This is a genomic window from Leucobacter aridicollis (assembly GCF_013409595.1).
In the GTDB taxonomy this organism is placed as follows: Bacteria; Actinomycetota; Actinomycetes; order Actinomycetales; family Microbacteriaceae; genus Leucobacter; species Leucobacter aridicollis.
The window spans coordinates 2,160,003-2,217,673 of record NZ_JACCBD010000001.1; the positions used below are offsets into that span (position 1 = coordinate 2,160,003).

At 70.0% G+C, this 57,671-nt stretch carries 40 protein-coding genes and 2 tRNA genes (2 of these 42 cut by a window edge); 18 read left to right on the top strand and 24 right to left on the bottom strand.

From position 1 onward, the window contains the following. Positions 1 to 1,252, bottom strand: the 5' portion of a protein-coding gene (locus tag BJ960_RS10055; protein WP_185987193.1) for an aminotransferase family protein. The gene continues 44 nt to the left of window position 1, outside the view; the window shows 1,252 of its 1,296 coding nt (coding positions 1–1,252); its start codon is at positions 1,250 to 1,252; the stop codon falls past the left edge of the window. 284 nt (positions 1,253 to 1,536) lie between these two features. After that, a complete protein-coding gene (locus tag BJ960_RS10060; protein ID WP_119284152.1) occupies positions 1,537 to 1,860 on the bottom strand; it encodes a DUF2469 domain-containing protein in 324 nt (107 codons plus the stop codon). Between the two features lie 86 nt (positions 1,861 to 1,946). Here BJ960_RS10060 and BJ960_RS10065 point away from each other — a divergent pair, with 86 nt between their 5' ends. From BJ960_RS10065 to BJ960_RS10080, 4 genes are read left to right on the top strand one after another with little or no spacing between them, the layout of a single operon-like run. Next, positions 1,947 to 2,615, top strand: a complete 669-nt coding sequence (locus BJ960_RS10065) for a hypothetical protein (protein WP_183075233.1) — start codon at positions 1,947 to 1,949, stop codon at positions 2,613 to 2,615. A gap of 1 nt (position 2,616) precedes the next feature. Then, entirely contained in the window at positions 2,617 to 4,077 is a 1,461-nt protein-coding gene (locus BJ960_RS10070) for a DNA polymerase Y family protein (RefSeq protein WP_185987194.1), read from the top strand. Then, on the top strand, positions 4,070 to 7,498 hold the full coding sequence (locus tag BJ960_RS10075) for an error-prone DNA polymerase (RefSeq protein WP_185987195.1): 3,429 nt from the start codon (positions 4,070 to 4,072) through the stop codon (positions 7,496 to 7,498). The genes BJ960_RS10070 and BJ960_RS10075 overlap by 8 nt, the downstream gene beginning before the upstream one ends. Positions 7,499 to 7,511: 13 nt before the next feature. Then, a complete protein-coding gene (locus BJ960_RS10080; protein ID WP_185987196.1) occupies positions 7,512 to 8,834 on the top strand; it encodes a nicotinate phosphoribosyltransferase in 1,323 nt (440 codons plus the stop codon). Between the two features lie 188 nt (positions 8,835 to 9,022). Here BJ960_RS10080 and BJ960_RS10085 read toward each other — a convergent pair whose 3' ends face one another. Genes BJ960_RS10085 through BJ960_RS10100 form a run of 4 tightly spaced genes read right to left on the bottom strand, consistent with a single transcriptional unit; the run spans position 9,023 to position 13,388 of the window. Beyond that, positions 9,023 to 9,295 carry a DUF3039 domain-containing protein gene (locus BJ960_RS10085; RefSeq protein ID WP_119284164.1) on the bottom strand — a complete coding sequence of 91 codons (273 nt, stop codon included), beginning with the start codon at positions 9,293 to 9,295 and terminating at the stop codon, positions 9,023 to 9,025. Positions 9,296 to 9,340: 45 nt separating this feature from the next. After that, positions 9,341 to 10,912, bottom strand: a complete 1,572-nt coding sequence (locus BJ960_RS10090) for a hypothetical protein (RefSeq protein WP_185987197.1) — start codon at positions 10,910 to 10,912, stop codon at positions 9,341 to 9,343. Further along, positions 10,882 to 12,102, bottom strand: coding sequence for an ATP-binding cassette domain-containing protein (locus BJ960_RS10095; protein ID WP_307814612.1), 1,221 nt, complete (start codon positions 12,100 to 12,102; stop codon positions 10,882 to 10,884). Before BJ960_RS10095 ends, BJ960_RS10090 begins: the two co-directional genes overlap by 31 nt. A 47-nt stretch (positions 12,103 to 12,149) precedes the next feature. Further along, the gene (locus BJ960_RS10100; protein WP_185987198.1) at positions 12,150 to 13,388 is read right to left on the bottom strand and encodes a CDP-glycerol glycerophosphotransferase family protein; all 1,239 of its coding nucleotides are present in this window, start codon (positions 13,386 to 13,388) and stop codon (positions 12,150 to 12,152) included. 83 nt (positions 13,389 to 13,471) lie between these two features. On the opposite strand from BJ960_RS10100, the gene BJ960_RS10105 reads away from it, so the two are divergent. Further along, a complete protein-coding gene (locus BJ960_RS10105; RefSeq protein WP_185988243.1) occupies positions 13,472 to 14,506 on the top strand; it encodes a glycosyltransferase family 2 protein in 1,035 nt (344 codons plus the stop codon). 54 nt (positions 14,507 to 14,560) lie between these two features. On the opposite strand, the gene BJ960_RS10110 is transcribed toward BJ960_RS10105, so the two are convergent. The 7 genes from BJ960_RS10110 to BJ960_RS10140 all read right to left on the bottom strand — a co-directional run bounded on the left by BJ960_RS10110 (position 14,561) and on the right by BJ960_RS10140 (position 22,926). Further along, on the bottom strand, positions 14,561 to 15,433 hold the full coding sequence (locus BJ960_RS10110; RefSeq protein WP_307814611.1) for a M23 family metallopeptidase: 873 nt from the start codon (positions 15,431 to 15,433) through the stop codon (positions 14,561 to 14,563). Positions 15,434 to 15,440: 7 nt separating this feature from the next. Beyond that, entirely contained in the window at positions 15,441 to 16,031 is a 591-nt protein-coding gene (locus BJ960_RS10115) for a DUF305 domain-containing protein (protein WP_185987199.1), read from the bottom strand. A gap of 84 nt (positions 16,032 to 16,115) precedes the next feature. Further along, positions 16,116 to 16,625 (bottom strand): DUF6153 family protein, encoded by a 510-nt coding sequence (locus tag BJ960_RS10120; RefSeq protein ID WP_185987200.1) that lies wholly within the window; start codon positions 16,623 to 16,625, stop codon positions 16,116 to 16,118. 63 nt (positions 16,626 to 16,688) lie between these two features. Then, positions 16,689 to 19,082: a CDP-glycerol glycerophosphotransferase family protein gene (locus BJ960_RS10125; protein ID WP_185987201.1), complete on the bottom strand. Its 2,394-nt coding sequence runs from the start codon at positions 19,080 to 19,082 to the stop codon at positions 16,689 to 16,691. Between the two features lie 70 nt (positions 19,083 to 19,152). Next, positions 19,153 to 20,913 (bottom strand): trypsin-like peptidase domain-containing protein, encoded by a 1,761-nt coding sequence (locus tag BJ960_RS10130; protein WP_237463465.1) that lies wholly within the window; start codon positions 20,911 to 20,913, stop codon positions 19,153 to 19,155. Positions 20,914 to 21,018: 105 nt separating this feature from the next. Then, positions 21,019 to 22,629 (bottom strand): hypothetical protein, encoded by a 1,611-nt coding sequence (locus tag BJ960_RS10135; RefSeq protein ID WP_185987202.1) that lies wholly within the window; start codon positions 22,627 to 22,629, stop codon positions 21,019 to 21,021. Positions 22,630 to 22,644: 15 nt separating this feature from the next. Next, entirely contained in the window at positions 22,645 to 22,926 is a 282-nt protein-coding gene (locus tag BJ960_RS10140) for a hypothetical protein (RefSeq protein ID WP_185987203.1), read from the bottom strand. 138 nt (positions 22,927 to 23,064) lie between these two features. Here BJ960_RS10140 and BJ960_RS10145 point away from each other — a divergent pair. Further along, a tRNA-Met gene (locus BJ960_RS10145) sits at positions 23,065 to 23,138 on the top strand. 262 nt (positions 23,139 to 23,400) lie between these two features. Beyond that, a tRNA-Met gene (locus BJ960_RS10150) sits at positions 23,401 to 23,477 on the top strand. Positions 23,478 to 23,547: 70 nt separating this feature from the next. Here BJ960_RS10150 and BJ960_RS10155 read toward each other — a convergent pair. From BJ960_RS10155 to BJ960_RS10170, 4 genes are all read right to left on the bottom strand, one after another. Next, complete coding sequence (locus BJ960_RS10155) at positions 23,548 to 24,204, bottom strand: DUF5701 family protein (RefSeq protein ID WP_307814610.1); 657 nt, start codon at positions 24,202 to 24,204, stop codon at positions 23,548 to 23,550. Between the two features lie 91 nt (positions 24,205 to 24,295). Continuing rightward, positions 24,296 to 25,087 carry a sulfite exporter TauE/SafE family protein gene (locus BJ960_RS10160; protein ID WP_185987204.1) on the bottom strand — a complete coding sequence of 264 codons (792 nt, stop codon included), beginning with the start codon at positions 25,085 to 25,087 and terminating at the stop codon, positions 24,296 to 24,298. Positions 25,088 to 25,159: 72 nt separating this feature from the next. Further along, positions 25,160 to 26,710 carry a gamma-glutamyltransferase family protein gene (locus BJ960_RS10165; RefSeq protein WP_185987205.1) on the bottom strand — a complete coding sequence of 517 codons (1,551 nt, stop codon included), beginning with the start codon at positions 26,708 to 26,710 and terminating at the stop codon, positions 25,160 to 25,162. Next, positions 26,707 to 27,483 (bottom strand): FadR/GntR family transcriptional regulator, encoded by a 777-nt coding sequence (locus BJ960_RS10170; protein WP_185987206.1) that lies wholly within the window; start codon positions 27,481 to 27,483, stop codon positions 26,707 to 26,709. Before BJ960_RS10170 ends, BJ960_RS10165 begins: the two co-directional genes overlap by 4 nt. Before the next feature lie 299 nt (positions 27,484 to 27,782). Here BJ960_RS10170 and BJ960_RS10175 point away from each other — a divergent pair, with 299 nt between their 5' ends. Continuing rightward, the gene (locus BJ960_RS10175) at positions 27,783 to 29,300 is read left to right on the top strand and encodes a peptide MFS transporter (RefSeq protein ID WP_185987207.1); all 1,518 of its coding nucleotides are present in this window, start codon (positions 27,783 to 27,785) and stop codon (positions 29,298 to 29,300) included. 508 nt (positions 29,301 to 29,808) lie between these two features. Here the strand turns inward: BJ960_RS10175 and BJ960_RS10180 are convergent. Beyond that, positions 29,809 to 32,901, bottom strand: a complete 3,093-nt coding sequence (locus tag BJ960_RS10180) for a UPF0182 family membrane protein (protein ID WP_185987208.1) — start codon at positions 32,899 to 32,901, stop codon at positions 29,809 to 29,811. A 155-nt stretch (positions 32,902 to 33,056) separates the two neighbouring features. Between BJ960_RS10180 and BJ960_RS10185 the strand changes: the two genes are divergently transcribed. Together BJ960_RS10185 and BJ960_RS10190 are read left to right on the top strand one after the other, a co-directional pair. Beyond that, entirely contained in the window at positions 33,057 to 34,463 is a 1,407-nt protein-coding gene (locus BJ960_RS10185) for a zinc-dependent metalloprotease (RefSeq protein ID WP_307814609.1), read from the top strand. Positions 34,464 to 34,612: 149 nt separating this feature from the next. Next, the gene (locus BJ960_RS10190; protein ID WP_185987209.1) at positions 34,613 to 35,815 is read left to right on the top strand and encodes a hypothetical protein; all 1,203 of its coding nucleotides are present in this window, start codon (positions 34,613 to 34,615) and stop codon (positions 35,813 to 35,815) included. On the opposite strand, the gene BJ960_RS10195 is transcribed toward BJ960_RS10190, so the two are convergent. Both BJ960_RS10195 and nudC read right to left on the bottom strand, forming a co-directional pair. Next, complete coding sequence (locus tag BJ960_RS10195; protein WP_185987210.1) at positions 35,712 to 37,391, bottom strand: ATP-dependent helicase; 1,680 nt, start codon at positions 37,389 to 37,391, stop codon at positions 35,712 to 35,714. The two genes, BJ960_RS10190 and BJ960_RS10195, sit on opposite strands and share 104 nt — an antisense overlap. Then, a complete protein-coding gene (gene nudC, locus BJ960_RS10200; RefSeq protein WP_185987211.1) occupies positions 37,388 to 38,275 on the bottom strand; it encodes an NAD(+) diphosphatase in 888 nt (295 codons plus the stop codon). Before nudC ends, BJ960_RS10195 begins: the two co-directional genes overlap by 4 nt. Before the next feature lie 113 nt (positions 38,276 to 38,388). On the opposite strand from nudC, the gene BJ960_RS10205 reads away from it, so the two are divergent. Then, on the top strand, positions 38,389 to 39,603 hold the full coding sequence (locus BJ960_RS10205; RefSeq protein WP_185987212.1) for a phosphotransferase: 1,215 nt from the start codon (positions 38,389 to 38,391) through the stop codon (positions 39,601 to 39,603). 6 nt (positions 39,604 to 39,609) lie between these two features. Here BJ960_RS10205 and BJ960_RS10210 read toward each other — a convergent pair whose 3' ends face one another. Both BJ960_RS10210 and BJ960_RS10215 read right to left on the bottom strand, forming a co-directional pair. Continuing rightward, positions 39,610 to 43,020: an ATP-dependent helicase gene (locus BJ960_RS10210; RefSeq protein ID WP_185987213.1), complete on the bottom strand. Its 3,411-nt coding sequence runs from the start codon at positions 43,018 to 43,020 to the stop codon at positions 39,610 to 39,612. Continuing rightward, the gene (locus BJ960_RS10215) at positions 43,017 to 46,298 is read right to left on the bottom strand and encodes a UrvD/REP family ATP-dependent DNA helicase (protein WP_185987214.1); all 3,282 of its coding nucleotides are present in this window, start codon (positions 46,296 to 46,298) and stop codon (positions 43,017 to 43,019) included. Before BJ960_RS10215 ends, BJ960_RS10210 begins: the two co-directional genes overlap by 4 nt. Positions 46,299 to 46,397: 99 nt before the next feature. On the opposite strand from BJ960_RS10215, the gene BJ960_RS10220 reads away from it, so the two are divergent. Together BJ960_RS10220 and BJ960_RS10225 are read left to right on the top strand one after the other, a co-directional pair. Beyond that, positions 46,398 to 49,037: a penicillin acylase family protein gene (locus tag BJ960_RS10220; protein WP_237463464.1), complete on the top strand. Its 2,640-nt coding sequence runs from the start codon at positions 46,398 to 46,400 to the stop codon at positions 49,035 to 49,037. Between the two features lie 384 nt (positions 49,038 to 49,421). After that, the gene (locus BJ960_RS10225) at positions 49,422 to 49,637 is read left to right on the top strand and encodes a DUF3107 domain-containing protein (RefSeq protein ID WP_121072776.1); all 216 of its coding nucleotides are present in this window, start codon (positions 49,422 to 49,424) and stop codon (positions 49,635 to 49,637) included. Between the two features lie 263 nt (positions 49,638 to 49,900). On the opposite strand, the gene BJ960_RS10230 is transcribed toward BJ960_RS10225, so the two are convergent. Further along, positions 49,901 to 50,557 (bottom strand): metal ABC transporter ATP-binding protein, encoded by a 657-nt coding sequence (locus BJ960_RS10230; RefSeq protein ID WP_237463463.1) that lies wholly within the window; start codon positions 50,555 to 50,557, stop codon positions 49,901 to 49,903. A 43-nt stretch (positions 50,558 to 50,600) separates the two neighbouring features. On the opposite strand from BJ960_RS10230, the gene aztB reads away from it, so the two are divergent. The 4 genes from aztB to aztD all read left to right on the top strand — a co-directional run bounded on the left by aztB (position 50,601) and on the right by aztD (position 55,225). Next, positions 50,601 to 51,473: a zinc ABC transporter permease AztB gene (gene aztB / locus BJ960_RS10235; protein WP_342354338.1), complete on the top strand. Its 873-nt coding sequence runs from the start codon at positions 50,601 to 50,603 to the stop codon at positions 51,471 to 51,473. After that, entirely contained in the window at positions 51,470 to 52,825 is a 1,356-nt protein-coding gene (locus BJ960_RS10240; protein ID WP_185987217.1) for an ABC transporter, read from the top strand. The genes aztB and BJ960_RS10240 overlap by 4 nt, the downstream gene beginning before the upstream one ends. Then, on the top strand, positions 52,822 to 53,820 hold the full coding sequence (locus tag BJ960_RS10245; RefSeq protein ID WP_307814608.1) for a metal ABC transporter solute-binding protein, Zn/Mn family: 999 nt from the start codon (positions 52,822 to 52,824) through the stop codon (positions 53,818 to 53,820). Before BJ960_RS10240 ends, BJ960_RS10245 begins: the two co-directional genes overlap by 4 nt. A 151-nt stretch (positions 53,821 to 53,971) precedes the next feature. Continuing rightward, entirely contained in the window at positions 53,972 to 55,225 is a 1,254-nt protein-coding gene (gene aztD, locus BJ960_RS10250; protein ID WP_185987218.1) for a zinc metallochaperone AztD, read from the top strand. 74 nt (positions 55,226 to 55,299) lie between these two features. Here the strand turns inward: aztD and BJ960_RS10255 are convergent, their stop codons facing one another. Next, positions 55,300 to 56,724: a bifunctional phosphopantothenoylcysteine decarboxylase/phosphopantothenate synthase gene (locus BJ960_RS10255; RefSeq protein WP_185987219.1), complete on the bottom strand. Its 1,425-nt coding sequence runs from the start codon at positions 56,722 to 56,724 to the stop codon at positions 55,300 to 55,302. Positions 56,725 to 56,853: 129 nt separating this feature from the next. On the opposite strand from BJ960_RS10255, the gene BJ960_RS10260 reads away from it, so the two are divergent. Further along, a protein-coding gene (locus BJ960_RS10260) for an NRDE family protein (protein ID WP_202229139.1) crosses the window boundary here: on the top strand, positions 56,854 to 57,671 show its 5' portion. Its footprint extends 37 nt past the window's final position; the window shows 818 of its 855 coding nt (coding positions 1–818); the start codon lies at positions 56,854 to 56,856; the stop codon falls past the right edge of the window.

The following is a 57,671-nucleotide window of genomic DNA, read 5'->3' on the forward strand; positions in this document are numbered from 1 at the left end:
GCTCTGCGATCTCCGCGGGTGTGGCGGTGAGCGGTGGAGCAACGAGGAGGTGCGGGACGACGGTCGCGTTTCCGCGGCTATCCGCACGCGTTGAGGCGCCAGGGTAGAGCACGAGTCCCCGGGCCATCGCCGCTCGATTGAGGGCATTCGCGCCGCCTCGGGCTGTAAGCGCGGGCGAGAGTTCGAGCGCGAGCAATAGCCCGGCACCTCGAACGTCAGTGATGGCACTCGGGTAGCGCGCCGCGAGGCTCTCGAGTCCTGAGCGCAGCTCTGCTCCCCGCAGGGCAACGTTCTCGAGCACGTCGCGTTCCGCATAGAACCGCAGCGCTGCAGCCGCCGCAGCGACCGCGACCGGGTGTCCGCTGTAGGTGTACCCGTGATGGAACACGCCGCCCGAGTCGCGGACTGCCTGCACGATAGGATCCGAGACGATCACACCAGACAGTGGCGCGTAACCGCCAGTGACGCCCTTCCCGAAGGTGATGAGATCGGGCACGATGCCCGAACGCTCGACGGCGAAATTCGTGCCGCAGCGCCCGAAGCCAGTCATTACTTCGTCGGCGATCAGCACGATGCCGTGCGTGCGGCAGATCTTCGCGATCTTCCGCAGCGCCTCGTGTTCGGGCTCGAACGCACCGAGCTGACTTCCAACGAGCGGCTCAAGGATGAGCGCTGAGATGTTCTCCGCGCCCTCGCTGCGCACGAGCTTCTCAAGCGCAGCAACGGGGGCCATCGCGTCGGCGCTGTCGCGCCAGCTCGGCAGCCTGAGAGTGCGCGGCAGCATTGGGGCATAGTGCTGCCGGCGCGATGCGTCTCCCCCGACCGCGAGGGCCCCGAGCGTGTTGCCGTGGTAGTTATCCCACATGCCGACAACGAGGTGGCGACTGCTCTCGCCGCGACTCAGGTGGTACTGCCGCGCGAGCTTGAACGCCGATTCGTTCGCTTCGGAGCCTCCGCTTGCGAAGAAAACGCGGGTGAACCCCTCGGGTGCGAGACTCTGGATACGTGCCGCGGCGTCGTGAAGCGCAGCGGTCTCGAAACGAAGCGTGTGCGCAAACCCAACCCGCAGCGCCTGCTCGCGCATAGCGTCGGCGATCTCGGTAACCCCGTGGCCGAGATTCGCGGCGACCGCTCCCGAGCTCCCGTCGAGGTACTCCGTGCCATCTTCAGCGTAGAGATAGCTTCCCTGCGCGCTGACGATCAGCGGGTAGTCGGCGCCGAAGTCACGGTGAAAAACCGCACTGCCGCTCATCCGCGGGCCGCCCGGAATGGCGAGGGCGCCACGCCACACTCGTCGCTACAGATCATCATCAACAACACTCCCTCGTGTTCGTTCTGTGAAACCTTTTTCTCTCTGCGAATATCTTGCAGCGCTGAAGAGCGGTTGTCAACCCGAACAACAGGCTGCCCCTTCAAGGGCTCTCCAGCACAAGGCCCCCATGGGCAGCACAAAGCCCCGACACCTCACAAAAGGCGCCGGGGCTGCGCCCAGCAAACACCGCCGCTAATCAGTCACGGTGCAGAACGCACGGCGCGCTAGTCGTCGATCGACAGTTCCTGCGGCAGCTTCAGCTCGCGGGTCGAGAGTTCCTCAACGTTGACGTCCTTGAACGTGAGCACGCGCACCGACTTCACGAAGCGGTCGGAACGGTAGACGTCCCACACCCACACGTCACCCATGGTGAGTTCGAAGTAGAAATCGTTGCCCGCGTCGTTCCGCTTGAGATCCACCTCGTTTGCGAGGTAGAAGCGGCGCTCGGTCTCGACTACGTATCGGAACTGACTCGCAATGTCGCGATATTCGCGAAACAGCGCCAGCTCTGCATCGCGTTCGTATTCCTCAAGATCGTCCTCATTCATCCCCTCCATCCTATGCCGGTTCGCCGACACGCGGGCACCGCGAAGCCCAGCTTGACCTATTCGAACATATGTTCGAATATGGTCGCATGAGTTCCGCGGCATCGCTCCCAGATCTGCGGCAGCGCATCAGCGAGATGCAGCCGCTGCGGATCGACGAGCGCGCACTCCCCACAGCGCCCGGGCTGCGGGCGCTGCTGCCGGGCGGCGCCCTGCGCGCGGGGTCCGCGTATTCGGTGCAGGGGTCATGGCAGCTCGCGCTCTCGTTCCTCGCGGAGGCGTCCCAGGGCGGCGCGTGGTGCGGCGTGCTCGGCTGCCCCGCGTTCGGCGCCGAGGCCGCGGTCTCCCTGGGCATCGCGCTCGATCGATGTGTGCTCATCCCCGATCCGGGCCGGCACGCGCTCACCCTCGCCGGCACGCTCAGCGAGACGCTCTCGGTCGTCGTCGCGCGCTTCGACAGCCGCGTCTCCCCCGCCGACATCGAGCGCCTCGGCGCCCGGCTCCGCGAGCACGGCTCCGCGCTCGTCGTGATGGGCGATTGGGCGCGAAGCGAGTCGCGCTTGACGGTGCTCTCCTCCCGCTGGGCTGGGCTCGGCGCCGGGCACGGCGCACTCACCACGCGGGAACTGACCGTACAGTCGGAGGACCGCCGGGGCACGAAGCGCCACGCCGTCAGGTTCGAGCGGGGCTGCCTGGCCAGCGACCGGGCCCCAGCGCCGCACACGACGCATCCCGGCCGCGCGCTCAGGGCGGTCTGACATGCCTCCCGAACGCGTCGTCACGCTGCACCTCGTCGACTGGCCGCGCGAGGATCCCCGGGCGGGGTCCGCTGCGGCCAGAGGCGCCGACCCCGAGGAGGCCCCGCCCGATTTCGCGCCCGTCTTCGCGAAGCTCACCGACCTTGTGCCCGCGATCGAGGAGCTTCGCCCCGGCCTCGTCGCGATGCGAGCGCGCGGCCCCGTGCGCTATTACGGCGGCGAGCGCGCGGTCGCGGAGGCGCTGCTGGAGTTCGCGCGCGCGGAGGGGCTTGGGCACGCGCGCGTCGGGATCGCTGACGGCAGGTTCGCGGCGGAGTTGGCGGCGAGCGCGGATCCGGATCCCGTCGATGGCATTCGAATCGTCGAGCCCGGCGGCGGCGCCGCGTTTCTCAGCGAGCTCCCCGTCGCGTGGGCGACGGACGAGAAGCTGGGGCAGCTGCTGCCCGGCCTCGGCATCTACACGCTCGGGGCGTTCGCCGCACTTCCCGAGGACGCGGTGCGGGCACGATTCGGGCCCGCCGGCGTGCTCGCGCACCGGCACGCGCGCGGCGAGGACGGCGAGCGTGGCGAGCCCGTGCGGGCGCAGCAGGCGGCGCGGGACTTCGCGCTCTCCCTCGATTTCGAGCCGCCCATCGCTGGCACCGAACAGCTCACGTTCGCCTGCAGCTCGCTTGTTGAACGCTTCATCGGCGCGCTCACCGAGGAGCGGCTCGTATGCACCTCGCTGCGGGTGACGCTCACCGACGACATCGGGATCCGTCACGAGCGCGACTGGGCGCACCCGAGGTTCTTCTCCCCGCAGGACGCGTTGGCGCGGCTGCGCTGGCAGTCCGAGAGCCTCGTGGCGGGGTTCACGGGCGCCGAGGAGCGCGCGGGTGCGGGGATCGCGACGGTGCGGATCGCCCCCGTGCGGACCGACAGGATCGCCTCGCACGAGCCCGGGCTCTGGACGAGCGGGCCGGACGAGCGCGTGCATCACCACCTGAGCCGGGCGCAGGGGCTGCTCGGTCCCGGCGGGGTCGGCACGGTGTCGCTCGACGGCGGCAGGCTGCTGCTCGAGCGGCAGCGGTTCACGCACTGGGGGTCCGCGCCGAAACGCGACCGGGCGCCCGGGCCGTGGCCGGGCGCGCTTTCCGCGCCGCTCCCGACGCTCGTGTTCTCCCCGCCGTTGCGGGCCCGGCTGCTCGACGAGGCTGGCAGCGTCGTCGGCGTCGACGCTGAGGATCTGCTCGCGGCCACGCCGTACGCGCTGCGCGTGGAGGGGCACCGGTCGCCGGGTGCTGTGCGGGGGTGGTCGAAGCCGTGGCCGATCCGCGAGCACTGGTGGGACGGCAGGCCGGAGCGGTTCAGGCTGCAGCTTGAGCTCGACACGGGCGACAGCTGGCTGCTGCTCGCACGCGTGCGCCCTGGTGAGTCGGACGGGGCGACGGCGACCTGGTTCGCGGAGGGCAAATATGACTAGCCCGACCGGCGCGTCCGACACCCCACAGTACGCGGAGCTCCACGCGCACTCGCACTACAGCTTTCTCGACGGCGCCTCCTCCCCCGAGCAGCTCGTCGCCGAGGCGCAGCGGCTCGGCCTCGCGGGGCTCGCGCTCACCGATCACGACGGCTTCTACGGGGCGCCACGGTTCGCGGAGGCAGCGCTGCCGACCCCGGAGTTTCTCACCGTCTACGGGGCGGAGCTCACGCTCGGGCTGGAGGCCCCGCAGCTTGGCGCGGCCGACCCCGCGGGAAGCCACCTGCTGCTGCTCGCGCGCGGCACCGCTGGCTACCACCGGCTCGCCTCCGCCATCACTGAGGGCCAGCTCGCCGGCGGCGAGAAGGGGCGTCCCGTCTACGACCTTGCGGAGCTCGCCGCCGCGGGCGAGGGCGAGTGGGCGGTGCTCACCGGGTGCCGCAAGGGCGAGGTGCGGCGTGCGCTTGAGCGCGACGGTCGAGCGGCGGCGGGCGTGGCGCTCGAGCGGCTCACGTCGCTGTTCGGGCGCGACAACGTCTACGTCGAGCTCACGCATCACGGGCATCCCGGCGACGACGCCCGCAATGCGGCGCTCGCCGAGCTCGCCACGGCTGCGGGTCTGCCGACGCTCGCGACGGGCGCGGTGCACGCCGCGACCAGGCCGGCGACACGCACCGCCGAGGCGATGGCCGCGGTGCGGGCGCGGCGCAGCCTCGCCGAGCTCGATCCGCATCTCCCCGCCGCCGGCGCGGCGCACCTCCGAAGCGCCGAGGCCATGCTCCGGCACTTCTCCCGCCACCCCGATGCCGTCGCGCGGACCGTGCCGCTCGCGCGCGAGCTCGCGTTCTCGCTCAGGGAGGCGACCCCGCGGCTGCCGAAACTCGACCTCCCTGCGGGGCACACGCAGATGAGCTGGCTGCGGGAGCTCGTGTGGCAGGGCGCCGCCGAACGCTACGGCGCGGGCCGGGACACCCTCGACGCCCCGCGGCGCGAGCGCATCGAACGCGAGCTCGACGTGATTGAGCAGCTCGACTTCCCCGGCTACTTCCTCATCGTGCACGACATTGTGCGGGAGGCGCGCGCACGCGGGATCCTCTGCCAGGGCCGGGGGTCCGCGGCGAACTCGGCGATCTGTTACCTGCTGAAGGTCACCTCGGTCGATTCGATCTTCTACGGTCTCCCGTTCGAGCGTTTCCTTTCGAGTCTGCGCGAGGAGGAGCCAGACATTGACGTCGACTTCGACTCCGAGCGGCGCGAGGAGATGATCCAATACGTCTACGAGAAGTACGGCAGGCGCAACGCGGCCCAGGTCGCGAACGTCATCACCTACCGCCCGAAGGCGGCGATCCGGGACGCCGCGAAGGCGCTCGGCTACAGCGTCGCCGAGCAGCGCGCGTGGACGCGCAGCATCAGCCACCACGACGCGTTCCCCGCCGAGCAGTCGAGCACTGCTGCGGGGGCTGAGCCCGAGGACCCCCCGGCGAACGCCCGCGAGCGCTCCCGCCGGAGGCCACGCGCGGCCGCGGCGGCCGACGCGCACTCGCCATACGCCGCGATCCCGGAACCGGTGCTGCGGCTCGCGAACGCGTTCAAGGGGGCGCCCAGGCACCTCGGCATCCACTCGGGCGGGATGGTGCTCACCGAGCGTCCCGTCGGCGAGGTCTGCCCGATCGAGCACGCGCGCATGGAGAAGCGCACCGTGCTGCAGTGGGACAAGGACGACTGCGCGGCGATGCGGCTCGTGAAGTTCGACCTGCTCGGCCTTGGCATGCTGAGCGCGATCGACAAGACGCTGCGTATGGTCGCGGCGGCGACGGGTGAGGAGTGGACGTTCGACTCGATCCCGAAGGAGGAGTCGGGGGTCTACGACATGCTCTGCCGGGGCGACGCGATCGGCGTGTTCCAGGTTGAGAGCCGCGCCCAGCTCAACACCCTGCCGCGGCTGCGCCCGCGGAGCTTCTACGACCTTGTCATCGAGATCGCGCTCATCCGCCCGGGCCCCATCCAGGGCGGCGCCGTGCACCCGTATCTGCGCCGGCGCGCCGGCAAGGAGGAGATCACCTATTCGCATCCGAGCCTCGAGCCCGTGCTCGCTCGGACCCTCGGGATCCCGCTCTTCCAGGAGCAGCTCATGCAGATCGCGACGACGGTCGGCGGGTGCACCGGTGAGGACGCCGACCTGCTCAGGCGCTCGATGGGTTCCAAGCGCGGCAAGGAGCGAATGGATTCGCTCCGGGAGAAGATCTTCGCCGGGATGCGCGCGAACGGGATCGACGGCGAACAGGCGCAGCTCGTGTACACGCAGCTCGAGTCGTTCGCCGACTTCGGGTTCGCGGAAAGCCATTCGATCAGCTTTGCGCTCATCGTCTACGTCAGCTCGTGGATCAAGCTGCACTACCCCGCCGTGTTCCTCGCCGGGCTGCTGCAGTCGCAGCCAATGGGGTTCTACTCGCCGCGCAGCCTCGCCGAGGACGCGAAGCGGCACGGCGTCGTCGTGCGCCCGCCAGACGTGCAGTTCTCCGCCGTGCACGCGGGCGTCGAGCCGCTCACGCTGGGCGCCGCGGCGGAGACCGGGCCGGGCCCTGCGTCCGTCCCAGACGTCGCCCCCTCGCAGCTCGCACCCACCGGGCTGCCCGAGTGCGCGGCGGGCGACCATCCGCCCGTCGGGCCGTTCGACGAGACCGCCCCGGACACGAGCGGCAAGCACCGCAGGGACGGGCGGTTCGCGGTCAGGCTCGGGCTCTCCGAAGTGCGCGGGATCGGCGTGAAGATCGCCGAGCGCATCGTGGCGGCGCGCGCCGCCGGGCCGTTCGCTGACCTCGCGGATCTCGCCAGGCGTGCGGATCTCGACCGCGAGCAGCTCGAGGCGCTCGCGTCGTCGGGCGCCTGCGCCGGCCTTGGGCTCTCGCGACGCGACGCGCTCTGGGGCGCCGGGCCGGCCGCAGATAACCGGGATCGATACCTGCCGGGCATCGCCGTCCACGTGCAGCCGCCGCTGCTTCCCGTGCTGACCGACGCCGAGCAGACCTCGCTCGACCTGTGGACGACTGGGGTGGCGACCGGAACGCATCCGCTCGCGCTGCTTCGGGACTCGCTCGATGCGCGCGGCATCATCCGCTCCGACCTCGCCCGGCGGTCGCAGAACGGCTCAACTGTTCAGGTCGCCGGCCTCGTCACCCACCGCCAGCGGCCGGGCACGGCCGCCGGAGTGACCTTCCTCACGCTTGAGGATGAGAGCGGCACCGTCAACGTCGTCGTGTGGGCGAAGGTGTGGCAGGCGCATCGGCTCGTCGCGCAGTCGGCGCCGGCGATGATCGTTCGCGGCGTCGCCGACAGATCCCCCGAGGGAGTCTTCAACGTCATCGCGCACGGCTTCGAGCCGCTTCCGGCGCCGCAGGCTGTCGCGTCGAGGGACTTCCGTTAGCTATGCTGGCGAGGTGCACACCTCTACTGCTTTGCTCACCGATCACTACGAGCTGACTATGGTCGACGCCGCGCTAAAGGCCGGCACCGCGAACCGCAACAGCGTCTTCGAGCTCTTCGCTCGCAGGCTCTCGGGAGCACGTCGCTACGGTGTTGTCGCCGGAACCGGCCGACTCCTCGAAGCGGTCACGAACTTCCGCTTCGGTGACGCCGAACTCGACTTCCTCCGCGCAAACAACGTCGTGAGCGCCGAAACGATCGACTGGCTGGCGAACTACCGCTTCACCGGAGACATCTGGGGCTACCCGGAGGGCGAGGTGTTCTTCCCGGGCTCCCCGCTCATCACGGTCGAAGCGAGCTTCGCCGAGGGCGTCATCCTTGAGACGCTCGCGCTCAGCATCATGAACTACGACTCCGCCGTCGCGACCGCCGCATCCCGCATGGTCTACGCCGCGAACGGCAAGCCGCTTGCCGAGATGGGCTCGCGTCGCACCAGCGAGCGCAGCGCGGTCGCCGCGGCACGAGCCGCCTACATTGCGGGCTTCAGCGCCACGTCGAACCTCGAGGCTGGTCGCAGCTACGGGATCCCCACCATGGGCACCGCAGCGCACTCGTTCACGCTGCTCCACGACTCCGAGCGCGAAGCCTTCGAGGCGCAGATCGCAGCATTCGGCCCGGACACGACGCTGCTCGTGGACACGTACGACACCGAGCAGGGCGTCCGCACCGCCGTCGAGGTCGCCGGCACCGGGCTTGGGGCCGTGCGCATCGACTCTGGCGACCTGCCCGTCGTCGTCGTCGAGGTCCGCGAACTGCTCGACTCGCTCGGCGCCACGAACACGCGCATCACCGTGACCAACGACCTCGACGAGCACACCGTCGCCGCGCTCGCGGCCTCACCGGTCGACTCGTTCGGCGTCGGCACTTCGGTCGTTGTCGGCTCGGGCAGCCCCACGATGGGCATGGTCTACAAGCTCGTCGCACGCGAGGACGACAACGGCGAGTGGGTGTCCGTCGCGAAGAAGAGCACCGACAAGGCCTCGGTCGGCGGCCGCAAGAGCGTCCGCCGTCTGCACAACGCACGCGGCGCGGCACGTGCAGAACTCATCTACCTCGGCGACGGCCCAGGTGGCGCAGACGAGGGAGCCGAGGTCGCGGACTCGAGTCGTGAGGTGCTCGAGCACCTGGTGATCGGCGGCGAGATTCAGCCGCAGTATGTCGGCGCCGACGGTATCGAGCTGGCGCGCGAGCGGCACCGCACGAGCGTGGCCGAGCTCCCCCGCGTCGCGATGAGCCTCACTCGCGGCGACCCCGCGATCCCGACCGAGTACCGCTAGGCCCAGTCCTGGGGTTTGGGGCCCCAGATCTGAGCACTCACCCGCAGGCACCACCGGTACATCTGGGATCTGCGATGCTAATGCCCGTCACCCGCCTGCGCGGACATTGGTGCTGCAGATCACAGGCGAACCGGCCGACAGGTGATCCGGCCGACAGGCGAGGCGGCCAACAGCCGGTGTAGGAACCCCTACTTCTTCATCCGCTCGTAGACCTTCTTGCAGTCCGGGCAGACCGGGAAGCGCTCGGGGTCGCGCGACGGCGTCCACTTCTTGCCGCACAGCGCGCGGACCGGCTTGCCGGTGACCGCCGACTCGACAATCTTGTCCTTCGGAACGTAGTGCGAGAACCGCTCGTGGTCGCCGTCCTCGATCTGTGAATCCTCGAGCAGCTTTTCGAGCTCGCGGTCCATAACGTCGAGGCCGCCGCCGGTGTCAGGAGTGTCGCGCGTGAAGATACCCATACCGGCATTCTACTCGCTCGCGGCGCCAGCGAACTGGCAACTTCGTTAGTCGAAGATCTGGGTGACGGCCAGGATCTCAGGACCCTGCTTGTCGAAGATACGACCCCCGATTGCGACCCCTGCAAGCAGCACGATGAGGCCGAACCCGACGCCGAAGAGCAGCGCGAAGATGTTCCCCATGAACGACGGGTCCGCGATCGCCGCAGCCGAAATCCACACGGGAGCGACCGAGAGCACGAGGGCGACAACCATGGAGACGGTCTGCGACGTGCCCGATCCTGATCCCGACCACTGCGGCTGGACGAACGGGCTGTCGCCTGGGCGCGTCGCGGGGTACGGCATGAGCGCAGAGAACACGCTCGCGACGCCCGTCGCGATGAGCAGCACGCCAACGTTCATGCCGATCACCGCGGGCAACACCCGCCAGTCCCCCATGAAGGTGACCGTGAGGCTCGAGCCGATCACCGCAACGGGCACGCCAAACATGAGGGCGGGGGCGAGCCTGCCCGCGCGATCGGCCCAGCCGCGGATGCCGCTCGCCACGTGCTCCCAGATCGCCGTCGAGTCCATTGCAATGTCGTTGTGCTGCGACCAGCCAAGGAGCAGCATGAAGATCGGCAGCGGCAGCGCCGCGGCCAGCGCGACGTCGGCGCCTGCGATGAGGAACGCGGCGACAACGGCGATGGGGGCGATCGGCAGCGCGATGAGCGCGATGCGGTACCGGGGGTCGCGCTGCCAGTAGGTCAGCTGCCGCGCGGCAATCACGGGGGCGGGCTTCGCGGGGAAGCGCTCGAACCAGCCGAGGCCACGGCGGGCGCTCAGGATGTCGCGCGGGCGCTCAATCGAGGTGAGCGACTTCGCCGCGATGCCAAACCATGCGATCGCGAGCACGATGATGGTGCCGGCGAGCACACCGAGGCGCAGGGTCGCGGTCGAGTCGTCGCCAGCGATGGCATCCCCGATCGCGGCGAACGGTGCGCCGAATGGCGTCCAGCCGAGCACGCCAGCGGCGTCGACGAGCACCTGGTTGGTATCCGAGCGCAGGCTCTCCGCGACGACGAACACGAGCAGCGGCAGGACGGCGATGCACAGGATCCCGCCGGTGAGGCGCAGGCCCCCGGCATACCTGTCACCAATCGCGAGCTGCGAGAGGCCCGAGCCGAAGCGCACCGCGACAATCGCGAGCAGCGCGGCGAGCACGAGCGCGACCGGGCCGATCCAGCCCGCCGCATGCCACTCGGGGCGCGCAAACCAGAGCGCGACGAGCCAGACGAGCATCACCAAGAACGGCCACGACACGATCGTCGTGACGAGCATCGACAGCGCGACCGACCCCGACTTCGCGGGGAACTGGCCGAACTGCCGCGGCACGAGGTTTCGGCGGCTGTCGAACAGCGGGACCAGCAGCGCAAGGGCGAGCACGACCGCGCCGATCGTCACGTCAAGCACGTTCCGGATCCCGCCGGGCTCCGTGAACCAGGAGATCGCGAAGGGCGAGACCGCGGCGACGCCGAGGCATAGCACGAGCAGCAGGGCGACGCGTGCGGCGCGCACAACCGAGCCGCGGAACAGGCCCCCGGCGAGCGCTACTCGGAGTCGGAAGAGCCGTGCAACCACTGCAGCCCCTTCTGCGACTCGTCGATACCGGTAAGCGCCCGGAATCGATCTTCGAGACTCACGCCGTCACGCACCTCGTCAACGGTGCCCTGCGCGATGACGGAACCGTCGACGATGATGACGACGTGATCGCAGACGCGCTGAATGAGCTCGAGGCTGTGGCTCGACATAACGACGCTGCCGCCGCCGGCGACGTACTTCTCGAGAATGTCGGTCACGTTCGCCGCAGACACGGGATCGATCGCCTCGAACGGCTCGTCGAGCACGAGCACCTCGGGCGCGTGGATCATCGAGCAGGCCAGCGCGATCTTCTTCTGCATGCCAGCGGAGTAGTCAGAGACGAGCCTGTCGAGCGCGGACTCGAGCCCGAAGGCTTCGGCGAGTTCGGCGCTCCGCTTGGCGACCTCGGCCTCGGCGACGCCGTGAAGAACGCCCGAGTAGTAGAGGAGCTGACCGCCGGTGAGGCGGTCGAAGAGCCGCAGGCGGTCGGGCAGGGTTCCGATGAGGCGTTTGGCGGCGGCGCCATCAGCCCAGACGTCGACGTCACCAACGGCGACGCGGCCGGAGCTCGGGCGCAGCAGCCCGCTGATCATCGAGAGCGTGGTGGTCTTGCCTGCGCCGTTCGGGCCGACGACGCCGGTGAGCGAGCCGCCGTGCACCTCGAACGAGACTTCGTTCGCCGCGACCGTCGAGCCGAACACCTTGGTCAGCATCTCGGTGCGCAGAACGACAGGGTTCTGCTCGGCAACGCGGCCACGCTCGCGCGCACGGACGACCGAGGGCGTCGGCACCTCGATGCGGTTGCGTGCGGGGGCCTCAGCCGATGTCGCTGCGTCCGCCGGGCGGGTCCGGCGCGCGCGCGGCGCGGCGGCGGGAGCCGCGGCACCGGCGGCAGCGTCTGAGCGCGCGGGCGTTGCCTCGGCGGCGCCGGTCTCTTCGGGAGCTGGCGTCGCCGCTGCGGACTCGGAAGTCGTCACCGCGGGAGCTGGCGTCGTCACCGCGGGAGCTGGCGTCGTCGCCGCGGGCCGGGCCGATACTGGCGGGGCGACGGCGGGCTCTTCGGCGCCGGCGCTCGGCATATCCGCGAACGACGGCAGCGCGTCGGAGGGGCGCTTGGCGGGAGTTTCTGCAGCGCCGACCCCTACGTCCGGCAGTGCATCAGACGACGAAGGCGGGGTTTCTGGCAGCACCCAACTAACCTACCAAACGATTCAAGCTCTGTGAGCCTGTTGCCTGACTACTTTGAGGTTTCGGAGGCGCGCAGGCGTTCCGCGTCCGCACGCGACAGCAGCGATTCGATCGCAGCGCCAAACCGGCGCGTCGGCGAACCCGGCGTCGTGTCGCCGAAGTAGCGTGTCGACCACTCCCCGAGCCGCTCGCGCGCGCCCTCGTCGCCGATCACCCGGTCGAGTACGTCCACGATGTTGTCGGTGTCGGCAGCGTCGAGCCACTCGCACACACTCAGGTAGCCGCCCTCGTCGACCTCGGCTTCCTCGGACACCGGGCGCGTCACCATCAGCGGCCGGCCGGTCGCGAGCCTGTCGTAGACCATCGCGGAGATGTCGCAGATCGCGACGTCGGGGGCGCGGAGCTGCCAGCCGAGCACGGGCGACTCGTCGTAGACGTGTTGCGCGGCAGGGTCGGCGGCGTTCGCGGTAGCGAGCATCGCGATGATCCGGTCGTTCGCGGCACCGAACTCTGCGCTCACGACGCCGGAGCGCGGGTGCGGCCGGTAGACGACCCGATGCCGCCCAGTCTCGAGCAGCCGGGTGACGAGCGTTTCGCCGTGAGTGAGCACGGACCCGTAGCTCGCCGCCGGCCGGTCGCCCTCCCACGTTGGCGCGTAGAACACGACCGTCCTGTCGTCTGGCGTGTAGGCGGGCTCGCCGTCGAGGTGGTCCGCCTGGGGACGCCCGATCGGAACCGTGCGCGCCTCGACGTCGTACTGCCAGAGCGCCTTGGACAGGCGGGCACGCGCCGCGTCGCCAGCGACGAACGCGTAGTCGTACGTCTTGTACTGGTTGCTCGTCATGTACATCTTGTCGCTCTCACCATGATTGATGAAGACGTGCCAACGCTCGCCGTACCGCATCATCTGGAAGTTGCGCGTGTTCTGGTTGACGTACAGCACGACGTCGAGCTGCTGCGTCGCGATGAAGTTCTCAATGCTCGTGACCTTCGGCACGTAGGCGACATCGAGGCCGCTCTCGCGCATGAGCTGCAGCGCACCCGCGGCGTTGCGTGCGAGCACGACGACGGGCCTGGTCTTCGCGAGCTCCTGCAGGGGCGCGTACCACTGGCGCATCTGGTAGATGTTGACGTCGCTGTCGGCGAAGTAGACGCCGACGCGGTAGTGCTGCTCGGGCAGCGGGCCGCGCTCGTCAAGCAGCCCTTTGAGCTCAAAGAAGGCGCGGCGTCCCTTCAGGACACGCTTCGCGAGCTTCACGGCGCGTTTGCTGTCCTTCATAATCTGCATCCCACCAGAATAGCCCGCCCCGCATCGGGCTGAGCTGCAGCCCGCTGTGGGAAGATCGACGGGTGGTTGATTCCCCCGGTGTGATGCTCCCTCCCCTGCCAGACGTGCCAGCGGTGAGCTACGTGATGCCAGTGCTCAACGAGGAGGGATTTCTCGAGCGCGCGGTGCACACGATCCTGAACCAGGACTACCCGGGCGAGAAGGAGATCGTGCTCGCCCTCGGCCCCTCCCGCGATGCGAGCGACGAGATCGCCGCGCGGATCGCCGCGGCGGATCCCCGCGTCCGCCTCGTCGCGAATCCCGAGCGCGATATCCCTGCCGGGCTCAACCACGCGATCCGGGCGAGCTCCCATCCGGTCGTGATCCGGGTCGACGCGCACTCCGAGCTCACGCCCGACTACACGCGCCGCGGGGTCGCGGCGCTCCGGGAGACGGGCGCCGCGAACGTTGGCGGAGTCATGCGTGCGGCGGGCTCCTCCCCCGTCCAGCGGGCGATCGCGCGCGGCTACAACAGCCCGTATGGGCTTGGCGGCGGCGCCTACCACGGCGACGGCACGCCCGGCCCGGCGGAGTCCGCGTACCTTGGAATCTTCCGCCGCGAGGCGATCGACGCGGTCGGTGGCTACGATCCCGGCATCCTGCGCGGCGAGGACTGGGAGCTCAATCTCCGGATCCGGCGCGCGGGCTTCACCGTGTGGTTCGAACCGGCGCTCGGCGTCACCTACTGGCCGCGCGCGAGCTTCAGCGACCTCGCCAAGCAGTTCTTCGCGACGGGCACGTGGCGGGCGGTGCTCGTGCGCAAGTACGGGCGGGCGAACCCGTGGCGGTTCTTCGCGCCGGGCCTCCTCGTCATCTCGCTCGTCGTGTCGCTCGTCGTGCTCGCGCTTCAGGTCACCGGCGTCGTGCCGTGGGGCTGGTGGTCGCTCGGCTGGGCGCCGCTCGCCGCGTACGCGCTCGCCATCTGTTTCGCCGTGTGGCGCATCCCCGATCAGCGGGGCGCGCGCGACCGCCTGCTCACCGGCGCCACGCTCGTGACGATGCACACGAGCTGGGGAACCGGGTTTCTGCGCGGCATCGTGTTCGGGGGCGGCCGCGTCGTCGACCGCTCGCGCGCGTAGCCGCGGGTCGCGGTGGCGTGCGAGCGGTCGACGATCAGGATCAGCCGCCCAGCGTCACCGTCTGAGGAACGGCAACGGATCGATCGGCTGCCCGCCCAGCGTGAGCGCCAGGTGCAGGTGAGCGCCGAACGACATGCCGGTGTTGCCGACCCGGCCGACCTGCGAGCCGATCTCGACGGTCTGGCCGACGCGCAGGTCGTGTGACCCGTCCTCCATGTGGCAGTAGCGGCTCGTCAGCTCTTGCCCGTCGACGCTGTGTTGCAGCTTCGCCGAGAACCCGCACCCGTCACTCGCCCAGCCGGCTTCGACGACCACGCCGGTCGCGACAGCGAGCACGGGGGTGCCCCCTGCCGCCGCGATGTCCTGGGCGTCGTGGAAGCCCTCGACCGGCGCGCTCCGATAGCCGAATCCGTCGGTCAACGGCCATTCGCTGTCAAACGGCAGCCGCACGGCGGAGCTCGGCAGGGCTCCGGCGGCGATCTGGCCGACGGCGATCTGCCCGAAGCTCGGCCGTCCGGCCGCGCCTCCCCCGGCCGACTCCTCGGGTTCCGGCTGCGGCTCCTCCTCGATGCGCACGCTGCCGACGGCGTCGAGCACCGACCTCGCGGCCGGGACGTCGACCCCGGGCAGCCGCTGCGCGGTCGCCGCGGCCGGGCGGGCGTCGCCCGCGCCCGAGGGCTGGCGCACCGCCGGCACCAGCGCTGGGAACACGGCCGCGCCAAACATCAGCGTCGCGCTCGTGAGCGCGAGCCCGGCGGCGACCGCGCGGCGGGCCGTGCGCCGCGCCAGCCGCGGGCGCGGCACTGGCTGCGCCGCGCGCGGCGGGGGCGTGAGATACGAGCTCGGGGTGTCCTGTCGGTCGCCCTGGGCGGCCGTCATGTCCGCGCCGCGCGCCCGGCGCACGCTGGCGGCGCGTTCGCGAGCCACGGCGCCCTCAGCGCGCAAGGAGATCCTGCATCGCCGTGATCTCCTCCGTCTGGTCCGCGACGACCTGCTCCGCGAGCGCACGCACCTTCGGGTCGTTGCCCTCCGCGAGCGCATCCTTCGCCATGTCGACGGCGCCCTCGTGGTGCGCGATCATCTGCTCGAGGAAGAGCCGGCCGACGTCGTCGCCGCTCGCGCTCTCGAGCGCCGCGAGATCCTCCGCTGAGAGCATCCCGTCCATGCCGCCGTGCGCCGAGTGCGACGCGGAGCCCTCCGGTTCGTAGGCGACGCCCCACTCCTCCAGCCAGGAGAGCATCTTGTCAATCTCGGGCTGTTGCGCGGCCTTGACCTGCGCGGCGATCTCGGCGACGGCAGGGTCGACGCCATCGGCCGCGAGCACGATGTCGGACATTTCGATGGCCTGCTCGTGGTGCGGAATCATCATCGTGACGAACATTTCGTCGGCGGCATTCGCCTGGCTCTGCGGCGCCGCGGACTCGGCCGGCGGGCGCGAACCGGTGTCGCTAGCCGTGCTCGCGCAGCCTGCGAGCGTTGCCGAGGCCGCCAGTGCGAGCGCGCCAAAAAATAGGGTCTTCTTCATGGGAGTGTCCTTCAAGTCGGTGTGAATCAATGTGCGTGGGGCGGCGCGTGGCGCCGCGAGCCCGCAAATGGGCCGCGCACGGATTCAGGTTCGACTGATCGAGAGGACGATGAGGGACGGCGTCGGCGCGGGCAGCGAGGCGCGCACGGTCGCGGCAGCTGTCGCTGCCCGGAACCGGAGCGCGCTCGCTGCGGTTCCCGATCTGGGGATGACGAGCAACAGCATGCCGACAATGAGCGCCAGCGCGCAGGCCGCCGCCATCGCGTCGTGCCCGGGCTCCTCGTGGCTGGCTGGCAGGGGTTCATGGAGCGCGCCTGCGTGCGCGGCGTCGGCGATCGGGTGCTCGGCAGCGGTCTCGCCGCCGGCAATCGTGGCCGCCGTCTGGCCGTGCGGCTCGCCCTGTGCGGTGCCACCGGCCGAGAGCGCCACTGCCCCGGTCGTCGCGTGCGCCGCGTCCGCTGACGCGCCGCTGAGCGTATGCATGCCGAGCAGACCAACGATCACGAGGAGCACGCCGGTGAGCGCGACGAGGATCGCGCGGACCGGGCGCTGGGCCCGGGGTCCGCGCGGCGCGATCCCGTCGTTCATCTGCATTGCTCGGAACAGTAGCAAGTCTGGCTGACAGGCCGCTTAACCCGCCGGCCGATCGATCCTGATCTACGCGTCCCGCTCGAGCGCAGCGCCGAACGCCCCGCGCTCGGCGAGCCTGTCGACGACGCGGGCCGAGGCCGCACCGTCGTCGTGCGGCGTGAACCGTGCCTGCCACGCCGCGTACGCGGGCCGATAGTCGGCGATCCACGGTGCCGCGCGCCCGTGCTCGCGCACCTGCGCCGCGAGCGGGAGCAGTTCGTCGCGCTGTTGCAGCAGCGGCCCGGGGGCGCTCGCCTCGAAGTCGAACGTAAACCCGCGCTCGGCGTCCCGGTACTCCGCGAGGTCGGGAACGTAGAACGCGAGCGGTGTCCCCGCGACAGCGGCGTCGAACATGACCGAGGAGTAATCGGTCACGAGCAGATCGGCGGCGAGGATCACGTCGTTGATGTCGGGATGCGCGGTGGCGTCGATGACGCGCGGATTGAGCCTGAGATAGCTGCCGAGCTCGTGCGTGCGGGTATGCCCACGCGCCACGACGATCCAGTCCTCGCCAAGCGCATCGGCGAGCGCGTTCACGTCGAGCGCGTCGACGACGGTGGTGCCGCGATCGCGCCAGGTGGGCGCATAGACAATAACCGAACGCCCGTCGGGGATGCCGAGCGTCTGCCGCGCCGTCGCCGAAGCAACGGGGTTCATCTCGCCAGCGAGGTCGGCCACCGCAAGCCTGTCGTCGCGCGGGTAGCCGGTCTCGAGGATCTCGCCGTCGAACGCGTAGCTGTTGCGGAACTGGTCCGTCGAGTGGCCGTTCTGCGAGAGCAGCATGCTCCACCGGCGGCTCTCACGCTTGATCGCGAGCTTCGTGCGCAGCGAGACGTTCGGGCGCCCGAGCGCCAAGTGTTTGAGCATGGTGCCGTGCCACGTCTGCAGCACGATTTGGTCTGGCCCGCGCTTGAACCCGAACCGCAGCCAGTCGTTCACAATCAGGAGCCTGGCCATCCGCCTGGCGGCGAACCAGTCGACGCCCCCGACGAGCAGGGCCGTCGCGCCGGCAGGCACGTCCTGGCGCTCGCTCGTCACGCTCCAATAGCGCGGAAGTTCGGGGTAGCGCGCGGCGATCTCCCGGTCGAGCGCGAGCGGATTGCAGCTCACCTGCCGACCGTAGAAGCTCTCGAAGAAGACACCGCCCGGCTCAACGAGTTCGGACGCTGGGAGCCGCAGCCGCTCGATCGCCGCGAGGACGCGGCGGGCCGAGTTGCCGTCGCGGTGAGGGTGGAACCGGGCGGCGATCGCCGCGGCGGCACGCGACGCCTCGCGGCGGGCCGGGGTGCCGGCGGTGACCAGCTCGCTCAGCGACGCGGTGACCTCGCCCCAGGAGCGGGCGATGGTCGAGCCTGCGGTGACCTCGAGCGCCTCGTACAGGCCGCGCGTCGCGGTGTACGCCTCGAGGTCGGGCGCGAACCACTGGATCGGGCGCTCGAGGAGCGAGAAGTCGACGGCGATCGAGGAGAAGTCAGTGATGACCGCGTCGAAGGCACCGAGCAACGGCGTGATGTCACGGGCGAGGTCGCCGCCCAGCAGGTGAATGCGGTCGCCGACAGCCGCGCCGTACTCCCCTTCTCCGAGCGGGTGGGAGCGAATGACGAGGCGCGCGTCGACGCGCGCGAGGGCGGCGACGATCTCCGCCACCTCGGCGTCCGTCGGAATGGCCGGATCAGGCTCGCCGTCGCGCCAGGTCGGCGCATAGAGCACGAGCGGCCCGGCAGCGAGCCCGCCCTGCAGCTGCGGCGCAAGCATGTCGAGGACGCGCTCGCGCGCCGCGGCCGCCACGGTCGGGTCCGCCGCCTGGGCTGCAAGCTCGTCGTCGCGCGGATCGCCGAGCACGGCTACCTTACCCGGAGCGACCCTGAAGGCTGAACGCAGGCGTTCGGCGGCTGTCACGGAGCCGGCAACGTACAGGCTCACCTGCTTGGTGCCGCGGGCGTACATCCGTTGCAGGACGCCACGGAGTGGCGCGGGCCCGCGGACGGCGGTCGTGACGGCGGAGTCGAGGTGGATCCGTTTGAGTGGCGCCCCGTGCCAGAGCTGCACGACGGTTCCGCCGAAGACTCCGAACCGGTTCACGTCGCCGAGGCCGTGGGTCACGACCAGCGTCTCGGCGCGGAGCGTCGCCCAGAAGCCGTGGCGGCTGCGCCTGACCACGGGAGTGAACGATTCGGCCTCGGCGAGCGCGCCCTCGGTCTCGTCGGCGACGAGCCAGACGATGTGAGCGTCAGGCCGGCTGTCGCGAAGCTCACGCGCGAGCGCGAGCGCCCCCTCGCCGACGCCGATCCCACTGCCGAACGCCCACGTTCCCGGCACCCGGGGGACGAAGAACGCGAGGAGCCATGACAGAACATATTTCGGGATCGCGAGAAGCTTCGAGAGGTTGCTGCTCGCGAACTGGAATCGGCGTGTACTCATTGATGTCCACTGTAGAACACGAAAGCGGGCACTGTTTCGAGTGCCCGCTTTCGTGAGAGAGGAGAGGTGGCTACCAGTCCAGCGTTCCGAGGGTTGCAGTAGTCTGACCGGCCACGCCCCGGCGGGTGTAGTCGATGGTCACTTCGCTATCGCCAGCGTGCATGCGGATCAGCGCCGAAACCGACGTGCCGTCGGCGGCGGGAACCCCGTCGACCGCGGTGATGACGTCGCCGACCTTCAGCCCGGCCTTCGCCGCCGCCCCGTCGCGGACGACCTCCTTGATCAGCCCGCCCGCGTGGTTCGCGTCCTCGTCGTCGTCGAGGCTCGAATCCACGACGCTCGCGCCGAGCAGTCCGTGGGTCGGCTTCTCGCCTGCGATGATCTCGTCGGCGACGCGCGCAGCGAGGTCCGACGGGATCGCGAACCCGAGGCCGGCGCTCGACGCGGTGCCCTCGGTCGCACCCGGCGACGCGATCGCCACGTTGATCCCGATGAGCTCGCCCTTGGCGTTGAGCAGCGCACCACCGGAGTTGCCCGGGTTGATCGACGCGTCGGTCTGCACGACTGGCAGCGTGACCTGCCCGCCGGTCTGCTGCGTGTTCTCCTGCTCGCCCGGCGTATCGAACCGGAAGTCCCACGGGAAGCCGCGACCGCTGTCGCCCTCGCCGCGCGGGTCTTCCTGACCCTCCTGGCTCGGGTCCTGCGGAATCAGCGCGCTACCGACCGAGATGCCACGGTTCAGTGCGCTCACGACGCCGCTGGTCACGGTGTTCGAGAGACTCATCGGGGCCCCGATCGCGACCGCGAGGTCGCCCACGTTCACGTCGGCCGAGCTGGCGACGGCAATCGGAGTGAGGTCCTCTGCTTCGACCTTCACGACTGCGATGTCCGAGTACGGGGCGACGCCGACGAGCTTGCCGTCGAACACGCGGCCGTCGCTGTGCTTCACCCGGATGCGCGGATCAGTCGCCGCACCGTCGAGTGTCACGACGTGTGCGTTGGTGATGATGTAGCCGTCCTCGCTGTAAATGACGCCCGAGCCGGAACCGGCAGCGTTCTGCGACTCGACGGACAGCGTCACGACGCTCGGCGTCGCGACCATCGCGACGCCCGAGATGTCGGTCGCCGTGTCCGGATTGTTCAGCTTGACCGTGCCGCCCTGCTGGGACACCGCGTTGCCCTTCGGGATCGAGTTGGCGACAACGAGCGACGATACTCCCCCGCCGACGATGCCACCGATGAGCGCAGCGACCGCAAGGCCAGCGAGGAAGGTGCCTGTCGAGTGAGTGCGCTTCTGGGCCGGCGCGTTCGGAGCTTGCGGCGACGTCGCGGACGCGGACGCGGACGCGGACGCGGACGCGGCGAGGGTCTCGTGAAGCGCCTGCGTGGGGTACTCCTGGGTGAGCTGGGGCTGCGAGTCAGCGTGTGTCGACGGGTTCCCACCCTGCTGGGCGGTCGGGTAGCCGCCCGGCTGCATGCCGAATGTCGCGCCGGGGGCCGCGGACGGCGTCGTCGCTCCCCCCGCGGGAGTCGCGTCCGGGGCGGCGGGAGCGGCGGGTGCGTCCAGCGGGGTGCTTGGAGTGGTCGCCGGCGCCTCCTGGCCTGCCGCCTCAGGGGTGCCGCCGGGGGCGGCGCTCGGGGTGGCCTGCTCGTGCGAGTTCTGCGTCGGCGTCGCGCCGCCGAACTGCGGTGCGGGGTCGGCCACCGGGTGCGACGTCGGCCCCGGCTGGCCCTGCTCCTGCGCTCCTGCCGCGCCCGCAGCGGGGTGCTGCGGCTGCTGCGGTTCTTCAGGGTCGACGGGCTGACCCGCGGTGTCGTTATTTTCAGCCATCGTGGCTCCTCTCTCGATGACTCCAGCATTCCGTCTAATCCTATGAATTTGATTTGGATAGGCTCCAGAATGACTGCAGATCGCGAGATTGTGCGCACGAGGAGCCTACGATCCGTGCGTTCTGCGGAGGGCGACGATCCCGCCGAGCAGCCCGCCCGCCCCCAGCAGTCCTGCGGCGAAGAGCATCGGGCGTGGCGCCGTCGCAGCCCCGGTTGCAGCGATGTCGGCGGTGGGCGCGACCTCGGCGGCGGGCTCCACCAGTTCGGCGGTCTCGGCTGGCACCCCGTAGTCATCGCACCATGGCACGAACCTCTCGGCGCCGGCTTCGGACTGGTCCTCCGCTGTAACGCACGCCTGTACGGTGACCCACCCGCGGGTGCCCTCGGGGATATCGAATGGCGCGGCGTCGACCCAGACGTCGGGCTCCGCGAGCGACAGCGTGGCGGTTCCGAGCTCGGTCGCGCCGTCCGGAACCTCCGGCTGCCGGGTCGGGCGCTCGTCGGACTGGAAATAGGTGAGTCGCACGACGACCGGGATTCGCTGGTTGTCGGAGTCCCGGAGCCAGGCCCCGGGCGCCGCGGTCGCACGGACGGTGTCAACGAGGGTGCGAGCGCCCGGCTCGAGCCGATTCGTCACGAGGGCGGTGTCGAGTCGCAGCTCGCTTGGCACGATCTGCCGCTCTGTGATCACCCCGAATCGGTCCGCGTACTCGGCGCCCGGTGCGAGCAATCCCGAGTCGCGCACGGCCTGCGTCTGCCCGGCCTCGCGAATCGCCCACACCCAGTAGTAGTAGCCCGGGGCGGCGTCTGGCACGGCAAGCTCGACCGCGTAGTCCCCCGGCCCCGCGTCCACCGCTAGCTCTGCCGTGCCGGCGACCGGCGCGCCGTCCGGCGCTGCATCCTGTTCTGTCTGCGGCGCCTCGAATGGCCCGTAGAGTGTGCCCTCAGCGACGACGGGCATGAAGTCGGCAACTCCCCGCGACGGCCACCCCGCGGGCCCGGCGCTCACCGTCACGACGTCCCGGAAGACGGGGTCGGCTCGCTGCACGATCGCAGCCGGGACCTGCGTCGCGAGGGCGGGCACGAAGTCGTGGGAGAACGAGGCCAGCTTCGCGGCGAACGCGCCGCTGTTCGTCCCTACGACGGGTTTCACGCCCGCGCCAATGCGCTGCTCGGTATCACGCGTCGAGGGGTGCAGGATCAGCTCCGCCGGCCAGTACTTCTCCGCGACCGACCAGGAACCGGTGACGCTCACCTCGGTGGTGCGGTCCCAGTTCGGCTCGTGCGGCGTAGCCGTCCAGTGGAGCGTGCCCGCGGCGCCGTCAGCGACGCTCACACTGGATGACCCGCTGTCGAACACACCACCCGTGATGCTCAGCGCCGTCGTCCCTGCCGGGTATCGCACGGTGCCCGCGACGTCGCCGTCGTCGGTGTGCACCTCGAGTCCCCCGCCCGGGGTCGCGTTGCCGGGAGCGAGCGCAGCAGTCCGCGCCTCGGCAGCGAGGCGCGTACCAGCCTCAACGTTCGCGCGCCCACCGTTCGCGCGAAAGAGCTCGTATTTGCCGTCGATCCAGGCCGCGTTGCCTGGCTCGCGCCGAATCTCCCAAAGCGCGACCTGCACGGCGACGGCCAGATCGGCGTCGCCGGTGTCCCCGTGCTCGGCGAGAATCCAGTTCATCTGCCGCATCTGCTCCTCGGTCGCGGCTCCGGTGGTCACCGTACCGCGCCAGCCTCACCCGTCATTCACCTCGACGGTGTACCCCGGCAGCGCCGAGACGCGAGTCGGCCGCAGTTGGGCGCTCGCCGGAGCGTCGACGCCGGGCTCGAGGCAGTACGCCCGGGACCCATCCGCGGTCTTGAACGCGCCCACGTGATACCCCGCGTACGACAGCATGCCGTCAAAACTTGCGGCCTGCGCACTCGGCGCGATCCCGAGCAGCAGGAGCGGGACCGCGAGGAGCGCGGCGTACACCCCGCGCCCCGGAGAATGCGTTCGGTGGTTCGGTGTGTGCATGCGGAGACCCTTTCGCTCGTGAACTGTGGAGCGTCCAGGTTGGCTCCGTCCGAGAGTCTTGGCGAACCGCTCTCCACAGGCCCCGCGCGGCCTCGATTCGCATGAACGGCGAATGACTGGTAGAGTAATGTCTTGTGCCGCGGGGTGGAGCAGTTCGGTAGCTCGCCGGGCTCATAACCCGGAGGTCGTAGGTTCAAATCCTGCCCCCGCAACCGTGAGAAAGGCCCCTGACTAGGAATTTATTCCAGTCAGGGGCCTTTCGCTTTGCCTGCCGCGCACGGCAGCAGCTGCTCAGACACGTCTGGCGGCGCCACCGTGCGACCGCGACCGCACGCACGGTCGGCGGGTCCACGCGCTCCGATCCCCCCGCGGCAAAAACGGTGCCACACCGCTCCCCTGTGGGCGACGCAACACGCCCACGGCGCGGCCCGGTTCGAGAACTCAGCCCCTCACCCGATAAGGTTGTTGACGTGCCGCGGGGTGGAGCAGTTCGGTAGCTCGCCGGGCTCATAACCCGGAGGTCGTAGGTTCAAATCCTGCCCCCGCAACCAAGAGTCGCACTGCGGCACAGAACCCCCTGATCCGTGATCAGGGGGTTCTGACGTTGACGGCCGGCGCGCGCTACCGCCCGCCGGGGTCCGACGAGGCGATGCCCAGCCAGGTGTGGCGGTTCCCCGCCCAGCACCATCCCACTTTGGGGGCGCCGCGCCGTTCGCGCCCATCGCGGCCGGTGCCGCCGCTGATCCAGATCGCCGGCGTGCGCGCGTCGAGGCCCGCGCCCCGGCGCTTTCGCGACCCGATCGTCATGAAGCAGGCGTTGGGCTCGAGCATGTCAGGCCGTTGCAGCAGCCAGGACACCCCCTCGCCCACCGTCAGCGGCCGCCTGCCGCGCCGCACGAGTTCGGGAAGGGCCTCGTTCGGGCTCCAGTTCGCGTACTCGTCGCCCCGCTCGAGCCCGGTGATGGTGTAGAGCGCGGACGCTGGGATGCCCGCCTCGGGGATCGGTTCGAAGGCGTCGAGGTCGGTCATATCTTCGACGACAAAGCCTGGCGTGCCGTCGCGGCGTAGCAGCGGCGCGAGCCGTGACACGGGAACGAGGGCGGGAGCGACAACGAGCAGGGTGCCAGGCGCCGTCGGTAGGTCGCCTGCCAGCGCGCGGAAGTCGGACGCTGAAAGATCAGCGAGGTCGTGCACGCCGAGTTCGACGAGCCTGTCGAGCTGCGCGGTGATCGAGGGGAGCTGGGCATCAAGAAGCTGGGGAATACTGTCGCCTTTCACACGGAAACGAGGGCACGGGGCGAAACGCCCCATGCCCTCGCTCTATTCCCTGCGCCCGTTCCCCAGCGATGCGGCGCTCGTGGCGCTGTCCCTACTTCTTCCCGGCGCGAAGGGTCTTGTAGAGCATCTGCCCGAGCACAAAGGCGAGCAGCAGCGAGAACGCGACGTTCGACGCGAACGGCGTGATCTTCGTGGCGAACACCGATCCGAGCGGCGACAGCACGCTCGCGGCGATGCCGAGCACCAGGGCGCTGCGCAGGTCGACATTGTTGCGCTTGAAGTTGCCGATGGTGCCCGAGATTGACCCGGGAATGAGCATGAAGAGCGAGGTGCCCTTCGCGACGAGGTCGTTCGAACCGAAGAAGAACATGAGCGCGGGCACGACGATCACGCCGCCGCCGACGCCGAGGAGCCCCGACAGTACGCCCGTCACGAGGCCCAGCCCCACGAGCCCGGCGCCGACGAGCACGGAGATGTCGATCTCAGCCTCGCGCTGCGGCACCACGAACCACAGGCTCACCACGACGGCGAGCAGGAACACCATGAAGAGCCACCGCAGGAAACCGGTGGGCACCTTCGCGAGGAGGTAGCTGCCGATCTGCGCGCCGACGACGATTCCGACGGCGAGCAGGATCGCGGCGATCCAGTCGACGTTGCCCTGCACCGCGTACCCGATTCCGCCGACGACGGCCGCCGGGAGGATCGCTGCCACCGACGTTCCTGCCGCGAGCCGCTGCTGGTATCCGAGGAAGATCGTGAGGAGCGGCACGAGCACGACGCCGCCGCCGATCCCGAACAGGCCGGAGAGGATGCCGGTGATCGCGCCGAAGACGGCGAGCAGCACGATCGAGGGGCGGGGTGTGTCAAAGTCGGTCGAAGTCATCGGAACCTTTCAATGCGTAAGTCAAGCGCGGCTGGCGCGGGGCCGGGGCGGGATCCTCGGATCCGGATCGGCCTACCCGGCGCCCAGCACGACGATTGCGGAGCCGTCCGAGCGTGGGTCGCTCGCGGCCGTGTATGTGGTCTCGCCCGAGGCACCCCGGTCGATGCGCACGACGTTGGAGTGGCCGAGCGACTCGTCGCGCGACGGCACGGTGACGAGCGCGAACCCGGCGGCCTCGATCGCCTCCTTGGCCACGTCTGGCACGTCGGCCTCGACGACGACGCTCACCTGCGTGTCATCGGTGATCTCCTCCACCATCCAGCGGGGCGCATGGGTCGCGCTCGCGGGGTCCTCCCCCGCGAGCATCCGCTGCAGCAGGTGCGTGTGGACCTGCGGCTGCGCGGCGCCACCCATGGTCGCGGGCACGTAGCGAAGGTCGTCGCCGTCGAGCACCATCACGGGCATGAGCGTGTGGCGCGGGCGCTTGCCCGGCGCGAACGCGTTCGGCGACTCAGGATCGAGCGAGAACGAGGTGCCACGGTTCTGGAAGATGATGCCGCTGTCGGGTTCGAGAATGTAGGAGCCAAAGTCCCAGTACACCGAGTTGATGAAGGACACCGCCCACCCGTCGGCGCTCACCGCGGAGAAGCCGACGGTGTCGCCGCTTGCCTTCGCGTCGCCACGGATCGGACGGTCAGGCGCCGTCGCGGACACGAGTTCCGCGCCGGTCGCGCCGTCGAAGGTCGGGTCGGACAGCAGCTGGGTGCGCACGAGGTTACTCGCGTAGAACGCGCGGGCGAGTTCGCCGGCGCCGGCGCCGAGCGGGTCGTCGATGCCGTCCGTGATCGCGTTGAGCGCGCGGAGGAACATGAAACCCGACGTGTTCGGCGGGCCGGTGAGCACCCGCATCCCGCGGAACTCGGTCTCGATCGGGGTGTCCCAGAACGGGCGGTAGGCCGCGGTGTCTGCGAGCGTGATCTTCGAGCCACGCCGCGCGAGACCGGCGATCCAGGTGCGGGCGAGCTCGCCCGTGTAGAACGCGTCTGGCCCCTCGTTCGCAAGCTGCTCGAGCGAGGCAGCGAGGGCCGACTGCACGAGGGTCTCCCCCTCGGCGAGCGGCGTGCCGTCGGGGTAGAAGACTGCGCGCGCCCCGGGGTCTTTCGAGAACTCCGGCTGTGCGGCGCGCAGCTCCCGGGCGACGGAGCGCGAGTTCGGGAAGCCGTCGCGCGCGAAACCGATCGCAGGGGCGAGATGCTCGGCCCAGGCGCGGGTCGCGCCGAGCTCATGCAGCGCCTCCCAGCCGCGAATGCCACCGGGAACGGTGATGGTGTCGACGCCGCGCAGCGGGATCGCATCGCCGTGCACCTCTCTCAGCGCGTCGAGCGTCTGACCGGACGGCGCAGTTCCGGTGGCGTTCAGGAACCGGATCTCACCGTCCGGGCTGCGCACGATGGCGACGAGGTCGCCGCCGAGCGCGACGTTGTTCGGGTAGACGACGCAGAGCGTCGCGGCGGCGGTGATCGCCGCGTCGATCGCGTTGCCACCCGCGCGCAACACCGCCGCTCCGGCCTCGGTCGCGAGGTGGTGTGACGTCGAGATTGCCCCGAGCTGTGCGGCGGTCATGCGCGTGCCTCCTGGTCGTGGGTGCCGTGGGGATGGGTGTCTGGGTGAGGGCTGTCTGCGCCAGCGTCGCCGTGATCGGCGAGCGCGATCTGATCGGCGATATCGAGCACGTGCGCCCGCGCCTCGGCTTCGGCGAGATCGCCGTCACCTGCCGCGATCGCTTCGAAGATGCGTCGGTGCGCGGCGCTCGACACCTGGCGCCGTGCGCGTGTCTGATACCGGCTGCCGCGGCTCGGCGCGATCTGCTGCGCGATCTGCTCGTTGATGAGCTCGAGCAGCGGGTTGTGCGTGTACTGCGCGATCGACTGGTGGAAGGCGCGGTCGAGCTCCGCGTACCTGTCCTTCGCCGACTCGCTTTCCATCGCTTCGACAAGCTCCCGGAGCTGCGCAATGTCGCGCGGGCGAGCCCGCCCGGCCGTGATGCGAGCGATCGGTGGCTCCACGATCGCGCGGAGCTCCATGATGTCGCGAATCTCGGCGGACGCAGCGTTCACGGCTTCGCCGATCCGGTCAGCGATGCCCGAGCGCTCCCCGGGGCTGAGCACGACGGTGCCGCGGCCCGGCTTGCGGTCGATGAGTCCGCGGTTCTCGAGCTCGCGCAGCGCTTCGCGGATCGAGACGCGCGACACCCCGAGGTGCTCCGCGAGCGCCCGCTCGGGCGGCAGCCGGTCCCCTGGCGCGAGCTCGCCGTCGAGGATCAGTCGTTCGAGGTCAACCGAGAGGCGGTCCGGCAGCGACAGCGTCGTCGCGGGCTTCATGGATGTCCAATCCATCGCCACTCCTTTCGTGCGCGTCCGTCAGGTGGTGCGCTGCTGTGATGTTCGGGGTCGTTTCAGAGGCCTGTGTGGTTTCCGGCCCCCTCGAAACTACCGCGATGCCGCGGCGCTCCGGCGTAATTGACGGAGCGGTTCGCGGCAGGGTATATTTGCGTCTCGTTCGAGAAGTTGGTCAGACCAACAGTTCATTAACCATACACCGAACGCCACATCAATCGATACCCGCAGAGCCGGATCTCCGCACCACAAGCGCGACCCAGGCGAGGCCTCTGCCCGTATGCCCTCATGGAGAATCAATGACGAAATCCCGCCCCTCCACCGCCGCCTCGCCCGGCGCGCCGGAGCACACCACGCACCCCGGAACCGGTGTGACGACAGCCCTCGGCATCGTGGTCGACGACGCGAAACCGAGCGGCCTACTCACGCTCTCCGGCGTCGAGATGTGGGAGCGCTTCAGCTTCTACGGCCTGCAGGTCCTGCTCGCCTACTACCTCTACTACTCGCTCGGCGAGGGCGGGCTCGGCCTCCCCCAGCCTGTCGCGCTCGGGATCGCTGGCGCCTACGGCGGCCTCGTCTACATCGCGCAGATCGTCGGCGCCTGGGTCGCCGACCGCGTGCTGGCACCCAAGTACGTCGTCCTCGTGGGCGGCTCCGCAATCCTCGCTGGCCACATCATGCTCGCCGTCGTCCCCGGCCTCATCGGGCTCATCGTCGGCCTCGCGCTCATCGTGATCGGCACCGGCGGCCTGAAAGTGAACACGACCATGATGGTCGGCGAGCTCTACCCGAACGGCGGGCCCCGACGCGACGCCGGCTACTCGATCTACTACATGGGCATCACCATCGGCGCGTTCGCCGGGCCGCTCGTCACCGGATGGCTCAACCAGTCCTGGGGCTTCCACGTCGCCTTCGGCGCCGCCGCAGCCGGCATGGCCCTCGGCCTCGGCCAGTACGTGTTCGGCATGCGCCGCCTGCCCGCAAGCACCGGGGTCGTTCCGAACCCCCTCCCCGCCGCCGAACGAGCACGCTGGATCTGGATCACCGCGATCCTGATCGTCGCAATCACCCTCGCGGTCGCGTTCGGCCTGGTGCGGCCCGACAACATCAGCAACGTCGTCGCGCTCGTCGTGCTCGTCGCGACGCTCGGCCTGTTCACGATGCTGCTCACGAACCGCAAGGTGACCAGGCAAGAGCGACGCGCTGTCGTACGCTACATCCCGGTGTTCCTCATGAGCCTGGTGTTCTGGACGCTCCTGTTCCAGCTCTTCACCGCCTTCGCCGTGTTCGCGGACACGAAGATTCACCTCACCGTCGGCTCGCTCACCATGCCGCCCTCGCTCATCGTGACCCTCGAGAGCCTCGCCGTCGCGGCCATCACCGCGCTGCTCGCTGTCCTCTGGACCCGCAGCCGTGCCTCGCGCATGCAGCCCGTCACGAAGCTCGTCGTCGGCGTCATCGCGATGTCCGCCGGCGCGGCGATCATCGTGCCGTTCGGCCTCGCAGCGGGCGTCACCATGCCGCTGCTCGTCGCGCTGCTCGTGATGGTGTTCTTCGCGTTCGGCGAGTCCCTCTTCGCGCCGTCCGCGCTGTCATTCACGGCCGAGCTCGCGCCGAAGGCCGCGACGTCGCAGATGACCGCACTGTACTTCCTCACCATGGCGGGCGGCTCGACCTTCGCCGGGTGGATCTCCCAGTCGTACCGGGAGGGCGCGGAGGCGCAGTACTTTGGCACCGTCGCAGTCGTCTCGCTTGCGCTCATCGTCGCACTCGGTGTCGCGTACAAGCTCGTCGACCGGGCGATGTCGAGCCGCTAGCTGGGATGCCGACCGTGGGCTGACCGTGGGCTGGCCTTGGGCTGGCCTTGGGCTGGCCGTGGGCTAGTCGTGCGCTGTCCGTGGGCTGGCGAAGCGCTGTCCGTGGGCTAGTCGCACCACGGGCGTCTGCTGGGCGGGGTGCGCCACCTTTCGAGGTGGTGCACCCCCGCCCTGTTGCGTCCGGACCCGCAGCCGCGAGGTCCGCTCGGTGGTCCGACCCGGCCAATGCTGGGTGACCCGCTCCCCTCCCCGAGTGAGCCTCCCCCCTCCCAACGAGCGCCTCCTCCTCTCTAGGAGCGCCTCCCTCTCTCCAGGAGAGCCTCCCTCTCACCCGCGAGAGAGCCCTTTTCTTGCACGGCAGCCGCTTACCGACGGGAGGTAAAAGCCTCGCTGGCGAGAAACCTACTCTTCGGCGGGTCGGGAGAGACCGGGAGGCACGAAAAACGGGTGTGGCCCGGAGGGAGGACCAATATCCCTCCGGGCCACACCCGTTGCGTGCTGAGCCGTGCTAGTTACCGGCCTCCAGGGCCCGCGTCAGCGCGTCCTCGAGTCGCTCGTCGGCCTCTGCGAACTTCTTCAGATCGCCATCCTTCATGGCCGCGGTGCGGTCATCGATGGCCTTCTTCATGTCCTGCAGCGCCTGCTTCAGCGCCGGCGAGGCCTGCGAACCGGAGCCGTCGCCTGGCTCGGCGGTCTCGCCGTCAGTGCCGGGATCCGGATCAGCGGGAACATCGCTATCGCCGTCGCCGGCGTTCGCGCCCGAGTTGCCGCCGAACAGCTCGTCAAGTGCCTTGTCGAGGGTGTCCTCGAACGCGATGTCGTCACCGAACGAGACGAGCACCTTCTGCAGCAGCGGGAACTTCGTTCCAGTCGACGCCTCGAGGTAGACGGGCTGCACGTAGAGCAGACCACCACCGACCGGGAGGGTCAGGAGGTTACCGCTGATCACGCGCGTGCCGCCCTGGCGCAGCAGGTTCAGCTCGGTCGACACCTTCGGATCGGTGTTGAAGCTGTTCTGCACCTGACCCGGAGCCGGGATGGTGTTGCTCTTGGGGAGCGTGAGCAGCTTGAGCGTGCCGTAGTCTTCCGATACCTTGCCGGCCTCGGAGCCCGCGTTCGAGTTCGCCGCGAGGTACCCCGTGAGGATGTCTCGGGCGGTCTCGCCTCGCGCGTCAGGAATGTACGTCGAGTAGATCGAGTACGTGGGATCCGCACCCTTGCCCGCGGAGAGCGTGAGGTAGTACGGCGGCTGCGCAGGGTTGCGCTCGTTCTCGTTCGCGCTCGCTACCGGATCGTCAGGCGTACGCCACGCGTCCTCGGCCGAGTAGAACGCCCCGGCGTCGGTCACGTGGTACTTGCTCAGCACCTCGCGCTGCACCTTGAACATGTCAGTCGGGTAGCGCACGTGGCTGAGCAGTTCGCCGCTCATGTCGTCGACGCTCTTCAGCGTGCCCGGGAAGATCTTGCTCCACGACTTGAGGAGCGGGTCCTCGCTGTCCCACGCGTACAGGTCAACACTGCCGTCGTAGGCGTCGACAGTGGCCTTCACCGAGTTGCGAATGTAGTTCACCGGCTTGGCGAGCATGCTCGCGCGCTGGTTGTCCGCGTCAACGGTCAGCGCGTTCATGTCGGTGACCTCGGAGTACGGGTACTGCGCGGAGGTCGTGTAACCGTCGATGATCCACTTGAGCTTGCCGTCCACCACCGACGCGTATGGTGCCGCATCGATCGTGAGGTACGGCGCGACCTTCTGGACGCGCTCAACCGGGTTACGGTCGAACAGGATCTGCGAGCCGTCAACCACGGCGCCAGACAGCAGAATCTCGACGTCCTGGAACTTCAGCGCGAACATGATCTTCGAGAAGATGTTGCTCAGCGTCGGCCCGCCCTCGCCCTTAAAGGTGGTGAGGTTTGCGCGGCCGCCAGCTGCGGCCTCGACGTCGCCCTCGGCTGCGTCACCGGCGTCGGCCGGCACGTCTTCCTCGGCGGGAGCCTCCGTTGCCGGGGCTTCCTCGGTCGCCGCCTCGTCACCCGCGGTGGCGTCTGCGGTGGTCTCGGCGTCAGCGTTCTCCTCGGCCGGGGTCGCCCCCTCAGCCTCGGCGGCCGGGGCCTCCGGCGTGCTCTCGATGTCCGACGGGAAGTCGAGCTCGATGGCCTTGTCGCGTTCGCCGCCGACGATCGAGTACTCGGGCGAATCCATGCCGAAGTAGACGCGGGGCTCGAACTCGCCCAGGCGGCCGCTCGTGGGGATGCCGCTCTCGAGGAAGACGGGCTCGCCACCGGGCGAACGCTGGTTGCCGTACGCGGCGACCAGGCCATAGCCGTGCGTGAACACGAGCGTGCGGTTGTACCAGCTGGTCTGTCCCGAGATGTCGATGTCACGGATGGCCGAGACGGTGTCTTCGACCTGCCCGTCGAGCTCGTAGCGATCGACGTTCAGCGACTTCGGGAACTTGTAGTACTGCTTCGACTGCTCGAGCTGCGCGAAGGTTCGCGAGATGACCTCGGGGTCCATGATGCGGATGTTCGAGGTCGCGACCGCGTCGTTGCGCAGCGCGCCCGGCTCGGCATCAGTGACGGCGTCGTAGCGCTCGACCTTCACCTCGTCGAGACCGTAGGCCTTTCGCGTCGCATCGATGTTTCGACCGATGTACTCGGACTCCATGCTCTGCTCGTCGGGGACGACGCGGAACTGCTGGATTGCCCACGGGTAGCCGACGCCGAGCACGAGGCTCGAGACGATGAGCAGGGCGGTGCCAATGACGGGGATCCGCCACTTGCCGGTGACCGCGGTCACGATGAACAGCACGGCGACGATCGCAGCGATGCCGGCGAGGATCTGCTTGCCGGGGATCGTCGCGTGGACGCTCGAGTACATCGCACCCGTCGCGTACCCCTCAGTGCTCGTGACCGTGGCGTACTGATCGAGCCAGAGGCTCACCGCCTGGATGACGAGGTACAGGGTCGCGAGGATCGCGGTCTGAATACGGGTCGACTTCGAGACGCGGAGCTCACGCTCGTTGAACGAGATGCCACCGTACAGGTAGCTCGTGGCCGCACCGACGAGCAGCGAGATGAGCACGACCGCCGAGGCGAACGAGGTCACCGACTGCCAAAGTGGGAGGTCGAAGAGGAAGAAGGAGATGTCGAAGCCGAACTGCGCGTCCTTCTCGCCGGAGGGCTCCGAGTTCCACCAGAGCAGCACGGTTCGCCAGCTCGAGGCGGCGGCGATGCCGGCAAAGATGCCGAGCATCGCGGGCAAGAGCCACTTCACGAGGCGCCGCAGGGGTTCGATCACCTCCTGGTAGCGGTCAAGTTGCGCGGTCAGCCGGGCATACACCGGGCGCTTCCGGTACGCAATGTCAATGGCGAGGAACACCGGGATCGACATCGCAAGGAAGCCGACGATGAACATGGCGCCTGCCGCGATCCACTGCGTCGCAAACACGGGCAGATACCCGAGCTGGTTGAACCATAGGATCTCGGTCATCACTGACGAGACCGCGAGGAACGCGATGATCAACGCGACCACGAGAATGATCGTGATTGCGAGCGGGGAAAGACGGCGCGATCGGGGGGCAGAAGTAGTCTGTTCGGTCACCCTACAAGCGTAGCGTTTAGCCGCTGAAATTCCTGTGCGAGTCGAAACACCGCGACACCTGTTCGCAGTCGGCGCAATGAAATCGCCTCACTCTCGGCGCCGTCTCACCGTGCGTGCCGTAGCGTTAGCAGTGTACGAGGCATGAGGAGAACGCCGTGAACAACGACGATATGCAGCCAGGCGGGCCGGACGAGTCGTCGGGCCCCAACTTTGAAGAATTGCAGCGTCTGCTGCAGAACATGTTGAGCGGTCAGCAAGACGCGGAGCTCGACCCGACCGTGCTCGCAAAAGCAGCGGGCATCTCCGCCGATCCTGCGGTGCTCGGCGCGCTGTTCTCCACGCTACGCGGCGCGATGTCGAACCCGAGCGACAAGATCGATTGGTCCGTCGCCCGCCGAACCGCGCTCGACGCCGCCGGCGGCGATGCCGGGGCTGACGCTGGCCCGGCGAACCGCGCGTTCCCGCTCGCGTCGCTGTGGCTCGATGAGGCGACGGAGCTCGGCCCCGTGTCCGATTCACCCCGCACGGTCAATCGCATCGAATGGGTCCAGCGGTCTATCGACACGTGGATCAGCCTCGCTGAGCCCGTCGCCGAGTCGGTCTCGCAGGCGCTCATGAACTCGATGAGCACGCAGATGCCGGAGGAGATGGCGGCCGCGTTGCAGCAGGCCAGCCCGATGCTCCGCAGCGTCGGCGGCGCGCTCTTCGCGGTGCAGCTTGGCTCAATCGTTGGCCAGTTGTCTGGCGAGGTCGTCTCCGCCGGCGACATCGGCATCCCGCTGTTTGAGGGCGCCGGGTACGAGGGCGGTGCGCTCCTGCCGAGCGGTATCGCGAAGTTCGCCGAGGGCCTCGATCAGGATCTCGAAGCGGTCACCCTGTATCTCGCGGTGCGCGAGCTCGCGCACGCCCGCCTGTTCCGACACACGAAGTGGCTCCGGCTCCACCTGCTCACCGCGATCACGGACTACGCGCGCGGGATCCACATCGACACCGACCGCATCGAGGAGTTCTCGCGCGATCTCGATCCGTCGCAGCCGGACCAGATTCAGGAGATCCTCGCCAGCGGCGCGCTCTTCCCACCGAAGACCCCCTCGCAGGAGGCGGCACACGAGCGGCTCGAGACGATGCTCGCCCTCATCGAGGGCTGGGTCGACATTGTCACCGAGGACGCAACGAGCCGGCTCCCCGGCGCGGGCGCGATCGCCGAGATGGTGCGCCGCCGACGCGCGACCGGTGGCCCGGGTGAGCGCGCCTTCGCCGCCCTCGCCGGCCTCGAACTCCGTCCCCGACGGCTGCGCGAGGCCGCCGCAATGTGGCGTGCCGTTGTCGACCGCGGCGGCATCGCGACGCGTGACGGCCTGTGGTCGCACCCCGACATCATGCCGACGGCCGAGGAAATCGATGCGCCGGATCTGCTCCTCACCCGCATCGGCCTGCTCGGCGACGGCACCCCGGAGAGCGATCCGTTCGACGACGAGCTCCGTAAGCTGCTGAGCGGCGAGAACTCCGCGGACGGCCCCGACTCAACGGGCGATTCGAGCGGCGACTCCCCCGCGACCTAGTTACCTCGGCGCCGCCCTGGCGCACGTTCTCTGCCGAGCGTGGCCGGGCGCCTCCCAACGTTGCCCACAGGGCCACGAGTTCTCGCGCAGAGCTCGCGGCCCTGTGGAAAGCGGGCCCGAGCCCCGCGGCGCGGCCCAGACTACTGGGCATGACCCCGTATCTCTCGCTCACCCAGATCAATCCAGACCTCCCCGTCGTGTGGCAGGACCCGACCACGCTCCGCGTCGGATTCGACCGTGCCATAGCAACGCTCGCGGCGGCGGCGCCTGCCACGCAGACGGTGGTCGCGCGCCTCATTCGCGGTGCAAGCGACACCGAGCTCGCGATGAGCGGGCCCGCCGCCGTTGAGCATGCAGTCGGTGAGCTCGGCCCGGTCTTGGTTCGCCGCTCAGTGCCAGCCGGAACGGTCACCGCGCGGGAGACGCTCGGAACCCAAGACGTTCCTGCGGCTGTGCTGCAGGCCGCCCCACGCAACCCAGCCTCGGCCGCGCTGCACCGGGCGGCCGACGCCCTCGGCCGGCAGGCGGGCCGGGGCACTCGCACGGCCTCCCCCGGCGGCGGCGCGCCCACCGAGGTGCTGCCGCCCGGCGACGTCCCGCCCGCCGACGTCCCGGCCGCCGACCGCCTCCCGGCCGCCGATGGTGTCTCGCCAGCCACCGGTCTCCCGCCCGACGACGGCTGCCCGCCCACCGACGGCTGCCCGCCCACCGACGACGTCTCGCTGCGGCCCGCGCCAAGCACTCGCGTGTTCGACGACGGTGTTGGTGTGCCCGGCCTGCGGGAGGCGCTGGCGCGGAGCTCCGCGTGCGTGTTGCGCCGCGACAAGAAGCCGCCCGACCTCGCCATTCAGGTGCTCCGGTTCCTCGAGCCGCTGGGCCGAACGGCGCGCTGGCTGAGCGCGGGGGTGCCGCAGCTCGTCGTCCGGTTCAGCGACGCTGCGGCACGGGTCGGGCCGCTGGTCTCGGCCGACGGCTCACCGTGTCACGGGTGCGAGGTGCTCCATCTCACCGACGCGGACCCTGCGCTGCCAGCCATCGCCGCGCAGCTCACCGACGTCCGGCCGGGCAGCGAGACGGGCGAGGTCGCGCAGATCGTCGCAGCCGCCGCACTGCAGTTCGTCCACGCTTGGCGGCGCGGCGAGGCCTGGGTGCACACCCGTCAGCTCGAACTGCCCGTCGCACGCGGCACGATTTGCGCGTTCCCGCGCCTGCGTCGGATCCACACGCACCCCGACTGCGGGTGCGCGATCAGCGGCCCACCCCGGCCTCCGCCACAAACCGTGACGGCTGGCGTGCGACACGAGCCGCGCTCGCGAAGCCCGACAGCAACAGCACGTCGCGCGCGCGGGTGAACGCGACATAGGCGAGCCGGCGCTCCTCCTCGATCGCCTGCTCGGTCTGGGCGTGCGAGATCGGGAAGATCCCCTCGCTAAGGCCAACGACGTGCACGAGCGGCCACTCCAGGCCTTTCGCCGCGTGCACCGCGCTGAGGGTCACGGCTTCCATCTTCGGTTCGTGCTGCGACCGCTGCCGGGCGAGAAGCTCTTCGCTGAAGCGCACGATCGTGGTGCCCGCGGGCATGTCGTCGGCCAGCGACAGGATGGAGTTCAGCGCTTCCCAGCGTTCCCGTTCAGCGGACCCCTCGGGAGGCTTGGCAGTCCAGCCCACCTCCCGGAGCATGTCGCTCACGATCTGGAACAGCGGGCGGTCGTCGCCGGCCTTCGCCTGGCCGCGGATGAGCAGGATCGCGCGCCGCACGTCGGCACGGTCGTAGAACCGCTGGGCGCCATGCACGCGGATGGGAATGCCCTCGCTCGCGAGCGCCTCCTCGATCCGCGCGGACTGCGCGTTCGTTCGATAGAGCACCGCGATGTCAGAGGCTGGCGTGCCCCCGCGCCGGGCCTGCGCGATCGCTTGAGCGACCGCGCGCGCCTCATCCTGCTCGGTCTGGAACCACGAGAACTGTGGGACCGCGTCGTCGGCCGGGCGCATGGGGCTGAGCTGCAGCGCGCCGGGCTTGTCCCGCATCAGTCGGTTCGCGCCGACGACGATGGGCGGCGTGGAGCGGTAGTTTCGCTCGAGCTTGAATTCGCGGGCGTTCGGGTACTCGGCTCCGAATCGGAGCAGGAACGAACTCGACGCCCCGGCGAACGAGTAGATGGTCTGGCTCGCGTCGCCAACGACGCACAGGTCGTCGCGGGCGCCCAGCCAGAGGCGAAGCACGTGATGCTGGAGGGGCGAGACGTCTTGGAACTCGTCGACGGTGAAAAACCGGTACTGTTCGCGCACCTGCAGCGCGGCGCGCGGCTCGACCTCAAGCATGCCCGACAGCAGCACGAGCACGTCTTCGAAATCGATCTGGCGGCGCTCCTCGAGGAGCTTCGTGTAGCCCTCGTGGATGTCGAGCAGCTTCTCGCTCTCGACCCCCGCGAGTGCGGGCCGATTCGGGAGCTGTTGGGCGTAGGCGTCCATGCTCAGGAGCGACACCTTCCGCCACTCGATCTCGGCGGCGATGTCGCGCAGCGTTTCGCCGCCGAGCCGCAGCCCCATCGACTCGACGGTCTGCGAGATCGCGGCGACCTTCCCCGGAAGGATCTGGGGCGCGTCTCCCCCGACAAACTGGGGCCAGAAGTGGCTGAGCTGGGCCAGCGCGGCACCGTGGAACGTCCGCGCGCGGACCCCGTCAGCGCCGAGTTCCCGCAGGCGCCCCTGCAGCTCACCCGCCGCCTTCCGGGTGAACGTCACGGCGAGCACACGCTGCGGATCGTACACCCCGGTCCGCACGCCATAGGCGATGCGGTGCGTGATCGCGCGCGTCTTGCCGGTGCCGGCGCCAGCGAGCACCGCGACGGGGCCCCGAAGCGCCTGGGCGATCTGCCGCTGATCAGGGTCGAGGGCCTCGAGGATGCTTGCCGCTTCGCTCGTCACAGAGCCCCGTCCTGCGCCCAGGTGTCGAGCATCCAGCCCGCGATCGACAGCGACCCGGGAAGCAGCAGGCCGGCCTGCGGCGAGCGAATTTCCTCGCGCGTGAACCAGCGCAGCTCCGAGATCTCGGTCGGGTCCGCGACGAGCGCGGCCGGGTCCTGCCCGGGCGCAAGGTGCGCATGGAAACCGAGCATCAGCGAGCGCGGGAACGGCCACGGCTGCGATGCGATGTACCGCACATCGCCGACCCGCACCCCGGCCTCCTCGAAAACCTCGCGCGCCACGGCGTTCTCGAGCGTCTCGCCCGCCTCAACAAACCCCGCGAGCAGCGAGAAGCGGCCCGTCTCCCAGAGCACGTTCGATCCGAGCAGCACGCGGTCCTCGTGGGTAATGAGGACGATGACCGCCGGATCCGTGCGGGGAAACAGTTCGCCCCCGCTCGAGGTGCGCCGCGACCATCCGCCGTCCGCGATCTCGGTCGGTTCGCCGTCCCGCGGTGAAAACCCTGCCGCCTCGTGCCAGCGGATCACCGCGAGCGCCATCGTCACGAGCTCGCGCTCGGCGTGGTCAAGCTTCATCACGGCGTGGAAGGGGTGCTGCCACGCGACGCCAGGCTCGCTCGCCGATTCCTCGGTGGCGACGGCAAAGACCGGCGTGCCGTCGCGTCGCCCGAGATAGATGCGCTCATCTTCGGGGACGGCCACCTCGGCGGCCGGCACGAGGGCGAGGCTCCGGTCGGCCGCACGCACGGGCACGTTGGGCCCGGCGATGCGCAGCACGAGCGCGCCGGGCGCGGCCCACGCGGCCGCGAGCGCCTCGACCGACCCACGCGTTGGCGCGTCCCGGTCGATGATTCCTCCAGCCAGCGGCACTCGTTCCACACTCATACAACGATCTTCTCAGACTTCCCGCCGCTCGCCGCGCGGCGAATCCTTAGAGACTGCAGCACGGTGCGCGTGGCGCACCGCCCGATGCCCGAGTGATGCATACGCTAAATGACATGGCCACCCTTCCCCTCACCCTCGCAGCGCTCGCGACCTCGGCGGTGCCCGGTCTCGTGGCGGTCGCTGTCCGACCACACCACGGCGCCGGCGAAGAGTACGCCGCGGCCGTGCTCACGACCCCAGACGACGAGGTCATCGTCAGCGTGCCGCGGACACAACAGGCCGAAACCGCCCAGTCCGCGTCGCTGCTCGGCCTCGCCGCGCTGACGGAGGGGGCCCGCGCAGAGCTGCCATTCGACGCGCCCCGCCCCCTCGGAATGACCCGCGCAGGTGACACGCGAGCCGTCGCAACAACGTACCTGCCGGGGTCGCGATTCGATGTCGGGGATCTCAGCTCCGACGCGATCCTCATCGACTCGATCGCGGAGACGATCGCCGCGATCCATGCGCTCCCCCGCAGCGTCGCGCAGCAGGGTGGTCTCGTCGAACGCACGACGCGCGACCAGCGGCTGCTCGTCACGCGGATGGTGGATCGCGCGCAGGCGACTCGCTACCTGCCGCAGACCGTTCACGCCCGGTGGACCGAGGTGCTCGAAGCGGCCGAGCTCTGGGACTTCGAGCCCAGGATGGTGCACGGCACGCTCACGGCCGACACGCTGCTCGTCGACAACGACCGCGTTGTCGGCGTGCTCGACTGGTCGGGGCTCTCGGTCGGCGACCCGGCGAGCGACGTCGCTTGGCTGTACGAGGCGGGCGACGGCGTCTTCGACGCCGTGCTCTCGAGCTACGCGAAGCTCTCGGGCGTGGGAGACTCGGCGGCGCTGCGCAGCCGAGCGACGCTCTACCACGAGCTGGAAATCGCGAAGTGGCTGCTGCACGGCATCGACGTGCACGACTCGGAGATCATTGACGACGCGGTCGGCATGCTCGACAGGCTCGTCGACCGGCTCAGCATTCTCACGGCCGCGGTGCCCGGCCGCGATCCGCTCGACGAGGCCGCCGCGATCGAGCTTCTCGAGCAGACGCCCGCCGTCTCGGATCGGCTCTCGGAGACCGCGGCCTTCGAGGCGCTCGATGAGGATCGAATGTTCGGCTTCGACACCGATTTCATCGACCCGCTCCCAGCCGAGGATGCTGCGGACACCCCCGCCGGAGCCGACGGCGTGGGTGCGAGCGAGGATGACGCTGACCTGCAGCTCACCGAGCCCGTCGACGATCTCCTCACCGAGCCGATCAACGACGACGACCTGCCGGAGCCGCGCCGCGACTGACGGCAGCTACTCGGTGAGCTTCGCCGCAGCCCCAAGCCAGGCCGCCTCGAGCTCGGCGATGCTGCGTACTTCGGCCCGGCGGATCTCAACGTTCTCGGCGACGTAGAACAGTGAGACGTCGATGCGTTCGGGGTCGATCCCTGCCCACTGCGCGTAGGCGTGCCGGTAGAGGTCGAGCTGGAAGAACCGGCTCTCGCGCTCGGCGTCCGTCGCGGGCGCGCGGCCCGATTTCCAGTCGACGACCTCGAACCGCGGCTCGGCGTCCGGCTCGACCGGCACGTCGCCGGGCGTTCCGTGCTCTGGCGTCTCCGTCGGGTCGAGCTGATAGACCGCGTCGAGCTTGCAGACGAGCGTGCGGCCCGCGAACGGGAGGGCGACTTCGAGCTCGACCGCGATCGGCTGCTTCGCCGCCCAGCGTGACCGCTCGTAGACGTCGATGAGCGGTTCGAGCTCCGCCTCGACGTCGAATTCGGTGCGGCCGGAATCCCACTCTTCCGGGTCGAGTCCGAGCAGCGGCAGGGCGGTGCCGCCCGGCGTCGTCGCGCGCCGCTCGACCCACTCGTGGAAGCGGTTCCCGACGCGAGTGCGTCGGTATGGTCGCTGCGGGACCGGTCGGAGCCTGCGCCGCTCAGCGGCGACGGGATCCTCAACGAACTCATGGAAGGTTGACGCGGTAATGCGTTCGGGGAGCGGCTCGGTCGCGGCGCTCGCGGCGGTCGCGAGCCGGTCGGCGGCCGCACGCTCGGCGAGCAGCAACCTGACGGTTTCGTCGATTCCGGGCTGTGCGGCCCCCGCGGTCGATTCGGGGTCTGGGCCGGTGGCCTCGCCGAGGGATTCGAGCACCGCGTGTGCCGCGCGAAACACGTTCGGGGCGCGGTGGCCGAGTGGGTCGAGCGGCCAGGTGGCGGTGAGCTCGGCGATCTCGCTCGGGTCCGTCTCGTGCACGGACTCGGCCGGCAGCCCAGGGAAGAACTGCTCCTGCAACTCCTGCAGATAAACCGACGGGACCCGCGCGCGCGTTTGACCGCCCCAGAATGAGCCCGACAGCAGCAGCCGCCCCGCCGAGCGGGTGATCGCGACGTAGGCCAGGCGCCGTTCCTCCTCGGCGTGGCGTTCCTTGAGCTCGGCGCGGTACTCGTCGAGCCGTTCGCACAGCTCCTTCTGCGTCGTGGCAATGCGCCAGTTCAGCTGCGGCCGGGCGCCGCGGTCGCCGCGCAGTTCGTCGGGAAGTTCGCCGGTGCGGAGCCACCCCGAGCCGCTCCTCGCGCTGCCGGGGAACTCGTCGGTGACGAGGCGCGGCACCGCCACGATGTCCCACTGCAGCCCCTTTGAGCCGTGCGCGGTAATGAGCTGCACGGTGCCGGGCAGGGGCGCGGCGACGTGTTCGGCGACGTCGTCGTCCTCGAGCGCGCGCTCCACCCATTCGAGCAGGGAGGCGAGCGTGCCGCGCGTATCGATCGCGAGAAAGCCTTCGGCGAGGTCGGTGAACGCTTCGATGTTCGCGAGCGCCCCGGCTGCGGCGCCCCGCGCCTCGTTCGCTTCGAGCTCGATGTCGAGGCGAAGCGCGTGCATCACCGAGCCAATGAGGTCGGCCGTGTTTCCGCCGACGCCGCGGCGGAGGTCGCGCAGCATCTGGCCGGCCTCCCGCAGCCGTTCCCTCCCGACCGGGGATACGCCCCGGAGCGCACCGTGATCGAGGGACTTCATCGTCGCGATCGCGTCGAGCGCGTCGATGAGGGTGAACTCCCGGTCGGGGTCGGGCAGCACGCTGTCTGCCTCGCGATCCTCGTCCGCGAGCGGCTGCAGGGCGACGTCGCGCTGGGCGAACCAGCGCGCCGCGTCGCGCAGCCCGGCGAGGTCAGCCACCCCGATCCGAAAGCGCGGGCCCGCCAACAGCCGGATGAGGTCTCCCCCAGCGTCCGCGTACCAGAGGCAGCGCAGGCAGCTCACGATATCGGTGATCTCCGGGGTGCTGAGCAGCCCACCGAGGCCGACGATGCGGTTCGGCACGCCGGCTTCCGTGAGTGCGGCGGAGAATGCAGGCATCGCCGCCCGCTTCCGGAAAATAACGGCGGCCGTCGGCAGTTCTCCGTTCTTGCCAGGCGTTGTCTCTCGAGCATTGGCAATCCAGGCGGCGAGCAGCTCGCGCTCCTCATGCACGGTCTCCGGGTAGACGACCTCGACCTCGCCGTCACCTGCCCCGGGTTTCGGCCGCAGCTCGGGCACGTCGACCGCGGCGTTCATGCGCAGCTCGGCGGCGACGGTGTTCGCCGCGGCGAGCACGAGCTTGGGGTTGCGCCAGCTCACGGACAGGGTGAGCGTCGCCGCGGCGTCTCCGCCGCGGAAGTCGCGGTGGAACGACCGCAGCCCCTCGGCGGACGCCCCGCGCCACGCGTAGATGGACTGGTGCGGATCGCCGACGGCCATGACCGGCATGCCGCCGAACAGCTGCGCGAGCAGCCTCGTCTGTCCCACCGAGGTGTCCTGTACCTCGTCGAGCAGCACGGCGCGGTAGCGCGCGCGCAAGACTCCAAGCGCCTCGGGCGCCGCATCGAGCGTCTGCGTCGCGAGCGCGAGCTGATCGGAGAAGTCGATGAGGCCGCGCCGCTGCTTCTCGTCGCGGTACGCGCGCGCGAGTCGGGTAATGAGCGGGGTTTCGGCGATGGCCTTCACGGCGTCGCGCACCTTCGCGTAGACCTTGCCGCTCGGCTTCTCCGGGTCTTCTTTGTCGTTGTACGGCAGCCGCGTAACTGCGGTGAACTCGGCGACGAGCTGATCCACCCGGTCGAAGCTCGTGAGGTGGTCTGCCACTGCCCGATCCATCGCGATGACGTGCCTGATGAGCGTCGGGGTGCGCAGCTCGCTCGTGACGAGGTCTGGGTCGTCGCTCGCGAGGAGCGTCTCGCGGGCGACCCGCCACGCCGTCGCTTCGTCGATGACGACAGCGCCGGGGGCGAGGCCGGCCGAGGCGCCGAACTCCTGCAGCACGCCAGCGGCGAACGAGTTGTACGTGCTCACGTCTGGCAGGGAGAGCCCGTCAGCAAGCTGCTCCTGGAGGTCGTGTGACCGTTCGAGTTCCTCCTCCGTGAGCTCACCCAGCTCCGCGAGATCGCCGAGCCGCGCGACGAACGCGCCGAGGCTGCCGACGATACGCTCCCGCAGCTCGCCCGCGGCCTTTCGCGTGAAGGTGAGGCCGAGCACGGAGTCTGGCTCGGCAAGCCCGTTCGCGACGAGCCAGACGACCCGGTTCGCCATCGTTTCGGTTTTGCCGCTGCCCGCGCCGGCGATGACGAGCGTGCTCCCGGCGAGCGGATGCTCGATGACCGCACGCTGCTCGTCGGTCGGCAGGAGCGGCTGTTCGCCTGGCTTCGTCAGGATCTCGGCGACTCGGGCCGCAGAAAATACGGGAACGCTCACGCGTGACTCACCGCCTGGATGATGTGCAGCCGGCAGTTGCCGGGCCGATGCGGATCTGAACAGTGGTGCTCTACCCGTGCGGTGAACGCTCTGGCAGCCATGGTGTCGGCGACGTCGGCGATCCGCGCGACGAGCTGCTCACGGGCGTCCTCGCTGAGACCCGACTGCTCCCGCAGTACATAGCCTTTCCCCCGCGCCGCGTCCGGGTGGACGTAGAGGAGCTTGGCGGCGGTGCGCACGTCGGCGCCGACTTCGACGTCGCCGGTGTCAAACGCGCCGAGGAGCACCCCGAGTTGGTAGGCCTGCAACTGCACGTGTTCCTCGGCTTCGGGTTTCGTCGCGGGGGTACGCCCGGTCTTCAGGTCGACGACGGTCACCTCGGTGCCGCTGCCACCGCGCTGCACCTCGAGCCTGTCGGCGATACCGCGCAGCTCCGCACGCCCCACGGCGAGGCTGAACCCGGACTCCTGCCCCAGCAGTTCCTTCCCCGACGCTTCAAACTCGCGGAGGTAGTCGGAGAGGCCACCAGCCATCTGCGCGGCGGTGCGCCGCGCCCGCTCCGACTCCCACTCGGCATCAAACGGGAGCTTTTTCCATTCGGCGAAGATCGCCCCGAGCATCTCGTCCGGGTCGTGTCCTTCGACAGTCTCGAGCGCGTGGTGTACGAGCGTGCCGAGGCTCGCCTGGACGCTGCCGGCTCCCCCGCCGAGCGCGCCGATGACCCAGTCCAACGCGCACGTCTCGGCCTTCTCGAGCTGCGACGGGCTCACCGGCACGGGGCGCGGCTCTTCGTCGGCGGCCGGCTCATACAGGGGCGCCGTTGTCGAGGGTTCGAGCACGCCGTACCAGTCGCGCGGGTGGGCTCCGCTGACGTCGGCCCGCGCGAGGGCGCGCAGCGAGATGACGGCGGTCGCGTCGGCCGCGTCCTCAACGACGCGGCGGCGCATCGCAGCGGTGATGCCGCGAAGCGTCAGCCTGGAGCTCGGCAACCCCGTCACGGCAAAGTCGCTGCCGAGGCCGAAGAACGGGCTCGGGTGACTGTTCTCGTCGGCAACCGCGGCGACGAGCAGCTCGTCCCGCGCTCGCGAGCACGCGTGCAGGAACAGCCGCAGCTCGTCGTGGGTCGTGTCTCTGCGCGACGGCATGAGCGCCTCGCCGCCGCGCAGCCAGCGCTCGAGCGCCGCAGTGCCGAGCAGCGAACCGCGCGCACGCAGGTTCGGCCATGACCCGTCTTGCACCCCGATCACCGCGACGAGCGAGAACTCGCGTCCGATCATGCCCTGCGGCGTGGTGACCGTCACGGTCTGCCGCTCGCTGCGTTGCGCGAGCGAGTCCTCGGGAACGGTGTTGCGCAGGATGTCGTCGAGCAGGTCGGCGATGGGCTGCTCGCTGTCCTGTTCTTCGTGGCGCTGGAGCGCGAAGAACAGCCCGACGACCGCATCAAGCGAGCGGTTCGCCTCGTCGGCGCGGAGGCCGCGGCCCGCGATCGCTTCCTGCTGCCAGCGGTCGGCGAGTTTTGCCCCGTCCCAGAGCGCCCAGAGCACCTCTCGGGGCGTCCCGCCGCCCTCGCGCACCTTGAGGCCCGCGGCGGCCATCAGTCCAAGCTTGCGGATCGCTCGACCACCGGCGCTGTCGATCGCAGGGCTCGGGCCAGGAAATTCGAACGCCTCGAACACGAGTTCGTCGACTGTGAGCGGCTCGCGCGCTTCCTCCCGCGCGGCGCGGCGTTCGTCGAGCAGCAGCCCGCCTCGCAGCCTACGCACCGCGACGGCGTCAAGCCCGCCGATAACGCCACCTGCCAGACGCAGCACCCCCTGGGCGTCGAGCGTCGCGATGCCCAGCGCGTGTTGGAGCAGCGCGACGAGCTCACGCACCACCTGGTGCTCGCGCAGCACGATGCCACCGGCAGCGACGCCGGTCGGGACCTGGTGGCCGGCGAGCAACCGCGCGACCCGGGTCACCTCGGCGCGGGTACGACACACGACGGCCATCTCGCCCCACTCAAGCGCGCGCTCGCTGTCGAGCCCAAGCTTGCGCGCGCGCATCCGGTGCGCAATCGCGCCGAGCTGCTCGGCCGGCGAGGTCATGCGCGCAAACTCGACGCTGTCACGACCGCCACCCACGCGGCCGGCGGTGGGAGGCGTCGCGCCCCCGCGATCCGAGTCGGCGACGCCGTCGACCGCCTCCTCAGCCCCAGCACCAGCACCAGCCTCGGTCGCTGCGACACTCACCGGAACACTCTCCGCGGCCCGGTGCGCAGCGCCCCCAGCGGAGCCGATGCGCGTGCTCAGCCCACGCACGAAACCGCGGATCGTGGCGCCGTGCCGATAGACGGTGTCGAGCACGACAAGCTGCTCGGCTGCGGCCGGCGGCGGCGTCCAGCCGCGCCGCACGAGCTCGGCAGTGAGCCCGGCAAGGACGCGCGTGTGCTCGCCCTGGAACGCGCTCGTCGCCAGGTCAGGATCGCCGAATGCCCACACCGCGCTCCCCGCCGTCGCGCACGCGGCGACGAGAGCGAGCTGCCCCTCGCCAAGCTCTTGCGCGTCGTCGATGAGGAGCAGCCTCGGTGCCGGCGCCTGCCCGTCACGAATCGCCTGCGCGGCAAGCCGCAGCAGCCCGCTCGAGCTGACCTCTTGCGCGCGCGACTGCTCGAGGCCCTGCTGGACGTCCTGCAGCACGTCAAGCGCTTCGACCCAGCGCGCGGCAAGTCCCGGGTCCGGGCCCGCCGAGTAGGCGAGGTTTCGAGCCTCGGCGAGCGCCCCCGTGAGCGATGCGGCGAGCGCCGCCGGGGTGAACCCGAAGTCGTCGAGCACTCGCCAGAGCTCGCGCAGCTCCGCACGGAAGGGCGCCGACAGCAGCACGTCCGTCGCGAGGCCGCCCTCCCCCCGAGCCGCGTCGGCTTGGATGCGGGCCTCGACGGTCTCCGCGATCGCCTCGTCTTGCACAGTGCCGGTCAGGAGCCGTGGCGGCGCCTCACCGGCTGTCGCCGCCGCGCGACCGAGCACCGAGAACGCGAACGAGGAGGCCGTGCGCACCGGCGCACCCCCGACCGCCCTGTCGAGCCGCTTGTGCACCCGCTCTCGCAGGCTCGCGGCAACGAGCCGGTTCGGTGCGAGCACAAGCGCGTCGCCCTCTTCCCACCCCGCGAGCGCCATCGCGCGGGCAAAACTTTCGACGAGCAGCTCGGTCTTCCCGGTGCCCGGAGCCCCAAGGACCCTCGCATGCGCCCGCGGATCGAGCGCGAGCACGCGCTGCTGCGAAGTGTCGAATGCGATCATGCATTCAGCCTACTGAGCACCACCGACATCGGCGGCGGGGCATGTGCAATACTCAAAGCTGTTTCAGTGTGTACGCACGCCCCTCAGAGTGGAGGACCGATGACCCAGGCAGCAGGCGCGCCCCAGATGATTCCCGCGAGCGAGACGCCACGAAAGAAACGTCGGGCGTTGCGCGTGATCGGCTGGATCATCGCCGCGCTGGTCGTGGTCGCGCTCATCGCGGCGGGCCTCGGCGTGTGGACGGTGCAACGATCCTTCCCCACAGTCTCGGGGACCGTCGCGGCCGCCGGCCTCGCGGGCGAGGTCACGGTGCAGCGCGACGAGCGCGGGATCGCGACGATCACCGCCGACTCGACCGACGACCTGTTCTTCTCGCAGGGGTACGTGCACGCGCAGGATCGGTTCTGGGAGATGGACTTCCGCCGCCACCTCACGAGCGCCCGACTGTCCGAGCTGTTCGGTGAGTCCCAGGTCGGCACTGATTCGTTCCTGCGCACCCTCGGGTGGCAACGCATCGCCGAAGAGGAGTTCGCGGCGCTGAGCCCCGAGGCCAGGTCGTACTACGAAGCGTACGCGGCCGGCGTGAACGCCTACCTCGCAGATCACAGCGGCAGTAAGCTCTCGCTCGAATACGCGGTGCTCGGCCTCCAGAACTCCGGCTACGAGCCCGAGCCCTGGCAGCCCGCAGACTCGATCGCGTGGTTGAAAGCCATGGCCTGGGATCTTCGCACAAACATCGAGGACGAGACCGCCCGCGCGCTCCAGGCGCAGTTCCTGGACGCTGACGAGCTCGCCGAGCTCTACCCGGGCTACCCGTTCGAGGAGCACCCGGTCATCCTCGCGGACGATCCGGCGGGGCGGCGGGTCGTCGCCGTCGGCAAGCTCGAGCAGGGCGCCGCGTTCGTTCAGGATCGGTTCGCAGGGCTCGTCGAGTCCCTCAACCTCGAGCCCCTCGAGGAGCTGCTCGGCAAGGTCGATTCGCTCATCACACAGCAGGGCGAGGGCATCGGCTCGAACTCCTGGGTGGTCTCGGGGGAACACACGACGACGGGCGCGCCGCTGCTCGCGAACGATCCGCACCTCGGCGCCGCGCTGCCGTCTGTCTGGACGCAGATGCAGTTGCGCTGTTCCACCGTCTCCGAGGAGTGCCCGTTCGACGTCGCCGGCTTCAGCTTCTCGGGCCTGCCCGGCATCGTCATCGGCCACAACCAGAACGTCGCGTGGGGGTTCACGAATCTGACGACCGACGTCGCCGACCTGTTCGTCGAGAGCGTTGACGGGGACAAGTACTGGTACGACAACGAGTGGCACGACATGGCCACGCGCGAGGAGACCATTAAGGTCGCGGGCGGCGACGATGTCACCCTCACCGTGCGAGAAACGGGGCACGGCCCCATCGTCTCGGGCCTCACCGGCGAATTCACGGAGATCGCCGAGGCCCCGCGCGCGGAGACCCCGGAGGGGAAGATCCTGCCCGTCGGCCCCGGCGACATCGGCGGCACCATGCCCTACTCCGAGGCTGCGCTGGCGCTGCGGTGGACCGCGCTCGACGCCGGTTCCACCCCCGAGGCGATCTTCATGCTCAACCGCGCCGAGAATTTCACCGATTTCCGCGAGGCCGCGAGCAAGTTCGATGTGCCCGGCCAGAACCTCATCTACGCCGATCCCGAGGGCAACATCGGCTACCAGGCGCCAGGCAAGCTCCCCATCCGCGCGACGGGTCAAGAGGGCTATCTGCCCACGCCCGGCTGGTCGAGCGAGTACGACTGGCAGGGGTTCATTCCGTTCGAGGAGCAGCCCTGGTCGTACAACCCGAAGTCCGGCTACATCGTCACGGCGAACAACGCGATCGTCAACGACGACTACGCGCACTTCCTCAGCCGTGACTGGGACTACGGCTATCGCGCCGCCCGGATCGTCGAGCTCCTCGAGGAGAAGATCGCCGCTGGCCCCGTCAGCGCTGCCGATCTCGCCGAGATCCACATGGACAACCAGATGCCGGCCGCGCAGGCGCTCAAGGACGCGTTTGCTGGCCTGTCTGCCGAGGACGACAACGTGCAGAAGGCACTCGACCTGCTCGCCTCGTGGGACGGCCAGAACGCGATGGACTCCGCGCCGGCGGCCTACGCGAACGTGCTTTGGGAGCACCTCACACAGCGGATGGTGTCGGGGCGGGAGGGTGACATCCCCCGCGACGACCAATCCCGGTTCGCCAGGGTGCTCGCGCTGCAGCTCGCAGACCCCGAATCTGAGTGGCTGACGGCCGGTGGCACGCAGACACGCGAGGAGGTTCTGGCAGGCGCGGCACGCGACGCCTATGCGGAACTCACGAAGTTGCAGGGCACGAACCCGGAGAAGTGGAACTGGGGGAAGCTGCACGCGATTACGCTGACGCACGGCACGTTCGGGGAGAGCGGCATCGCGCCGATCGAGGCGCTGTTCAACCGCGGACCCTACGACACGTCGGGCGGTTCAGGCGTCGTCAACGCAACGGGGTGGGCGCTCGGCGAGGGCTACCAGACCACCACCGTGCCGTCGATGCGAATGGTCATCGACGTCTCGAACTGGGATGCGTCGACCTGGCAGAATCTCACCGGCCAAAGCGGACACGCGTTCCACAAGAACTACACCGACCAGGTCGACGGCTGGGCGACAGGCGAACAGTACGCCTGGGCGTTCAGTACGAAGGCCGTCGATGCTGCGACGAAGGATACGCTCACGCTGACCCCCGCCGACTAGCCCCAGCCGACGAGGCTCAGCCGACCAGGCGCAGCGGGGCGGGCCCGCCCTGCCAGTCCCGAGGGCTCAGCGCGCGTGGCCCGCACGTTGTCCATGGGATCTGCAATTTGAATGCTCAAAGGAGACGAGTTCGACATTAGGACAGCCGATCCCATGGGCATGCGCTGGTGGCAGCACGGCGTGCCAACCGGACTTGCGCTGGTGGCAGCACGGCGTGCCGATCTGTGGCGCGCTGGTGGCAGCGCGGCGTGCCAACCTGCGGTGCGCTGACGGCGAACGGGCCCGGAATTGGTGCGGTTCTGGAAGGCCGGCGGCATACACTCAGAGGAGAAAAGAGTTGCGGCGCAGTCCGCGACCGCATCATGACTTGTCCAGGAGGCAGCTGTGGAAGTACGGATCGGCATCAACCAGTCGGCGCGCGAACTCTCATTCGAGACCGACGCATCGGCAGAAGAACTCAGCTCGCTCATCCAGGCAGCCCCGACCGGCCTCGTCTCGCTGACCGACAGCAAGGGTCGCACCTTCCTCGTGAACCGCGAGTCGATCACGTACGTTGAGCTCGGCAGCGACACCTCGCGCAAGGTCGGCTTCGTCAGCTAACCAGTAGTTCGAGCCCGGCCCAGCGGCCAGGCTCGTGGGCGGGACGCCGGCTCGGCCGCTCCCCCAACCGACCTGAGTGGCGGCACCCCAATCTGGGGTGCCGCCACTCTTGCGTTGGGTGCTCCGCCGCCGCTGGGCCCCGCGCGGGCACGCCCAGACGCCAGCACCAGCGCCAGCGCCAGCGCCAGCGCCAGCGCCAGCGCCAGCGCCAGCGCCAGCGGCTGCAGTCCATCAGCCGGTCGCGCGGGCCGGTGCATCGCCGCTCAGCGTGCGCCCGCTTCCGAAACCCGCAGGTGTGCACGGCAGTGCTCGATCCTGATCACGCGATCCGCGACCGCGATGTCTGCCGCGTCGTGGGTGACGCAGGCAACCGCGACGCCGCGGGCCGCCTCCGCCGCGAGCAGTTCCCGCGTGCGCGCGCGGCTGAGCTCGTCGAGCCCCGCTGCCGGTTCGTCGAGCAGAAGCGCCCCCGCGCCAACCGCGAGCCCCTGCGCGATGAGGATCCGTTGCCGCTGCCCGCCGGAGAGCTGCCCGAAGGGCGCGTCGGCGAACGCGGTCGCGCCGACGCGCTCGACGGCCTCGGCCACGCGAGCGGCCCGCCCGCCTGGGCCGAGGCGCGCGCCGCCCGCTGTGGCCGCCGCCCCGAGCGCGACGACCTGCCGGCCGGTGATCGGCAGCTCCGCCGGCGCGTCAGGCCGCTGCACGACCAGGGCGACGGGGGTGTCGCGCGTGACCTCGCCGGAGCCCGCCTTGCGCACCCCGGCGAGCACCTCGATGAGCGTCGTCTTGCCCGCGCCGTTGGGCCCGATGATGGCCGTGACACGCCCGGCAGGGATGTCGACGTCGAGCCCGGACAGCACGGGGGTTTCGTCGTGGGCATAGAACAGCGCGCGGGCGCGGACGGGAGCGAGATCGGTCATGACCATCAACCTAGCATGTTGAGAATGATTTTCATTATCTGTAGTGTCTGTGTTCATGTTCTGGTTCATCGACGCGCTCGGCTCCGCGTTCTTCGCCCGTGCCGTCATCGGCGGCGCCCTCGTCGCCATCGTGTGCGGCGTCGTCGGCACGTGGGTCGTCATCCGCGGGATGGCCTTCTTCGGCGAGGCGATCGGGCACGGCATGTTGCCCGGAGTCGCCGTCGCGACCCTCGCCGGTGTTCCCCCTGTGATCGGCGGCGCACTCTCGGCCGCAATCATGAGCGCGCTCATCGCAGCGCTCCAGCGCCGCGGCAAACTCTCGTACGACACGAGCATCGGGCTCCTGTTCGTCGCGATGCTCGCCACCGGCGTGATCATTGTGTCGGGCTCCGGGAGCTTCGCGACCGACGTCACGGCGGTCCTCTTCGGCGACATCCTCGCGATCTCCTGGGCCGACATTGCGGTGCTCGCCGGCGCGTGCACGGCCGTGATCGCCATCACCGTTGCCCGGCACCGCGCGTTCGTTGCCCTGGCGTTTGACCGGCGCCTCGCGCTCACGCTCGGGTACCGCCCGCACCTCACACAGGGGCTGCTCGTCGGGCTCGTCACGCTCGCCGTCGTGGCCTCCGCGCAGGCGGTCGGCACGCTGCTCGTGGTCGCGCTCCTCCTCGGCCCGGCAGTCGCGGCACAGCCGTGGCACCCGAGCATCCCCGGACGCATCGCGATCGCGGCCGCGGTCGGGATCGCCTCCGTGACCGTCGGGCTCGCGATCTCCTGGGCCGCTGGCTCGGCGGCCGGCTCCACGATCGCCGCCAGCGCCGTCGCCGCCGCCGGGCTCTCGCACGGCTGCAGACTCGCCCTCGCACGCACCCGGGCATCCAGCACTCCCACCACCCCACTAGAAAGCACCGCATGAATCGCCTCTCACTCCCCCTCGCCCTCGCCTGCGGGGCGACGCTCTCCCTCGCGCTCGTCGCGTGCAGCGCAGCCCCCGGCCCAGCCGCGGCACCCTCGCCCGGCAGCGCCGACACGACGCCCCCCGCGGATGCGCCCGGGCACGGCGCGGTGGCCGGTGCCGTCGAGGTCGCTGAGGCCCAGCTGCAACTCGTCACCGTCTCGCCGGACGGCGAGACCGGCCTCCTCGATCTACTCGACGGCGGCGAGCGCACACTCGACCGCGTGCCAGCACCCGCACGCGTCACCTCGGACGGCCGCTACGTCTTCGCGGACTCGGGATCGGGGGTCGCCGTCATCGACGGCGGCGCCTGGAGCTGGGACCACGGCGATCACTTCCATTTCTATCGAGCGGAACCGGCGCACACCGGGATCGTGCCAGGCGACGGCCCGGCGGCGATCACGGGCGACGCCCTTCCGACGACCGGCGCAACGGGCGTCTTCTTTGCGGGCTCAGGCGAGGCCGTGCTGCTCGACAACGCCGCGCTGAGCACGGGGTCGGTCGTGGAGCGCTTCCGCCTCACCGAGGCCCCGCACGCCGGCATCGCGGCCCCGCTCGGCGACGGCGCGCTGGTGTCTCACGTGGACGAGCGCAGCGGCGCGACGGAGCTGCGCGTTGTCGACGCGAGCGGGAAGCCCACCGGCGAGATGGCAGCCTGCGAGTCGCCACGGAGCGCCACCACGACCCGCGCCGGCCTCGTTGTGCTGTGCGACGCGGGCGCTGTCGTGGCCGCGGGCGCGGACGCCGGCGCGCCCGCGGCCGACGCGAACGCTGACGCCGCGACGGACGCGAACGCTGACGCTGACGCCACGACGGACGCGAACGCTGAGCCATCCACGCTGACCTTCGTCCCGCTCCCGGGTGGCGTCAGCGCCTCCCCCGAGGCGCTCGCAGGCAGGAAGGGCCGACCGACACTCGCAGGCGTCGGCACCGGTCCGGACGGACAGCCCGGCGTCTGGCAGTTCGATGCGCGCGCCCACGCCTGGGAGTGGAGCCGGAGCGCCGCGGAGCTCGTCCGCGCCGTTGCTGTCGGGGACGACGCCGGGCACGTCGTCGCGCTCGACGAGCAGGGACGTGCGCGGGTGCTGCGCGCGGGCGAAGAGCTCGCTCACACTGCGCCGCTTCTCGACGCCGCCGACCTCGCACCGAAGGCGCTCGACGCGCTCACGCTGACCGTCGACTCGCAGCGGGCCTACCTGAACTCGCCGAGCCGCGGCATCGTGTACGAGATCGACTACGTCGACAGCGCGCGGGTTGCCCGGGAGCTCACGCCAAGCGTGCGCCCCCACTTCCTCGCGGAGGTGGGGCTGTGAGCCGGTACCGCGGCCCGCGCAGCCGCGCGAGGGCCGCACGCCTGGCCTCCGGCGTCGCGGTGCTGCTCGGGCTCGCACTGTCCGCGTGCACCACGGGGCCCAGCGACGCGGAGAGCACCGCCGAGGCAAACATCGTCGTCACCACGAACATCCTCGGGGACGTCGTTTCGCAGATCGTCGGCGACGCCGCGAACGTCAGGACGCTGATGCGCCCCGGCGCGGACCCGCACTCGTTCGAGATCTCCGCGCAGCAGGCAGCCCAGATGGACGAGGCCGACCTGCTTGTCTCCAACGGGCTCGGGCTCGAGGAGGGGCTGCAGCGCCACCTCGACAGGGTGGCCGCGGCGGGCGGCGCGCAGTTCGTCGCCGGCGACCACGTCGACGTCTTGCGCTACGCCGCGAGCGACGCACACGGCGAGGGCGCGGCCGAGGCCGTCGACCCGCACTTCTGGACGGACCCGCTGCAGATGGTCGCCGTGACCGAGGCGCTCACCGAAACACTCGCGGCGCTCCCCGCCCTCGATGAGGACGCCCGCGCCGCCGTCACCGGGCGCGGCACCGCCTACGCCGCGGAGCTGACGGCGGTCGACGCGACCATGAAGCAACGATTCGCTGAGATCCCGCCAGATCGCCGAGCGCTCGTCACCAACCACCACGTGTTCGGGTACTTCGCCGAGCGCTACGACTTCGAGGTGCTGGGAACCGCGATCCCCGGCGGCACCACGCTCGCGGCTCCGAGCGCGAAGGATCTCGATGCGCTCGTGACGGCGATCACCGAGGCGCGGGTGCCGACGATCTTCGCCGAGTCCTCGTCGCCTGACAGGCTCATGCGGGTCCTCGCCGACGAGGCCGGCCTCACCGTCGACGTCGTGTCGCTCTTCACGGAGTCCCTGTCTGAGCCCGGCGCAGGTGCCGACACGTACGTCGCCATGCTGCACACCAACACCGACCGCATCGTGGCCGGCCTCGCACCTGGGGAGCCCGCCGGCCGGTAACCACGGCTGCCGGCCGCTGCCGGCTGCGGCACCGACGAGCCCAACCCGGCAGCCTCCACGCATCACGCCGCTGCACGCTCAATCACCGCACGCTCAATCACCGCGCGCTCACCCAGAGCGCACCTCACCCCACCCAACACAAAGGAGAACCATGTACTCACACGATCACACCCCGGCGACAGGGCGCGCGCAGCGACGCCGGTGGGTCGCCGCAGCCGTGGCTGGCGCCAGCCTGGCAGCCCTCACGGCATGCTCGCCCGGCGCTGCAGACGACCAGGGGCACGCCGGCCACGACCACAGCGAGGAAGCCGCCGGCACGTCAACGGCGCTCGCGGTCACGACGCCCGGCGGCGTGACCGTCCTCACGAGCGACGCCGCGACGGGCGGCGGGATCGAGGCCGTCGGATCGTTCGACACCGAGGAGTTCACACGCCTGAACGCATTCGGAGACGGCACGCACCTGCTGCTCACCACCTCTCGCGGGTTCGAAGTGCTCGATACCAAGACCGCAACGCTCACCGGGCTCGTGTTCCCGGCCGAGGCCGCCGGCCACGCGGTGCGCCACGAGGGCACGACCGCGCTCTACGACGACGGCACCGGCGTCACGACGCTCGTCCCGACCGACGCCCTGCTGAAGAACGACAGCGATCGGCCGGATACCCGGAGCTACGAGGCGGATGCGCCCCATCACGGTGTCTCGATCGAGCTGAGCGACGGCACCCTCCTCACGACAGTCGGCACCGAGGAGGGGCGCTCCGGGGCGACCGCGCTCGAGCCCCACGACGATCACTGGCACGACATCACCACGTCGGCCGACTGCCCTGGCATCCACGGCGAGGGCACCGCGAGCGACGAAGTGGCGGTCTTCGGGTGCGAGGATGGCGCGCTGCTCTACAAGGCAGGCGCGTTCACGAAGCTCACCGCTCCCGATGCCTACGGCCGCATGGGCAACGCATTCACCGCCCCGGATAGCCCGATCGTCGTTGGCGACTACAAGAGCGATCCCGACGCCGAGGGATACCTGCTCAACGCCGTGACGCTCATCGATACCGCGCAGGAGACGCTTGAGGTTGCCACGCTCCCCGACACCGTGCGGTACACGTTCCGTGGAGTGACGCGCGGCCCCGGGGGCAACGCCTACGTGCTCTCGACGGATGGTTCGATCCACGTGCTCGATCCGAAGACCGGCGAGATCGTCGACTCCTACCCCGTCATCGGCCCGTGGGAGGGGCCCGCGAACTGGCAGGACGCCCACCCGGCAATCGTCGGTGACGGCGGCATCGCCTACGTCACCGAGCCGGCGACGAAGTCCGTCCACGCCATCGACCTGGTGACCGGCGAGACGGTCTCATCGATCACGCTCGATGCGCCGCCCAACGAGATCGCCGTGGCGCTCGGCCACTAACCCGGGCCACTCACGCTGTAGGTCGACCGTGCCGGTCGGGGCGGAAACGCACCCGACCGGCGCAGTCGTGCGCGCTAGTTCACCAGCGGGCTCTCGGCGAAGTCGAGCTCGTCGCGGACCGCGTCGAGCAGCGCATCCGCAACCTCCCGTTTCGAGCCCGCGACAGCGGCAACGACGTCGCCGTCCATGTCGAGCACCCGCACGTCGTTCTCCTCCGCCTCGAAGCCCTCTTTCCAGCCGACGGCGTTCACTGCGAGCAGGTCAACGCCCTTGCGAGCGAGCTTGCGCCGCCCGCGCTCGAGCAGTTCGTCTTCACTCTCAACAGTCTCGGCGGCGAAGCCGACGATGACCTGATCGCCCTGGCGTTCACGCACGAGGCTCACGAGGATATCGGGGTTCTCGACAAGCGCGAGCGTTGGCGCGTCGCCTGCCGAGTCCTCCTTGCGAATCTTGTGGTCGGCGATATCGGCGACCCGGTAGTCCGCAACCGCCGCCGCCATGATCACGACGCGTGCGCCCTTTGCCGCGGCGTGCGCAGTCGAATCGAGTTCGGCCGTCGTACCGACGGGGACGACGCGAACCGCGGGATCGCTCGCGACCTCGGCGAGCACGCTCGTGTCGATGTTCGCGGCGAGCAGCACGACCTCGGCGCCGCGGGCCGCGGCCGCAGCAGCGACCGCAACTCCCTGCTTGCCGCTCGAGCGGTTGCCGAGATAGCGGACCGGGTCGATCGGCTCCCGCGTGCCGCCAGCCGTCACGAGGACGCGCACCCCGGCGAGATCGCCGCGATCCCGAGCCGCCGCGTCCACGGCACCCACCACCGGCAGCTCGTCGGCGAGATCGACCTCAGGCATGGCCTCGGTCACCTGCGCCGCCCAGCTCGGGGGCTGCGGAGCGCTCACGCGATCCTGATCTGCGGGTTCCGGCAGCGCGGCAGGCTCGGCGGCGCCGGGCGCCTGCGCGCCCTCCTCGTCGTCGCCGAGCAGCCGCTGCACGTGCGCGAAGATGTCCGCGGGCTCGCTCATGCGTCCGGGGCCGCTGTCGTTGCCGGTGAGCCTGCCGCTCTCCGGCCCGACGAAGGAGACGCCACGGGCGCGCAGGATCGCAACGTTGTCCTGCGTCGCCGGGTGCTGCCACATCTCGGTGTGCATCGCAGGCGCCACAACGACGGGCGCGCGGGTCGCGAGCAGCGTGGTGCCGAGCAGGTCGTCGGCGAGCCCCGCCGTCATCCGCGCCAACGTGTTGGCCGTTGCGGGTGCGACGACGACAAGGTCGGCGTTCTGCCCGAGGGCTACGTGCCGCACCTCGGGGACGTCGTCGTGCACGGACGTCGTCACCGGGTTCCTGCTGATCGCTTCCCACGTGGGCTGGCCGACGAAGCGCAGCGCGTCCGCGGTCGGGACGACATGCACCTCGTGGCCGGCCTCGACGAGCAGACGAGCGAGGGCGACGGCCTTGTACGCGGCGATCCCGCCGCTAACTCCAAGCACAATGTTCACGCCTCAATCCTTGCACTGATTGCTCAGTTTCCGCAGAGACGCCGCGTTGCGCGACCGCGGGGCCGCGTTGCTCGACCGCGGGGCCGCGCTGGCAGGGAGCCGCCGCGATGCGCCGCTACACTCGAGGGCATGTGTACCGTCGTGATCGAGGTCCCCGCTGACGAGTCCGCGCCGACGAGGGTGCTCGCCGTGCGAGATGAGGATCCCAACCGTCCCTGGGATCCGCCAGGCGAATGGTGGCCCACCGAGCACCCCGGCACCCTCGGCGTGCGTGACCGCCGGGCCAACGGCGCCTGGCTCGCCGTCGCGCCCGACCGGGGCAGGCTCGCCGTGATGGTCAATCGGGCCGCCGAGATGGCCGAGCCTGCTGGCGGGTTCACCTCGCGCGGCGGCCTCGTGCTCGAGTCGGTCGCCGGCGGCGCGCTCGTCGACCCGCCCACCGCGGCACCCTTCTCCCTCGTCGAGGTTGCGGGTTCGGCAGCGTTCGTGTCCGCGTGGGACGGGGTCGCGCTGCGGCGCGAACGCCTCTCCCCTGGCGTGCATATGCTCGCGCATCACGACGTCGACGACCCGCGCTCGGAGCGGATCGCTCGCTGGCTGCCAGAGTTCCAGGCGCTGGCCGGAGCACCCGAGGCTGAGTGGCGCGAGCAGTGGCTCGGGCTGCTCGCCCGGACCGCGGAACTCTCGCCCACCGACGACGAGGCGATCGTGCGCGACAACCGGCCGCTCGGCTACCCGACCCTCTCCCTGCTGACGTGCATCGCTGAGGTGTCGCCGGGTGGTGGCGGGGCTGTTGCTGGAGGGGCTGGTGCTCGTGGGGCCGGTGACGGTGGGGCCGGGGCTGGTGCTGGTGCTGGTGTTGGTGCTGGTGCTGGTGCTGGTGTTGGGGCCCGTGGGGCCGGGGCTGGCGGTCTCGTGGATCTCCGCTGGGCACCATTCACCGAGCC

Excerpts from the sequence above, each read along its gene's own strand:
- BJ960_RS10060 (WP_119284152.1), bottom strand. The coding sequence starts at position 1,860 with ATGAATGAGGACGATCTTGAGGAATACGAACGCGATGCAGAGCTGGCG.
- BJ960_RS10065 (WP_183075233.1), top strand. The coding sequence starts at position 1,947 with ATGAGTTCCGCGGCATCGCTCCCAGATCTGCGGCAGCGCATCAGCGAG.
- BJ960_RS10070 (WP_185987194.1), top strand. The coding sequence starts at position 2,617 with ATGCCTCCCGAACGCGTCGTCACGCTGCACCTCGTCGACTGGCCGCGC.
- BJ960_RS10075 (WP_185987195.1), top strand. The coding sequence starts at position 4,070 with ATGACTAGCCCGACCGGCGCGTCCGACACCCCACAGTACGCGGAGCTC.
- BJ960_RS10085 (WP_119284164.1), bottom strand. The coding sequence starts at position 9,295 with ATGGGTATCTTCACGCGCGACACTCCTGACACCGGCGGCGGCCTCGAC.
- BJ960_RS10100 (WP_185987198.1), bottom strand. The coding sequence starts at position 13,388 with ATGCAGATTATGAAGGACAGCAAACGCGCCGTGAAGCTCGCGAAGCGT.
- BJ960_RS10105 (WP_185988243.1), top strand. The coding sequence starts at position 13,472 with ATGCTCCCTCCCCTGCCAGACGTGCCAGCGGTGAGCTACGTGATGCCA.
- BJ960_RS10115 (WP_185987199.1), bottom strand. The coding sequence starts at position 16,031 with ATGAAGAAGACCCTATTTTTTGGCGCGCTCGCACTGGCGGCCTCGGCA.
- BJ960_RS10120 (WP_185987200.1), bottom strand. The coding sequence starts at position 16,625 with ATGCAGATGAACGACGGGATCGCGCCGCGCGGACCCCGGGCCCAGCGC.
- BJ960_RS10125 (WP_185987201.1), bottom strand. The coding sequence starts at position 19,082 with ATGAGTACACGCCGATTCCAGTTCGCGAGCAGCAACCTCTCGAAGCTT.
- BJ960_RS10130 (WP_237463465.1), bottom strand. The coding sequence starts at position 20,913 with ATGGCTGAAAATAACGACACCGCGGGTCAGCCCGTCGACCCTGAAGAA.
- BJ960_RS10140 (WP_185987203.1), bottom strand. The coding sequence starts at position 22,926 with ATGCACACACCGAACCACCGAACGCATTCTCCGGGGCGCGGGGTGTAC.
- BJ960_RS10160 (WP_185987204.1), bottom strand. The coding sequence starts at position 25,087 with ATGACTTCGACCGACTTTGACACACCCCGCCCCTCGATCGTGCTGCTC.
- BJ960_RS10165 (WP_185987205.1), bottom strand. The coding sequence starts at position 26,710 with ATGACCGCCGCACAGCTCGGGGCAATCTCGACGTCACACCACCTCGCG.
- BJ960_RS10170 (WP_185987206.1), bottom strand. The coding sequence starts at position 27,483 with ATGGATTGGACATCCATGAAGCCCGCGACGACGCTGTCGCTGCCGGAC.
- BJ960_RS10175 (WP_185987207.1), top strand. The coding sequence starts at position 27,783 with ATGACGAAATCCCGCCCCTCCACCGCCGCCTCGCCCGGCGCGCCGGAG.
- BJ960_RS10190 (WP_185987209.1), top strand. The coding sequence starts at position 34,613 with ATGACCCCGTATCTCTCGCTCACCCAGATCAATCCAGACCTCCCCGTC.
- nudC (WP_185987211.1), bottom strand. The coding sequence starts at position 38,275 with ATGAGTGTGGAACGAGTGCCGCTGGCTGGAGGAATCATCGACCGGGAC.
- BJ960_RS10205 (WP_185987212.1), top strand. The coding sequence starts at position 38,389 with ATGGCCACCCTTCCCCTCACCCTCGCAGCGCTCGCGACCTCGGCGGTG.
- BJ960_RS10215 (WP_185987214.1), bottom strand. The coding sequence starts at position 46,298 with ATGATCGCATTCGACACTTCGCAGCAGCGCGTGCTCGCGCTCGATCCG.
- BJ960_RS10220 (WP_237463464.1), top strand. The coding sequence starts at position 46,398 with ATGACCCAGGCAGCAGGCGCGCCCCAGATGATTCCCGCGAGCGAGACG.
- BJ960_RS10230 (WP_237463463.1), bottom strand. The coding sequence starts at position 50,557 with ATGACCGATCTCGCTCCCGTCCGCGCCCGCGCGCTGTTCTATGCCCAC.
- BJ960_RS10240 (WP_185987217.1), top strand. The coding sequence starts at position 51,470 with ATGAATCGCCTCTCACTCCCCCTCGCCCTCGCCTGCGGGGCGACGCTC.
- aztD (WP_185987218.1), top strand. The coding sequence starts at position 53,972 with ATGTACTCACACGATCACACCCCGGCGACAGGGCGCGCGCAGCGACGC.